51 protein-coding genes and 5 pseudogenes (1 of these 56 running past the window's edge) are annotated in these 57671 nt (G+C 42.4%); 36 read left to right on the plus strand and 20 right to left on the minus strand.

All coding sequences use genetic code 11. The annotated features are described in order from the left end of the window. Positions 1 to 83: pseudogene (locus BM329_RS14455) on the plus strand (IS5/IS1182 family transposase); the annotation flags it as partial. A gap of 29 nt (positions 84 to 112) precedes the next feature. Here BM329_RS14455 and BM329_RS08060 read toward each other — a convergent pair. Beyond that, complete coding sequence (locus tag BM329_RS08060) at positions 113 to 784, minus strand: DedA family protein (protein WP_092551415.1); 672 nt, start codon at positions 782 to 784, stop codon at positions 113 to 115. Positions 785 to 1077: 293 nt separating this feature from the next. After that, positions 1078 to 2271, minus strand: a complete 1194-nt coding sequence (gene metC, locus BM329_RS08065) for a cystathionine beta-lyase (RefSeq protein ID WP_092551418.1) — start codon at positions 2269 to 2271, stop codon at positions 1078 to 1080. Positions 2272 to 2677: 406 nt separating this feature from the next. On the opposite strand from metC, the gene exbB reads away from it, so the two are divergent. From exbB to BM329_RS08085, 4 genes are all read left to right on the plus strand, one after another. Beyond that, complete coding sequence (exbB, locus tag BM329_RS08070) at positions 2678 to 3718, plus strand: tonB-system energizer ExbB (protein WP_092551421.1); 1041 nt, start codon at positions 2678 to 2680, stop codon at positions 3716 to 3718. Positions 3719 to 3724: 6 nt separating this feature from the next. After that, the gene (exbD, locus tag BM329_RS08075; protein WP_092551424.1) at positions 3725 to 4150 is read left to right on the plus strand and encodes a TonB system transport protein ExbD; all 426 of its coding nucleotides are present in this window, start codon (positions 3725 to 3727) and stop codon (positions 4148 to 4150) included. A gap of 568 nt (positions 4151 to 4718) precedes the next feature. Continuing rightward, positions 4719 to 5945 carry an alpha-xenorhabdolysin family binary toxin subunit A gene (locus BM329_RS08080; RefSeq protein WP_177216222.1) on the plus strand — a complete coding sequence of 409 codons (1227 nt, stop codon included), beginning with the start codon at positions 4719 to 4721 and terminating at the stop codon, positions 5943 to 5945. Between the two features lie 41 nt (positions 5946 to 5986). Beyond that, positions 5987 to 7033 (plus strand): alpha-xenorhabdolysin family binary toxin subunit B, encoded by a 1047-nt coding sequence (locus BM329_RS08085; RefSeq protein ID WP_092551430.1) that lies wholly within the window; start codon positions 5987 to 5989, stop codon positions 7031 to 7033. Between the two features lie 98 nt (positions 7034 to 7131). Here the strand turns inward: BM329_RS08085 and BM329_RS08090 are convergent, their stop codons facing one another. Next, positions 7132 to 7770: a TetR/AcrR family transcriptional regulator gene (locus tag BM329_RS08090; protein WP_092551433.1), complete on the minus strand. Its 639-nt coding sequence runs from the start codon at positions 7768 to 7770 to the stop codon at positions 7132 to 7134. A gap of 540 nt (positions 7771 to 8310) precedes the next feature. Here BM329_RS08090 and BM329_RS08095 point away from each other — a divergent pair. After that, positions 8311 to 9459 carry a porin gene (locus BM329_RS08095; protein ID WP_092551436.1) on the plus strand — a complete coding sequence of 383 codons (1149 nt, stop codon included), beginning with the start codon at positions 8311 to 8313 and terminating at the stop codon, positions 9457 to 9459. 103 nt (positions 9460 to 9562) lie between these two features. Here BM329_RS08095 and rdgC read toward each other — a convergent pair whose 3' ends face one another. Further along, positions 9563 to 10474: a recombination-associated protein RdgC gene (gene rdgC / locus BM329_RS08100; protein ID WP_092551439.1), complete on the minus strand. Its 912-nt coding sequence runs from the start codon at positions 10472 to 10474 to the stop codon at positions 9563 to 9565. 366 nt (positions 10475 to 10840) lie between these two features. Then, a complete protein-coding gene (locus tag BM329_RS08105; protein ID WP_092551442.1) occupies positions 10841 to 11701 on the minus strand; it encodes a lipase family protein in 861 nt (286 codons plus the stop codon). Between the two features lie 379 nt (positions 11702 to 12080). On the opposite strand from BM329_RS08105, the pseudogene BM329_RS08110 reads away from it, so the two are divergent. The 3 genes and pseudogenes from BM329_RS08110 to BM329_RS08120 all read left to right on the plus strand — a co-directional run. Then, positions 12081 to 12347 (plus strand): annotated as a pseudogene (locus tag BM329_RS08110) (pyridoxal-phosphate dependent enzyme); the annotation flags it as partial. 2 nt (positions 12348 to 12349) lie between these two features. Next, positions 12350 to 12697: pseudogene (locus BM329_RS08115) on the plus strand (PLP-dependent transferase); the annotation flags it as partial. A gap of 828 nt (positions 12698 to 13525) precedes the next feature. Continuing rightward, a complete protein-coding gene (locus tag BM329_RS08120) occupies positions 13526 to 13933 on the plus strand; it encodes a hypothetical protein (RefSeq protein WP_092551445.1) in 408 nt (135 codons plus the stop codon). A gap of 20 nt (positions 13934 to 13953) precedes the next feature. On the opposite strand, the gene mutH is transcribed toward BM329_RS08120, so the two are convergent. The 3 genes from mutH to leuA form a co-directional block, all read right to left on the minus strand. Continuing rightward, entirely contained in the window at positions 13954 to 14634 is a 681-nt protein-coding gene (gene mutH, locus BM329_RS08125; RefSeq protein WP_092551566.1) for a DNA mismatch repair endonuclease MutH, read from the minus strand. Between the two features lie 731 nt (positions 14635 to 15365). Next, positions 15366 to 16472 (minus strand): 3-isopropylmalate dehydrogenase, encoded by a 1107-nt coding sequence (gene leuB, locus BM329_RS08130; RefSeq protein ID WP_218153261.1) that lies wholly within the window; start codon positions 16470 to 16472, stop codon positions 15366 to 15368. A gap of 35 nt (positions 16473 to 16507) precedes the next feature. Further along, positions 16508 to 18109, minus strand: a complete 1602-nt coding sequence (gene leuA, locus BM329_RS08135; RefSeq protein ID WP_092551451.1) for a 2-isopropylmalate synthase — start codon at positions 18107 to 18109, stop codon at positions 16508 to 16510. Between the two features lie 1236 nt (positions 18110 to 19345). Here leuA and leuO point away from each other — a divergent pair. The 22 genes and pseudogenes from leuO (at position 19346) to lpxC (ending at position 42908) form a co-directional block, all read left to right on the plus strand. After that, positions 19346 to 20293 carry a transcriptional regulator LeuO gene (gene leuO / locus BM329_RS08140; RefSeq protein ID WP_092551454.1) on the plus strand — a complete coding sequence of 316 codons (948 nt, stop codon included), beginning with the start codon at positions 19346 to 19348 and terminating at the stop codon, positions 20291 to 20293. 166 nt (positions 20294 to 20459) lie between these two features. Further along, complete coding sequence (locus tag BM329_RS15300) at positions 20460 to 20663, plus strand: hypothetical protein (protein ID WP_177216223.1); 204 nt, start codon at positions 20460 to 20462, stop codon at positions 20661 to 20663. Positions 20664 to 20683: 20 nt separating this feature from the next. Next, a pseudogene (locus BM329_RS15305) lies at positions 20684 to 20854 on the plus strand (long-chain fatty acid--CoA ligase); the annotation flags it as partial. A 218-nt stretch (positions 20855 to 21072) separates the two neighbouring features. Further along, complete coding sequence (gene ilvI, locus BM329_RS08150; RefSeq protein WP_092551457.1) at positions 21073 to 22800, plus strand: acetolactate synthase 3 large subunit; 1728 nt, start codon at positions 21073 to 21075, stop codon at positions 22798 to 22800. 2 nt (positions 22801 to 22802) lie between these two features. Next, positions 22803 to 23294: an acetolactate synthase small subunit gene (ilvN, locus tag BM329_RS08155; RefSeq protein WP_177216224.1), complete on the plus strand. Its 492-nt coding sequence runs from the start codon at positions 22803 to 22805 to the stop codon at positions 23292 to 23294. An 88-nt stretch (positions 23295 to 23382) separates the two neighbouring features. Further along, a complete protein-coding gene (gene cra, locus BM329_RS08160) occupies positions 23383 to 24390 on the plus strand; it encodes a catabolite repressor/activator (protein WP_092551461.1) in 1008 nt (335 codons plus the stop codon). A gap of 648 nt (positions 24391 to 25038) precedes the next feature. Next, positions 25039 to 25497, plus strand: coding sequence for a division/cell wall cluster transcriptional repressor MraZ (gene mraZ / locus BM329_RS08165; protein ID WP_092551464.1), 459 nt, complete (start codon positions 25039 to 25041; stop codon positions 25495 to 25497). 2 nt (positions 25498 to 25499) lie between these two features. Continuing rightward, complete coding sequence (gene rsmH, locus BM329_RS08170) at positions 25500 to 26444, plus strand: 16S rRNA (cytosine(1402)-N(4))-methyltransferase RsmH (protein WP_092551467.1); 945 nt, start codon at positions 25500 to 25502, stop codon at positions 26442 to 26444. Beyond that, positions 26441 to 26761: a cell division protein FtsL gene (gene ftsL, locus BM329_RS08175; RefSeq protein WP_177216226.1), complete on the plus strand. Its 321-nt coding sequence runs from the start codon at positions 26441 to 26443 to the stop codon at positions 26759 to 26761. Before rsmH ends, ftsL begins: the two co-directional genes overlap by 4 nt. Positions 26762 to 26788: 27 nt before the next feature. Further along, positions 26789 to 28571: pseudogene (locus BM329_RS08180) on the plus strand (peptidoglycan glycosyltransferase FtsI). Then, complete coding sequence (murE, locus tag BM329_RS08185) at positions 28558 to 30045, plus strand: UDP-N-acetylmuramoyl-L-alanyl-D-glutamate--2,6-diaminopimelate ligase (RefSeq protein ID WP_092551476.1); 1488 nt, start codon at positions 28558 to 28560, stop codon at positions 30043 to 30045. Before BM329_RS08180 ends, murE begins: the two are co-directional and overlap by 14 nt. Then, positions 30042 to 31424 carry a UDP-N-acetylmuramoyl-tripeptide--D-alanyl-D-alanine ligase gene (gene murF, locus BM329_RS08190; RefSeq protein ID WP_092551479.1) on the plus strand — a complete coding sequence of 461 codons (1383 nt, stop codon included), beginning with the start codon at positions 30042 to 30044 and terminating at the stop codon, positions 31422 to 31424. The genes murE and murF overlap by 4 nt, the downstream gene beginning before the upstream one ends. Then, positions 31418 to 32500, plus strand: a complete 1083-nt coding sequence (mraY, locus tag BM329_RS08195; RefSeq protein ID WP_092551482.1) for a phospho-N-acetylmuramoyl-pentapeptide-transferase — start codon at positions 31418 to 31420, stop codon at positions 32498 to 32500. Before murF ends, mraY begins: the two co-directional genes overlap by 7 nt. Before the next feature lie 17 nt (positions 32501 to 32517). Beyond that, positions 32518 to 33828 (plus strand): UDP-N-acetylmuramoyl-L-alanine--D-glutamate ligase, encoded by a 1311-nt coding sequence (gene murD, locus BM329_RS08200; RefSeq protein ID WP_422643808.1) that lies wholly within the window; start codon positions 32518 to 32520, stop codon positions 33826 to 33828. Continuing rightward, a complete protein-coding gene (ftsW, locus tag BM329_RS08205) occupies positions 33828 to 35021 on the plus strand; it encodes a cell division protein FtsW (RefSeq protein ID WP_092551488.1) in 1194 nt (397 codons plus the stop codon). The genes murD and ftsW overlap by 1 nt, the downstream gene beginning before the upstream one ends. Beyond that, positions 35018 to 36109, plus strand: coding sequence for an undecaprenyldiphospho-muramoylpentapeptide beta-N-acetylglucosaminyltransferase (murG, locus tag BM329_RS08210; RefSeq protein ID WP_092551491.1), 1092 nt, complete (start codon positions 35018 to 35020; stop codon positions 36107 to 36109). The genes ftsW and murG overlap by 4 nt, the downstream gene beginning before the upstream one ends. Before the next feature lie 58 nt (positions 36110 to 36167). Further along, on the plus strand, positions 36168 to 37643 hold the full coding sequence (gene murC, locus BM329_RS08215; RefSeq protein WP_092551494.1) for a UDP-N-acetylmuramate--L-alanine ligase: 1476 nt from the start codon (positions 36168 to 36170) through the stop codon (positions 37641 to 37643). After that, positions 37636 to 38556: a D-alanine--D-alanine ligase gene (locus BM329_RS08220; RefSeq protein WP_092551497.1), complete on the plus strand. Its 921-nt coding sequence runs from the start codon at positions 37636 to 37638 to the stop codon at positions 38554 to 38556. The genes murC and BM329_RS08220 overlap by 8 nt, the downstream gene beginning before the upstream one ends. Position 38557: 1 nt before the next feature. After that, a complete protein-coding gene (gene ftsQ, locus BM329_RS08225) occupies positions 38558 to 39373 on the plus strand; it encodes a cell division protein FtsQ (protein ID WP_092551500.1) in 816 nt (271 codons plus the stop codon). Between the two features lie 32 nt (positions 39374 to 39405). Further along, positions 39406 to 40662, plus strand: a complete 1257-nt coding sequence (gene ftsA / locus BM329_RS08230; RefSeq protein WP_092551503.1) for a cell division protein FtsA — start codon at positions 39406 to 39408, stop codon at positions 40660 to 40662. A gap of 66 nt (positions 40663 to 40728) precedes the next feature. Continuing rightward, positions 40729 to 41892, plus strand: a complete 1164-nt coding sequence (ftsZ, locus tag BM329_RS08235; protein WP_092551506.1) for a cell division protein FtsZ — start codon at positions 40729 to 40731, stop codon at positions 41890 to 41892. A gap of 98 nt (positions 41893 to 41990) precedes the next feature. Next, on the plus strand, positions 41991 to 42908 hold the full coding sequence (gene lpxC, locus BM329_RS08240) for a UDP-3-O-acyl-N-acetylglucosamine deacetylase (protein ID WP_092551509.1): 918 nt from the start codon (positions 41991 to 41993) through the stop codon (positions 42906 to 42908). Between the two features lie 121 nt (positions 42909 to 43029). Here the strand turns inward: lpxC and BM329_RS08245 are convergent, their stop codons facing one another. Then, the gene (locus BM329_RS08245) at positions 43030 to 43566 is read right to left on the minus strand and encodes a DUF721 domain-containing protein (RefSeq protein ID WP_092551512.1); all 537 of its coding nucleotides are present in this window, start codon (positions 43564 to 43566) and stop codon (positions 43030 to 43032) included. 37 nt (positions 43567 to 43603) lie between these two features. Here BM329_RS08245 and secM point away from each other — a divergent pair, with 37 nt between their 5' ends. From secM to mutT, 3 genes are all read left to right on the plus strand, one after another. Then, positions 43604 to 44164: a secA translation cis-regulator SecM gene (secM, locus tag BM329_RS08250; protein ID WP_092551515.1), complete on the plus strand. Its 561-nt coding sequence runs from the start codon at positions 43604 to 43606 to the stop codon at positions 44162 to 44164. A 94-nt stretch (positions 44165 to 44258) separates the two neighbouring features. Next, complete coding sequence (gene secA, locus BM329_RS08255; protein ID WP_092551518.1) at positions 44259 to 46967, plus strand: preprotein translocase subunit SecA; 2709 nt, start codon at positions 44259 to 44261, stop codon at positions 46965 to 46967. Between the two features lie 183 nt (positions 46968 to 47150). Beyond that, positions 47151 to 47555, plus strand: coding sequence for an 8-oxo-dGTP diphosphatase MutT (gene mutT, locus BM329_RS08260; protein WP_092551521.1), 405 nt, complete (start codon positions 47151 to 47153; stop codon positions 47553 to 47555). Between the two features lie 98 nt (positions 47556 to 47653). Here the strand turns inward: mutT and yacG are convergent, their stop codons facing one another. The 6 genes from yacG to ppdD form a co-directional block, all read right to left on the minus strand. Further along, positions 47654 to 47851, minus strand: coding sequence for a DNA gyrase inhibitor YacG (gene yacG, locus BM329_RS08265; RefSeq protein WP_092551524.1), 198 nt, complete (start codon positions 47849 to 47851; stop codon positions 47654 to 47656). A gap of 37 nt (positions 47852 to 47888) precedes the next feature. Beyond that, positions 47889 to 48644 (minus strand): cell division protein ZapD, encoded by a 756-nt coding sequence (gene zapD / locus BM329_RS08270; protein WP_092551527.1) that lies wholly within the window; start codon positions 48642 to 48644, stop codon positions 47889 to 47891. After that, positions 48637 to 49260: a dephospho-CoA kinase gene (gene coaE, locus BM329_RS08275; RefSeq protein WP_092551530.1), complete on the minus strand. Its 624-nt coding sequence runs from the start codon at positions 49258 to 49260 to the stop codon at positions 48637 to 48639. Before coaE ends, zapD begins: the two co-directional genes overlap by 8 nt. 132 nt (positions 49261 to 49392) lie before the next feature. Continuing rightward, a complete protein-coding gene (hofC, locus tag BM329_RS08280) occupies positions 49393 to 50592 on the minus strand; it encodes a protein transport protein HofC (RefSeq protein WP_092551533.1) in 1200 nt (399 codons plus the stop codon). Next, the gene (gene gspE / locus BM329_RS08285) at positions 50589 to 52103 is read right to left on the minus strand and encodes a type II secretion system protein GspE (RefSeq protein WP_092551536.1); all 1515 of its coding nucleotides are present in this window, start codon (positions 52101 to 52103) and stop codon (positions 50589 to 50591) included. The genes hofC and gspE overlap by 4 nt, the downstream gene beginning before the upstream one ends. Before the next feature lie 115 nt (positions 52104 to 52218). Further along, entirely contained in the window at positions 52219 to 52641 is a 423-nt protein-coding gene (gene ppdD, locus BM329_RS08290) for a prepilin peptidase-dependent pilin (RefSeq protein WP_092551572.1), read from the minus strand. A gap of 667 nt (positions 52642 to 53308) precedes the next feature. Between ppdD and BM329_RS08295 the strand changes: the two genes are divergently transcribed. After that, a complete protein-coding gene (locus BM329_RS08295; protein ID WP_092551539.1) occupies positions 53309 to 53629 on the plus strand; it encodes a type II toxin-antitoxin system RelE/ParE family toxin in 321 nt (106 codons plus the stop codon). After that, the gene (locus BM329_RS08300; RefSeq protein WP_092551542.1) at positions 53626 to 53907 is read left to right on the plus strand and encodes a helix-turn-helix domain-containing protein; all 282 of its coding nucleotides are present in this window, start codon (positions 53626 to 53628) and stop codon (positions 53905 to 53907) included. Before BM329_RS08295 ends, BM329_RS08300 begins: the two co-directional genes overlap by 4 nt. A 483-nt stretch (positions 53908 to 54390) precedes the next feature. Here the strand turns inward: BM329_RS08300 and nqrM are convergent, their stop codons facing one another. From nqrM to BM329_RS08325, 5 genes are all read right to left on the minus strand, one after another. Continuing rightward, positions 54391 to 54615 (minus strand): (Na+)-NQR maturation NqrM, encoded by a 225-nt coding sequence (gene nqrM, locus BM329_RS08305; RefSeq protein ID WP_092551545.1) that lies wholly within the window; start codon positions 54613 to 54615, stop codon positions 54391 to 54393. A 14-nt stretch (positions 54616 to 54629) separates the two neighbouring features. After that, positions 54630 to 55658: an FAD:protein FMN transferase gene (locus BM329_RS08310; RefSeq protein WP_092551548.1), complete on the minus strand. Its 1029-nt coding sequence runs from the start codon at positions 55656 to 55658 to the stop codon at positions 54630 to 54632. Between the two features lie 92 nt (positions 55659 to 55750). Beyond that, a complete protein-coding gene (gene nqrF, locus BM329_RS08315; RefSeq protein ID WP_092551551.1) occupies positions 55751 to 56977 on the minus strand; it encodes an NADH:ubiquinone reductase (Na(+)-transporting) subunit F in 1227 nt (408 codons plus the stop codon). A gap of 15 nt (positions 56978 to 56992) precedes the next feature. Next, positions 56993 to 57589: an NADH:ubiquinone reductase (Na(+)-transporting) subunit E gene (nqrE, locus tag BM329_RS08320; protein WP_010846626.1), complete on the minus strand. Its 597-nt coding sequence runs from the start codon at positions 57587 to 57589 to the stop codon at positions 56993 to 56995. Between the two features lie 8 nt (positions 57590 to 57597). Further along, positions 57598 to 57671, minus strand: partial view of an NADH:ubiquinone reductase (Na(+)-transporting) subunit D gene (locus tag BM329_RS08325; RefSeq protein WP_092551554.1) — the final stretch only. It continues 556 nt past the right edge of the window; 74 of the gene's 630 nt are visible here — the last part of the coding sequence; its start codon lies off the right edge, out of view; the stop codon is at positions 57598 to 57600.

Genomic DNA, 57671 nt, shown 5'->3' on the forward strand with positions numbered 1-57671 from the left:
CGACCCGTTACGCCAAAAACAGTGCATCGTTTCTTGCCGCAGTCCAAATCCGCTGCCTTGCTCTTTGGTTGAGTATTTCATGACGACGCCATCTAGCGAACATACTATTGTTTTATTTATGATGCTTAGATGATGTTTTCTTGTGACGCCAGTACATCAATAGAGAAGCGGACAGCCCACTGAGCAACAGAATAACAGGTAAAATCATCAAAATATTCATGACCAGATCTTGATGTGCTTTGACGAAAGAAATCTGATTCAGGATATAGCCAAAGCCGACAACAATAATGACCCATAAAAAACCACTTAACCAGTTAAAAAATTGAAAGCGTTTATTATTTAGATCAGAAATACCGGCAAAGGTTGGCAGGAGAGTGCGAATAAAAGCTAAAAAACGTCCTATAAGCAGAGCGGACAGGCCGTATTTGACGAAAAGTTGATTGGCTCGTTGGCGATATGGTAGCGGAAGTTGGGCCAGCCAGTTCTTGACAAGATGAGTATGCCCGAGCCAGCGCCCCTGCAAATATCCCAACCAAGAACCCAGACTGGCAGCGATGGTGAGCAGGACAAGTGTGGGAATAAAGCTCATGACGCCTTTAGCTATCAAGGCCCCAGAAAGAACCAGCAGGGTATCACCAGGTAAAAAGGCGGCGGGTAACAACCCGTTTTCCAGTACCAGTGTGACAAAGAGAACACCATAAATCACCCAGATAATATCGGGGTTGGCAAGTTGGTTAAAATCATGATGCCAGAGTGCATGCACGATCTCGCTTAACATTTCCATCATTTATCCTGTAAATTTGCGAGTAAACTATACCCAATGGATTTCAAGTTGCATCGCGACGGCAAGAGAGCAAATCCCTGGGAGCATAGATAACTATGTGACCGGGGTGAGCGAGCGCAGCCAATAAAGAGGCTGTTTGAAAGACGAAGTGTATGGTTAACAAAATGGATTCCGCTCAGTGTACCGCAAAATGAGGAGATGGGGGGTGATTTGATTCAGCATATGGAAAACCGCAGTTGTCTGTAATAGAAAGAAAGACAACCACGGTTTTAGTGAATCACTTTGTCTGGAATTTAACGGCCTTTCAGGCGAACAAAACCTGCCTTCAGATCATCAATTAAGTCTTGCAGATTTTCCAATCCTATATGAAGGCGGATCAACGTGCCGGTTTTTTTCGATAAATCATACTGGTGCAGTGTTCTGAGCGCTTTGGGGTGGACTTCTAAAATCAATGACTCAAACCCTCCCCATGAATACGCCATTTTGAAATGCTTCATGTTATCCAGATAATCAGAAACTTGTTCAGGGGTAAGCTGGATATTCAGGAAAAAAGAAAATAGTCCACAAGTGCCGGTGAAATCGCGCTTAAAGTAAAGATGTCCCGGGCAAGAAGGCAGGGCGGGGTGATTTACCTCAGCAACTTCCGGCTGTTGTGCGAGCCACTTGGCAACTTTAATGCTGTTTTCTTCATGTTGCTTGAGGCGAGCAGCCAGCGTATGTAATCCACGGGTTGCCATATAAACGGTATCAGGATCAGCAATTTGCCCCATCAGATAAGATCCATCTCTGAGTTGTTCCCAACATCGCGTATTGGCAACTGCTGTTCCCAGCATTCCGTCGGAGTGACCGATAATATATTTTGTGGCGGATTGAATGGAAATATCGACATCAAACTCCAGAGCTTTAAACAGAATGCCGACCGCCCATGTATTATCAATCATAATAACAATTTCAGGATTGACCTGACGGGCGGCTCGTACAATGGCGGGAACATCTTGTACTTCCATTGTCAGTGAACCGGGTGACTCAAGAAAGAGCACGGTAGTATTTGGCTTAATAAGCGAAGCGATACCTTCACCGATCATCGGATCAAAATAATCAGTGGAGACTCCCATTTTTTGCAGGACTTTATTGCAAAAAAGCTGTGTTGGCTCATATGCATTGCCTGTTACCAGAACATGATCGCCTGTCTTAACGAAAGACAGGATAGAATTAGTGATGGCGGCCGTACCGGAAGGGTAGAGCGCGCAACCCGCACCGCCTTCAAGTTCGGTCATCGCATTCCGAAAGGCAAAATGCGTCATTGTTCCACGTCGACCATAGACTAATGTATTTTTATGGTGGTTATTCAAAGCATGTTGCATATCTCTAACGGTATCGAAAATGACAGATGATGTACGTTGAATAATGGTATTAACGGCCCCTTGCGTATATTTCTTGTCTCTTCCTGCATTGACCAATAAGGTTTCCAGTTTTTTTTCAGTCATGGTATCTCACCCCTGGTTGATTTTTTGTTTATTGCCCGGAGACTAAATAAAACTTGTTCAAATAAATGATTAGCAAGTTAAAAGATTTGAGACAGATTTGCCAAAGAGATTAGAGTAACTTGAGGAAAATTCAAGATGTTCTGCTGAAGGGGAACCAGAAGAGACTAGCGAAAGTGTAACGTTAGCCGGAACTTTTTTATTAAATAGTAATGATAATTACTATCAAATCACTCAATGTCTGATATCATTTGCGGCGGACTTTTCCCCTAAAACGGTTAAGAAGCACAGTGGGTAACAAGCACTGTGGTAAGAGGCATGGCTCAGGTCATATTAGGATTAGCAAGATAAGTAAACGCTATTCATTGCTAAGTAACAGAATCTATAAGAAAGAGAGTAAGGCTAACTGATGCGTAATTTGACAGCTTCTATTCTATTGGCACTCGGATTAACAAATTCAGCATGGGCTGATACGGCACCGTCAACAGCGGCTGCTGTGCCAGAAAACCAGGTTGCTGCTTCTCAGGTAGCTGCTCCGGCAACCGCGCAATCATCCGCTAACTATCAGAAAACGGATGTACCACCAAACACAGGCACACAAACTGTAGAGGGTAATGCGGCAGAAAGTAACGGAGCAAAAAGTAACGGGGAAAAAAGTAACGGGGCAGAAGGTAACTCGGCAGAAAATGTGACTGCCGAAACCACGGCAACCGAAACTGTTATTCCACCAATTGAAAACACGTCCAGTGGTTTTGCAACAGATTTGTCTGTTTGGGGTATGTACCAGAATGCGGACGCAGTAGTAAAAAGTGTCATGGTAGGCTTGGTGATTGCTTCTATCATTACATGGGCGCTGTTTTTCTCCAAAGGGATTGAATTGTCAATGGCTCGCCGCCGTTTGCGCAAAGAACAATTGGCCCTGGTTGGTGTTGCTAATTTAGATGCAGCAGCAAAAATTGCCACAGATTTTGGCAAGCAGAGCATCAGCCGCCTGCTGTTGAATGAAGCACAGTCAGAACGTATCCTGTCTGCTGAAAGTACTGATAAGGAAGGCATCAAAGAACGTACTTCATTTCGTATGGAGCGCGCAGTTGCTACCATTAGCCGCCATATGGGGCGTGGTAATGGCTATCTGGCAACCATCGGTGCAATTTCCCCATTTGTGGGTCTGTTCGGGACAGTTTGGGGGATCATGAACAGCTTTATTGGTATCGCGCATTCACAAACTACAAATCTGGCTGTAGTTGCACCGGGTATCGCAGAAGCATTGCTGGCAACAGCTCTGGGCTTGGTGGCTGCAATCCCTGCGGTAGTGATTTATAACATCTTTGCCCGAGTCATTTCATCATACCGTGGGCAAGTGGGAGACATGGCTGCTCAGGCAATTTTGTTGCTGGGGCGTGATCTTGATCTGGCTGACAGTAAAGCTGAAAAAACAGAAGCAAGGTAAGAGATTATGGCAATGCGTCTTAATGAAGATTTGGACGATAGCGGTGAACTGCATGAAATTAACGTCACGCCATTTATTGACGTGATGTTGGTGCTGCTGATTATTTTCATGGTAGCGGCACCACTGGCAACGGTAGATATTAAAGTCGATTTGCCTGCATCATCAGCTAAACCACAACCAAGACCAGAAAAACCCGTATTCCTGACCGTGAAAGCGGATCATCAGCTTTATGTCGGTGATAAGCAGATTGATCACGATAGCTTATCTTCAGTATTGGATCAGACTACACAATCCAACAAAGACACCACAATCTTCTTCCAGGCAGATAAAACCGTGGATTATGAAACTTTGATGAGTGTGATGGACTCCCTGCGTAAAGCGGGTTACCTCAAAATTGGATTGGTAGGAATGGAAGCTGTTACCGCTCAATAACTACATTAATTATCTTCTCATGGGTTATTGAGTTGATTATCTGATAAATCAAATTGCCCGAATAGCTAAATCGGGTAGTTTGATATCCTGAATTTCCTGACCTTCAGGAGTCATAGACTCATTCGCAAAACTTTGTCCTTCTCAATATTCATTGGATATAATTAATATAAACCGTCTTATAAATAATGTGGCGAATAAATTTAAAAATCATATAGCAATTAAAGAAACAACAAATTTAGAGATAAAAATGCATATAATAATATGTTATTATCACTTATGTTGAACAAATATGTTATTTTCACAATAAATATTAATGGTGAGATTAAAAGTGATACTTACTATAAAATTAACAAGTAAAAAGTAAATTTAATTTCACTTGTGTCGATATTCGTTAATAATAAAAACAAAACAAATAATATAATGAAATTAAAGTTCATTTATAGACAAAGTATTATCATTTATGTCAACAGCAATGTAATTATTCATATTTTAAGTATATTAAAATAAAAGTATTCTCAGATGGAAAGAGCCGAAGTTATATTAAATTAAAATCAGACCATCAACACTAATGGAGAATTATATGTCATTAAATCAAGCTGTAGCAGAAAAAAAGATTCCTGTATCAGAAGTACCCGCAGTCATTTTAAAAATGTTGACCAGCCAAGCAGAAGGAGTCGCCCGCCCGGGAGGGATCTTTACTAAAGAAGATCTCATTAAGATTAAATTATATGTTAAATCTAGTTTAGAACTTCCTTTTACTTTGGAAGGGATAAAAGAATATATCGGTTATAACGATATTGCTATTGATGGTTTAAAACCTGCAAAGATGACATCTTTGTTTAAAGAAATTCACGACCATGCTCTTAGCTGGAGTGGTGTAGAAAGTAAGGTTCAGCAACAGAGTATCGATCTGGAAAATGCAGGAAAACAAATTACCCTAACGGGAGATGAAATAATCAGTATTATTGACCAGATGCCAATTATTGAACGTGTAAAGACGAAATTAGGTGATTTAACTGATAAGCAATTGGCTGAAATAAAATATACCAATGATGATAAAGCGATAGCAGTTGAATTGGGAAATATTCTCGAAAGTATGAAGAAAGATATTAAAAAACAGCAGGAAAATACCCAGAAGGTAAAAACTGTGGTATCTGACTTTAAACTTAAACTGATTGGTGGTGAATTATCGGACGGTACAATTGTTCAGGGGTTGCAGCCACAGATCAATAGTAAGAAAAAACTTATGGACGAAAACAATCTCTCTACCACTATCAAAGATCTGCAATATAAGATCGATGAGAAAAACAAAGAGATTGATCAACTTCAAAAGGACTACGATAAATATGTAGGCTTGGCATTCTCCGGAATGGCGGGTGGTCTGGTTGGCTGGGCGATTACCGGCGGAATCTTTGGTGACAAGGCAGAAAAAGCGCGGAAACAGAAAAATAAACTGATTGACGAAGTCAAAGAGTTACAAGATCAAGTTAAAGGTAAAAGTGCATTACAAACTTCAATTCAAAACCTGTCCCTAAATTTTTCTGGTATTAACACAAGTATGCTGGATGCAGAAGAGGCCTTAAATCACTTGGATTTCATGTGGAACATAATGCTAACGCAAATTACGACTTCCAAAGAGAAATTCGACGATATTAATGATGCACTGAGTCTGACTTCTTTTGTCTTAACATTTAAGCAAATTATTAATCCCTGGAGAGACGTTCAAGGCTCAGCCGCCCGATTAATTGAAACTTTCGATGAAGCGTTGGCAGAATACAGAAAACTCTATAGCTAACTTATTCTTTAAATAACTTATAAATAAGAAAGGAACAGGAAATGTCTGAAAATATTACCTTACCAAAGGAAAATAAGTATCCGGATATTAAAGCCATGAATCATGCGGTAAATACGATTTGGCTTTTGGCACAACGACAAACTTCAGGTATTGAAATTATTGGTGATAAAGTCAAACGAATCAGCCTTTATAGCCGTGAATTTGATGAAATGGTACGCGATTCTCTGGCACAATTTATTCCGGTACTTAAGCAACTGACTTCTGATACTGCATTCCAAACTATTACTGAAATTGATGCTGCACTGGCTGATCCCTCTCTGAGTGAAGATGATCGACAGGCTTTAATACTAGAACGCAATAATCTAATCCAGAGTTTATCAAAAGATATCAATAATGTTATTGTCAATTTCACTGACAGAGCCAATAAATTGACAAACAAAATCAGCGATATTAGCGATATGGTGATTACAGAGCGTCTGCAAGATCTTCTTACGCAAATGGAATCACAAAAGACAGAGTTGCAAACTGATATCGATGAAAAAATAGAAAAGAAAAATAAACTGGATGTGGATCGGGCTAAAATTATCGAAAGTCAGGATGTTATTCGAGAGAATAATATTGCGGACATGTTTAAAGATTTTATCCCCAGCGCTAAGGATATTGATGGTCGGGATTTCACCCAGCCTGAAAAAGAAGCTATCAAACAGGCAATTAAACAAGGTGCTGAGATGGCCAGAAAAATTTTGGGTAAAGTCTCTGAGGGATTGAAATATATCGATTTGGCTAATGCCAGAATGAAATTGAGTGACCAAATTGATCAATTGGTAAAAGAGACTGACGTGGTGAAAACTAAAATGCGGGAAATTGATCTACGTCTTTCTGGCATAAGAGATGTGATGCAAATTGATGTAGAACGCACTATTTTGCTTTCCGAAGCAGTGAAAATAGAACAGGCATGGACTGAATTCGCTAATCAACTGCATAAACTGCTTGGCAATGAAATCAATCAACATGATCTGATCAGCTTGGTAAACAGTCAATTGGATTTCTTGGATAACTTGGCATCTCAGTACAATATGTTGAAGTAATAGATTTATTTTGTATCTAATGAAAAAGCCGTAGAGAAGGCGCTGATATTGTTATATTTCAGCGCCGAGATTAAATTAAATTTGCTGTAAAATAATGACTATTTCTCTATAATCCCGTGTTCCAGTAATGTAAGAGCTGCACTAATACGTGGCGTGATATCCGTTTCTGGCAGGGGAGGAAGGATGCCCAATGCTATTTGCCTGAGTGGTTCTGAAATAACCATCGAAATCACCAATTCACTGAGGATATAAAAATCCATTTTTTTCAGAAATCCTTGTTGATATTGGAGTTCAAGCCAATTAGCCAGAATATTATGACTCCTTTTTATACCACTTTGCTGATATTTATCTAAAAATGTTTCACGGTGAGGAAAGTCGGATTGTAATAATTTAAATAAACCTACCGCATTGAGAGATAATGATTTATCAGCTATTTCGGCTAAATATAATTTCAATAGATTGAGAACTTGCCGCGAATTATTTGCTTTTCTCTTAAAGACAGGAATGAAATTATCCGTCCAGCGCATGACAATTTTCTCAATCAGATCTTCTCGGTTTTTGACAAAACGGTAGAGTGTTTTTTTGGCAATGCTGGATTTCGTAGCAACTACATCCATAGTTGTTTTATTATAGCCTTGATTAATAAGGAGTAAAAGTGTAACCTCATGAATTTTATGCCATATTTCCTGTTCTGGAATTGTAGGACGGCCTCGTGAACGTGAAGGATTTTCTGCCATTTTAGCACCTTATAAGTTGTTAATATTTGTACGGCACTGGCGTGATTCCATTAAGAAACATAACTTATTTATTTAAATTAAATGGAAGAACTAAATCACGCTTCATCAAATACAGAACTTAAAGGTGTTTGTCAACAATATCAATTAATTATTATTACTCAGTCCATTATAAATAGAGTAAAAATTATAAATTAACTTAGAAAAATTCTATTTATTATATGAATAAGAATTTTTATTATTTTATTTAAATATTCTAACTTACTGTTTTAAATAACTAATTAAGATGGTTAATGATATATAGTTATTTAGCATCTCTTTATGATGTGACATTCTTCACAGGACGGCATTTTTTGCCAAGTTTTGTTAGCAAAAGGTTTAATTAAATCTTATTATCCTCAATGTTTGTTACAAATTTAACATTTAAGTAACTAAACGTGTAAAACATTCCGCTCCCCCTGATTCTTTATCCCAGAAAATTCTTTCTTGAGATGTGCGTTTTTTAGCGGTGGCGAAAATAACAATACCAATGAGGACACGATAATGATAAGACACAACGCAATAGCAATGGCACTTCCGGTACTTCTCCTTACTGGGGCAGCAAATGCCGCTGAAATTTATAATAAGGATGGCAATAAGATTGATTTATATGGAAAGGCAGATGTCCAGAGAACCTTCTCCAAGGCAAAATCACAGGATGGTGATGGTTCTGTCGGCCGTATAGGTGTCAGAGGTACAAGCCAAATTACCGATAAATTATCGGGTTACGGACGCTGGGAATTCAATATGGGAGCGAATGGCGTGGAAACGGAAAGTGGTAAAAATACCAGAACCCGTTATGCTTTCGCTGGCCTGACATATGGCAAATTCGGTTCACTGGATTATGGACGTAATATGGGGGTGGTTTATGATGCCAACTCATGGACGGATGCGTTACCTGTGTTTGGTGGGGATTCTATGGCTGCGACGGATAACTTCATGGTGGGGCGTTCGACAGGGTTGTTGACATACCGTAATTCAGACTTTTTCGGCTTGGTAGATGGTTTTAAATTTGCTTTGCAGTATCAAGCAAGGAATGATAACGGTACCAGAAATAGCCGTAGTGATGTTTCAAGACAGAATGGGGATGGTTTTGGTCTTTCCAGCTCTTATGAGCTTGGTAACGGTATCAGTATTGGCGCTTCCTATGGCAATTCTAACCGTACTTCAGCACAAAAACTGGGTGCTGATAACGCTAAGCCACTGGCCAAAGGGAACAAAGCGGAAGCATGGATCGTCTCTACCAAATATGACCGAAACAATGTTTATCTGGCCGCTATGTACGGTGAAACCCGTAACTTAACCAGATTTGGTAGTTCTGTAGACAATCACACCATGTTTGCCAATAAAACCCAAAACATCGAGCTGACTGCGCAATACCAGTTTAATTTTGGTTTGCGCCCATCCGTTGCTTTTGTCTATTCCAAGGGTAAAGATCTGGGCAAGGACTTGGCCGACAAAATAATACTGACAGACAAGGGTTCGGAAGATTTGGTGAAGTATGTTTCAGTCGGTGCCTCCTATGATTTTAATAAAAATATGGGCGCTTATGCTGAATACCAATTCAACTTGTTGAAAGACAATGATTTCACCAAAAAGGCTAATATCAGTACTGATGATGTTTTCGGTGTTGGTTTGGTTTACCGCTTCTAATTGAGATGGCAGGGCTGTTGAAAACAGGCAACTGAAAAACAGCGAAAGTTATTTCGTCGAACTGCCTCAATGGATATGACCATTGTAGGCAGTTCGTCAGTTATCATCTTTCCGCTTCACCACCCAGCGCATCAATGGTGTTTTTAATAAGTGCAGTTAATTCACCTGTCATCAAGGTAAAATCGGCATCGAACCGTTGGGCGACATCTTCACGATCGATATCATCGTTTTGGTCACGTAAGGTTTCGCTGAACTTGATCCGTTTGAGAGAACCATCATCTGACAGCATAAACTGAATGCGTTCTTCCCAATCCAGTGCCAGTTTGGTGACGTATTTGCCGGATTCAATGTGTGTCGCAATTTCATCTGATACTAATTCTTGTTTCTTGCAGCGGATGACTCCACCTTCTTCCTGAATAGCTTTTAGCTCAGCTTCATCCATCAGGGCATAACCCGCAGGCAAATTACCGGAACGCACCCATTTAGTTAAAGTCAGTTCAATAGGATCGGTAAATGTCAGGGGAACGACCGGCAATGATCCCAGCGTTTTTCTCAGCAATGCCAGATTATCTTCAGCACGCTTTGCACTTGCGGCATCTACGATAATCAGATTATTAACGATATCAATCCAGATATAGGTCTGGCTGAAACGGCTGAATGCTCTTGGCAGCAAGGTATGGATCACTTCATCTTTCAGAGAATCTTTTTCTGTTTTTTTCAGCTTACGGTGCTGTTCACCTTCCAGACGGGTTATTTTAGACTGTAGTTCCTGCTTAATTACAGGGGAAGGCAGCATTTTTTCTTCTTTTCGAGCGCAGATTAAGATCTGATTGCCGGAAGCATGAGTCAACGCTTCACCGTGGAAACCCATTGGGGAAACCCAACCCGTTTTCATCATATCTTGACTACCGCACGGGGTGAATGCCAATGGGCTTAATTGTTTTTCCAGTTCATCCGCAGAAAGAGAAATCTCTCGGTTTAAACGGTAAATCATTAAATTTTTGAACCATAACATGCAGTTACCCTATATTATTGCGCATCGTGACAAAGGTCATTTTAAAACATAAGGGTGCATAATAACGAATCATGTGACGAAGCCCTAGAACTTCATCAGTTTCATATAATAACTTCCTTATTTTTATATAATAAAAAAGCATCATCACACTAAGAGCCGACCTCCCTAATGATTATCAGCAAACATTGGCCGAGATTATTGGGTTGATCACTGGTGCAGAACAGGCAACAGGACAGCAAGGAGCCGTCGGAATTGGATTCCATAAGGAGAATCTCACTGAGGTTCTCCCATAATCATTCTATAAAAGGGCATAGCATGATGAAAAATGTGTTGAAAGTATCAACACTGACTTAGCCAGAACAGTAGTTATAGGTTGATACAAGAATCAATATCACCGTTTTTTATGACTCTTTTGAATACATCAAAATTCAGTCTGGCAATGTAATTAATTAAATAGTGGCTGCATAATGGACCATCGGAAATATCTATATTGGTTTGGGTGTTAAACTCCCGAATGTGCGTCAGTGATGAATATCCCAATATTTCAGGGGGTAAATGAGGAATAACATCGTCTACATAATTGAACACATCAAAATTGCCGAAATTCTGGGTAATATGCTGGGAAAACTCATTATTTCCGGGCCTTGGACAGGCGAATAAACAGGCTGAATGATTGGGAATGCTGGAGCCTATCTCATACATGAGATAGGATGCTATAGCGGAGCCAAGACTGTGAGCTGTTATTGTAAATCGGCCATTGATTCCTATCAATTGAGTCATTGCCTTTGCCAGATTGAGATTGCTGTAATCACCGTGAAACTCAGGATCAACAGTTATCAATTTCATTGAGTCGTAAATGCTGAAAAATCCTCTGCTTACTTCTATTGTCGGAAACTTGGCCCACGGAGAAGTGTGGTCAATCAGTCCGTCATGAATATCTTCCAGCAAAATGGTGGGATCTGTCCCGCGTATGGCAACAACATATTCATTCAGGAATTTATTTTTTTTTGCAACGTAACCGTAGCAGACATGCTCCGGTAACATCCCGTGGCGGGGCTTTACTGAGAATGAAGTATCATCGGCCGAAATATACGCTATCACTTTCCATCCGTCTTCTTTAATGCGCGGGTCGGCTGGTGGTACGGGATTATTGTAATATTGATTATTCATTTCAGCAGCATATAACACTAATGCTGCAAGATTGGCGGCTTCCCGATATGTATACATAATCGCCTCTTTTGTTTATTTTTATTGTTAATAAATTGTTTGCATTATTTGATCTCATTGTATGTCATTTTTCTGGGTTTGCTGACATACAGGGGACACATAGGCTGAAGAGGAAGTTATTGAGATTATGTTTTTAAATAATTTATTGAAATGATAGTGATGTGGATTTCGTCAGCCGTATTTTTCAGAAAATGAATATTATCAGATGATCAGAAAAATAATCTGTAGTTCATGTTTGATCTATCAATATTGAATTAACTAATTACTTTTTCTTATATGTGGTTTTTATTTGTTCTTTTAAATCAATTGCTATGCAGCGTTATTCTCTCCCAATCTGAACGTTTTATTTGTAAATTCTACCGATTCTCAAGGGGCTAATATGGCAGCATCACGTTCGGTTCTTGAACTTATAGGGAATACTCCATTACTGGAACTCACTCATCTGGATACGGGACCATGCCAGTTATTTATTAAGTTAGAGAATCAAAATCCGGGAGGGACTATCATTGAAGCTACGGCGAATAATACAGGCATTGGGGTGGCGCTGGTTACTGCGATGAAAGGCTATAAACTGATTCTGGTCGTGCTCGATAAAATGAGCAGGGAGAAAATTTATCATCTGCGAGCACTGGGAACCGATGTGATGTGCTGGAAAGTGCGATTGCTGAATTAGAGAGTGGAACTCGTGGTTATGTGTTTGGCTCTGGTCTTGCCGCCAGTTCAACCATTCTGGAGTTACTTGATAAAGATAGCCATATGATTGCCGTGGATGATCTCTATGGTGGAACGTTCAGTAGCTTTCTTGTCTTGCGTGGCATTCGGACATTGGCATTGCGTATGGAACGCCATATTTCCAGCGCAGAGAAAATAGCACATTGGCTGGAACAGCAGCCACAAATCGAGAAAGTGTACTATCCCGGCCTGGCTTCTCATCCTCAGCATGAGCTGGCAAAACGCCAGATGCGAGGCTTTGGAGGCATGATCTCTGTTGTTCTACCAAATAAATAAACTGCGAGTGTAATCAAAAACAGTGTGCCAGCCGATTTTTATCAGTTAGCATTTTTTATTATTTTATTATTTTATTATGGATAGATTCCCTTAAAAATAAGTGACCTCTAATTATGCAGAATAAGTTAGGATTTCTTGTATCTTAAAGTAAGGTGATGAGTTAAATTGATTATTATACGCTTCGTCTTTCAAACTGCCTCTTTGTTGGCTGCGCTCGCTCACCCCGGTCACATACTTATCTATGCTCCCGGGGATTTGCTCTCTTGCCGTCGCGATGCAACTTGAAATCCATTGTGTATATAAAGAATAAAGATATTTAGGGTTATATACCTGTCGTCTTTCAAGATGCAGCTTTGTTGGCTGCGCTCACTCACCCCGGTCACATAGTTATCTATGCTCCAGGGGATTTGTTCCTTGCCGTCGCGCTGCATCTTGAAATCCAATGGGTATAGATAAAATATTGCATTTGTCTATTTTGTTTTTTAGGGAAAACTATTTCAATAATTGATAATATCTTATTGAGGATCAGATATATTTGAATCAACCAGATGTATATGTCTATAAACTTAGTTTTTCAAGTTGCAGAAAGAATTAGCGGATAATAGTATTGAGAAGATGTGATGGTTTCATAACGAAATTGTCACATTATTAGAAATTGTAATTTTATATATTGCTGTTATTTAAATTATTAATGATAAATATGAATAATAAAGTTTAAAATTCCATTTTGAATACAAAAGTGAGTTTTAAAGTTAAAAGGTATATCTGATGGAATTTGAATAATTTGACAGTCATCATGTAATCAGGGGAATTATTGTGATCTTAAAAAGTGATATTACATATTACCAGCTACCTAATTTTTCCATAGATTTGAACCTGATCGATACGACTGATGCCGAAACAGGTACTTATTTGATGATATTGGATGCGGAGGGGATCAGAGACGCTGAAATTTCCTCAGTTAAAATTGGCAGCAAAATGGAATATGTCAATATTCCATCAACTGCCAGCAGCAATGAAATTGCCTGTGCCTTTTATATCAAAAACAGGGACAATCGCAGTTATCCACTGGTTGGCACTATTTATCTTAGCTACCATCCGCCATCTGGGTTTGTTGATATTACTTCAATGAAAGTCTCTCCTGAATCTCAGTTAGACCTTGCTATAGATAGAGTTAATAGTACTAAATTTGATTTTAAGCTGAAAACAAAACAGAGCAATTAGGGCTGTAATTTTATACTGTGCTACAAGAAAAAATGGCGAGCCAATAATGGGGCTGTAAAATTTTTCTTCAGATAAAAGCCTCTGGGCAGTGTCATTATTGGTTGACCATATTCTCCAATTGCTTCGGTCAGAACCCGGCTATTAGCCGCTTTGGGGCGTAATTGCAATACTTCACCATGACGTGCTGTAATGCTCTCGACTTTGCCCAATACAATAAGATCCATCAGTTCTTCCCAATCGTTTCGTAGCAACTCTTCTTCTATGGCACTTGGGTTCCAAAGCAGGGGGGAACCTACACGGCGTTCAGAAGGCGGAATACTTCTTTCTCCCTCAACAGGTATCCATAAGACGCGGGATAGTTTGCGTCTGACGTGACAATTTTCCCATGTAATACCACTGTTACCTGTTAAAGGGGCGATACAGACAAAGGTTGTTTCCAATGGAGTTCCTTTGCTGTCCACAGGGATCGTTTTCAATTCAATACCAATATGTTGAAAATCCTGTTCGGGCCTGCTGCCTGCATTTGCGCCTAAATAATATTCAAGCAACATACCTACCCAACCTTTATCACGCTTTAAATTAGGAGGTATAGGCAGTTTAGCTAATTCAGCCAGTTCACCCATGGATAAACCCGCTAAAGCGTGAGCTCGTTCGAGTAATTGCTGTTCGTTTTCAGGTGGTATCGGGGGTGTAAAGTACATGTTATTGAGTATATTTTTTCTGGTTAAAAAATGCCCATTAGGATTAGTGTAAATCATTATTAATTTATCATTACACTAATGTTTTTGATAATGGCATGATATAAAAGATCTTTTCATTTGTGCTCTCAGTATTAAGAATAAGCTTGTTATGATTATTCACCGATTCCCAGTGATAATAAACAGGATCTTACACCATGTTATCCACAGATTTATGGGATAAGTGATAAAAAGTGAGATCACTGGTTTGATTCACAGCCCTAATGAATGGTTTTTTCTACAAAAATAGTCCATCTTTGTTTAACTAAAAGGCATATCCTGTGGATAAAATCATCATTGGTTGAAATTTACCCAGATTGAGAAAGTTTGAAATTTCTTATGGGAGATATGCATTGCAAAAAGGGACGTAAAAATTATTAACATAATGAAAAATAATAGTTATTTATTTACTCTTAAGAGGAGTGATAAAATACCTAATAAAAGTATACCCGTTTTACCCCTCACTTTTTCACATACATATCCACAGAAAAAGTGAATAAAATGGTTTTTGCCTGACAAATAATGTTTATAACTTTAGTTTTTTCTGTGAATTATCCTTGCGAAAGCGTAAATCAGGCAGATTTGAAATTAAACCACCCATTTGCCAGCCAGTAAGTCGTCTTACTGGCCATTTTTTAATGGGTGTATTATACAGAGGAGGAAGGCTACGTTAGCGAAGAAAAAGTGGCGTTTTTTTACATTTTCTCTGCAATCAAATTTGCAATGATATCGCCCATTTCATCGGTGCCAATGGTTTTGTCATTACCCGCTAAATCTGCGGTGCGATAATTCTGTTCCAAAGCATGGTTGATAGCTTGTTCAATGACATCTGCGGCATCATTGCGCCCAAAACTATAACGCAGCAAAAGTGCCAGAGATAAAATTTGGGCTATCGGATTAGCAATATTTTTACCTGCAATATCAGGCGCTGATCCACCTGCCGGCTCATATAAGCCGAAGCCTTTTTCATTCAGGCTGGCAGAGGGCAGCATCCCCATTGAACCCGTGATCATGGCACATTCATCAGATAAAATATCGCCAAATATATTGGAGCATAGCAAGACATCAAACTGCGCCGGATCTTTGATCAATTGCATGGTAGCGTTATCAATATACATATGATTGATCTCAACATCGGGATAATTTTTAGCAATTTCACTGACGACTTCACGCCATAACACAGAACTTTGCAAAACATTCGCTTTATCAATTGACGTGATTTTATGGCGGCGTTTGCGAGCAGATTCAAACGCAATGCGTGCGATCCGTTCTATTTCAAAACGATGGTAGATCTCAGTATCAAAAGCGCGCTCATATTTTCCTTCGCCTTCACGTCCTTTGGGTTGACCGAAGTAAATGCCGCCAGTCAATTCTCGGACGCATAAAATATCAAAGCCTTTTGCGGCGATATCCTGACGAAGCGGACAAAATGATTCTAATCCAGTGTATAAACGCGCCGGGCGTAGGTTACTGAACAATTTAAAATGCTTGCGTAGTGGCAATAATGCACCACGTTCAGGTTGTTGTGAGGGTGGTAAATGCTCCCATTTCGGGCCTCCCACAGAACCAAACAGGATGGAATCAGATTTTTCACAACCATTGATAGTTTCTTGAGGTAAGGGAGTGCCATGACGATCAATAGCGATTCCTCCTACATCATATTCACTGGTTGTAACGCGAATATTGAAGCGATGGCGGATTGCATCCAACACCTTATAGGCTTGTTTCATGACTTCGGGGCCAATGCCATCACCGGGCAAAACAGCAATATGATAGTGATTTGTATCTTGCTTGTCTGACATAACATTATTTGAAATAGATTGGCTTGAAGACATGATTATGCAGTTTCCTTAGAGTTGTCTTGAGTATCGTTAGAGTTGTTATTGTGAGTATTACACTGAGATATACGCTGCTTCTCTTTTTCTACTTGTTCCGCCTGCCAGATGCTGTTCAAGACGTGGATCATGGCTCTGGCTGAAGATTCAATGATATCTGTTTCCAGCCCCATTCCGTGGAAGCGACACCCAAAACATTCCACGATAATATCAACTTGACCAAGGGCATCTTTCCCATGCCCCTTACCGGATAATTGGTAGGAGATTAATTTAAGCGGATAATCCGTAATGCGGGCGATGGCCTGATAAATAGCATCAACAGTACCGTTACCCGTAGAGGCTTCAGATTTGACTTTATCACCGCAGGCCAGGCGTACGGTTGCCGTAGGTACGACATTGGTCCCGGACTGGATGCTGAAATAATCCAGTCGGTAATGTTCATGTGTTTGCTGTTGTTGATTGATGAACACCAATGCTTCCAAATCGTAATCAAACACTTGTCCTTTTTTGTCTGCCAATTTTAAGAACGCTTTATACAAGGAATCCAGATCATAATCATTTTCCAGATAGCCCATCTCTGACATGCGGTGTTTCACTGCCGCCCGTCCAGAACGTGAGGTCAGATTTAATTGAGTATCTTTCAGTCCGATAGATTCTGGTGTCATGATCTCATAAGTTTCACGATTTTTCAGGACACCATCCTGATGGATGCCAGAAGAGTGAGCAAACGCATTACTACCAACAACGGCTTTATGGGCAGGGATAGGGGTATTGCAAATTTGGCTAACCAATTGGCTGGTACGGTAGATTTCTTGATGGTTGATATTGGTATGAACGCCCAACATTTGCTGGCGTGTTTTGATAGTCATGATCACCTCTTCCAGCGAACAGTTACCGGCGCGTTCCCCCAACCCATTGATTGTTCCTTCGATCTGTCGGGCACCAGCCTGAACTGCGGTAATTGAGTTAGCCACGGACATGCCCAAATCATCATGGCAATGAACAGAAATAATTGCTTTATCAATATTGGGTACACGCTCAAATAAGGTACGGATAATCCCGCCGAATTGATAAGGTGTGGTGTAACCCACAGTGTCGGGAATATTAACTGTGGTTGCACCTGCCTTGATTGCTTGTTCGACAATTCTGCATAAGTTGTCGATATTTGTGCGACCCGCATCTTCACAGGAAAATTCAACGTCATCGGTGTAATTACGTGCTCGTTTGATGGAGTGGACTGCCATTTCAACAACATCATCAAAAGTTCTTTTTAATTTATGTTCAACATGCAGGCTGGAGGTAGCCAATACCATGTGCAGGCGAAAGGCTTCGGCGACTTTCAAAGCTTCGGCAGCAACATCAATATCATTGTCAACACAGCGGGATAAAGCACAGATACGGCTATTTTTAATTTCACGTGCGATTGTTTGAACGGATTGAAAATCTCCCGGAGAAGAAACAGGAAAACCCGCTTCAATAATATCGACTCCCAACCTTTCCAACGCATAAGCGATTTGAAGTTTCTCTTTTACACTCAGGCTGGCTTGTAATGCCTGTTCGCCATCACGCAATGTGGTATCGAAGATGATAACTTGCTGGCTCATGTTGTTGTACTCCTGTCAAATAGGTTAAGCGATAATGTTTTGTTTTTTTAGGCGCCGAGCAGATAAAAAAACCCGCGCGGTGCGCGGGTTTTTTGCTTTCTGATGGAGGTTAACTTAACTTTGTTTTTCACCTACCAGCACACCGCGCACATTAAAGGCGATTAGTAGTAGGCTTAGCAGGCGAATTAAGTGAATCATGTAAGATAACCTTTATGAATTTGTTAATTTACTTTTAATTATCAGTGTATTTTTTATAAATATGTCATTTTAAAAATAATGTCAAGCTATATGAGTAGAGATTTAGCGTGAATCCTGTTCGTTGTTGATTCCTAATTGGGCATATTTTGGGCTTGGTGACTATTTTTTACATTTTTAGCGATGTTTTTATCTATTTTTCATATCTATATATGGAGTAAAATTCGGCTCTGATGGATACTAAATGTAGTATCTGTTGTTTTGTACAGTCGTTTTTATATGATTTTTATGCGATTGCTGTTTTTAATCTGATCGCTTTTAAACCCAGCGTTTAAATCAATTGATTAAATATGATTGGCTAAATGCAGATACGAGGTTCTAAGGAACAAGGATAAGATGAATGTTCACCATAGTGTGTTTAGATTAAAAAATGTGTGTTTAGATTAAGAAATCATAACTATATATACACAATGGATTTCAAGTTGCATCGCGACGGCAAGAGAGCAAATCCCCGGGAGTATAGATAACTATGTGACCGGGATGAGCGAGCGCAGCCAACAAAGAGGCAGTTTGAAAGACGAAGTGTATAGAATATTAATAAGTTGTATATCAATATATTGGAAGAGCGAATTTCTGATTAATACTTCGGAGCATTTTCCCAATAGATAATATTAATAGAAAATTATGATAACTAGTCATAATGCAGGCATTTTATTATGAATTTTTTCTGACCTTCATTTTGTCATTATTGACTGAACGTTTTGAAAGTAAGTTGTTAATGTAAGTTGAGTTATTTCTATTCATATATAACGCATTGATATTCATGATTCTAAAAATATTACGGATATGTAAATAATAAAACATTGGTTATGTATATTTATTTTTTGTACAAGGATGAATCTCAATTTAATTTACAAGAATTGGGGTAATTGATCTTATTAATTGGCAGAACTGTTTTTGATGTCAAAATGTTGCGTTTGAGAATGGTCAATCTGCCATTATTTAATGAGATCACTGCTATAAGTTTAGTGGAGTGAAATAATGGCTGAATACAACTCAGTAACTACAGGAAGAAAAGAATCATGCGATGTTCAACTGCGTAGTGTTGATCTTAATTTGCTTACTGTTTTTGATGCTGTAATGCAGATGCAGAATATCACGCGCGCAGCTCAGGCGTTGGGAATGTCACAGCCAGCTGTCAGTAATGCTGTAGCACGTTTGAAGACGATGTTTGATGATGAATTATTTGTCCGTTATGGTCGGGGAATTCAGCCAACAGCGAGAGCAAAACAGCTCTTTGGGCCACTCAGACAGGCACTTCAAATTGTTCATAATGAATTGCCCGGGGTAGGATTTGATCCCAATAACAGTACAAGGGTGTTTAATCTTTCTATTTGTAGCCCTCTTGATATTCGCTTGGCTGCTCAAATCGTTGGGAAAATTAAAAAACATTCTTCAAATATCGAAGTTGTCATTAGAACACAAATTAGTGATGATATAGAGAAACAATTAAAATATCAGGAAATAGAATTCGTTCTCAGTTATACCCAATTAGAACAGTCTGATTTCAATAATTATCCGTTGTTTAATGATGAATTGGTTCTGGCAGTTTCTAAACATCACCCAAGAATTGGTAAGCGAATTGCTCAGCAACAATTGTTGGAAGAAAGACACGCCATTGTTGCATTGGATAATGTAGATTCATTCAGTAAACCTTACTATGAAGGTAATGAATTATTGCGTTCTGTTTCTTATCAAGGAACGGACTTAAATAGTGTATTGAATATTGTCTCTCAGACTTATTTAGTGGCTATCGTGCCAAAATGGATGGTTGAACATTATTCCGAACAGTTAAATATTTGTTCGGTTCCTTTACCTAATGGGCAGATTTCTCGTCCTTGCTATTTGATTTGGCATAGCTCAACAGATCAGGATAAAGGTCATCAGTGGATGAAATCGCTACTGAGCCATCTTGGTGAACGAGAATAAAATAAAACACGCTAGAGCCTATTCCAATATGTTGTCGGAGTAAGGCTCTTGGCCAACATTTTCTTTGGTGGAATATATCTGTTCTCTTCCAGCTTGCTCCTTTGCCGCAATATTTATCCCTGATTATCCATAGTTGTTCGGTAAATTCTGTAAATATGATATCGCAGTGACACTGATAGAACTGTGTTCCAAACTCACTCATCTTATTGTTATGGATGAATCTGTGGATTTGAAAGCGTATCCGCAGGCACAGTATTTATCTACCTGCATGACCGAAACCTGCGCCACGGTGTCTTGCTGGGAAGAAAAAGCTTATCTTTTAGGCTCAATTGGCGCCCCATTACTCGGTAATGAAGACATCAACAGGTAAATATATCGCCCCACAAATGATTGAAGGAAAAACAGAAAAACATCGCTAAGTTCCATCAAGTTAAACGGTTCATTCTTTTGCCAGAAGCTTTTTCTATGGAGAAAGGGGAGTTAACGCCGACATTGAAATTATGTCGCAAGGTTATCTCACAACGTTATCATCGCGAAATTGAGTCTATGTACCGGAGTTGAAGACAGATAAAAAAATCGGCTTTCCATTAAAAAAATGTTTCCAGTATGTGAATTCATGTTTGCTAAGGTTTATATCTAACGTTATGTTAGTTAACTTAACGTTATAGGATAGCGTTAGGAACTCATATAAATAGAAATGGAATAAGTAAGGCTATTTTAGTAATAACCTTATTAAATTCAGACGATTAACTTGCAAACAGAGCCTGGAGGCAAACTCAATGGAGATGTTGTCAGGAGCCGAAATGGTCGTCAGATCGTTAATCGATCAGGGCGTCGAACACGTGTTCGGTTATCCGGGCGGGGCGGTCTTGGATATCTACGATGCCCTGCATACGGTTGGAGGGATCGAGCATATTCTGGTTCGCCATGAACAGGGGGCTGTCCATATGGCGGATGGGTATACTCGTTCTACGGGAAAAGTCGGGGTTGTTTTGGTAACATCCGGGCCAGGAGCAACAAATGCCATCACGGGAATTGCAACGGCATACATGGATTCAATTCCCATGGTGGTCCTGTCTGGTCAGGTTGCCAGTTCCCTGATAGGCAATGATGCTTTTCAGGAATGTGATATGGTGGGAATTTCCCGCCCGATTGTAAAACACAGTTTTCTGGTGAAAAAAGCAGAAGATATCCCAGACACAATTAAAAAAGCTTTCTATCTGGCTGCGACTGGCCGACCCGGGCCTGTCGTTATCGATTTTCCCAAAGATACCGTCAATCCTGCATTGAAATTCCCGTATGTGTACCCTGAAAAAATCAAAATGCGCTCTTACAACCCCACTGTACAGGGGCATAAAAGACAGATTAAGCGTGTATTGAAAACCTTGTTGGATGCGAAGAAACCCGTGATTTATGTGGGGGGAGGCACCATCAATTCGGAATGTTCAGCGGAATTGATGAAACTGGCTGAGCGTTTTCATATTCCCGTCGTTAGTTCATTAATGGGATTGGGGGCATTTCCCGCAACTCATCGGCAAAATCTGGGAATGTTGGGAATGCACGGTACTTTTGAAGCGAATAAAGCCATGCACAATTCCGATGTGATTTTTGCGGTGGGAGTCCGTTTCGATGATCGTACAACCAATAATCTGGACAAGTATTGCCCAGAGGCCACTGTGTTACACATTGATATCGACCCGACTTCAATTTCGAAAACGGTGAGGGCGGATATCCCTATCGTCGGGGATGCCAAACAGGTACTCGGCCAAATGTTGGAGTTGCTGGATTCCACAGAAGATACCCAAGATTCGGATGCTCTGAAAGACTGGTGGCTTTCCATCGATCAGTGGCGTACCCGCAAGTGTCTTGGTTATGATCGCACTACTGCGAAGATCAAACCACAAGCTGTAATTCAAACGCTTTACCGCTTAACTGACGGGAAAGCATATATCGCGTCAGATGTTGGTCAGCACCAAATGTTTGCAGCCCTGCATTATCCATTTGACAAGCCGAGACAGTGGATCAATTCCGGTGGTTTGGGAACCATGGGATTTGGCCTGCCTGCCGCGCTCGGTGTGAAGTTGGCAAAACCTGATGCCACAGTGGTATGCGTGACTGGTGATGGCAGTATCCAGATGAATATTCAGGAATTGTCCACCGCTTTGCAATATGGTTTGCCTGTTTTGGTGCTGAACCTGAATAACCGTTTCCTGGGAATGGTAAAACAGTGGCAAGATATAATATATGCGGGTCGCCATTCTCAATCTTACATGGAATCTTTGCCGGATTTCGTCAAATTGGCGGAAGCTTACGGTCATATTGGCATTTCTATCCAAACTTACGATGAGTTAGAAACAAGACTGGCCGAAGCACTGACTGAAGTCACAGCAAACCAGCGTCTGGTCTTTGTGGATGTGACCGTTGATGAAACAGAGCACGTTTATCCAATGCAAATCCGTGGAGGAGCGATGGATGAAATGTGGTTAAGCAAAACAGAGAGGACCTGATCATGCGCTGGATTTTGTCTGTATTACTTGAAAACGAATCGGGAGCATTATCCCGCGTGATTGGTTTGTTTTCTCAGCGGGGTTATAACATCGAAAGTCTGACAGTCGCGCCGACTGAAGATCCAACATTGTCACGTATGACTATCCAGACCAAAGGTGATGCCAAGGTACTGGAACAAATTGAGAAGCAACTGCATAAATTGGTGGATGTGCTGCGAGTTAATGAATTAACGGCAGGGCATCATGTTGAGCGTGAAATTATGCTGGTGAAGCTACAAGCCAGCGGATATGGTCGGGAAGAGGTTAAGCGCAGTACGGACATTTTTCGCGGGCAGATTGTTGATGTCACATCAACGCTATATACCGTCCAATTAGTTGGCACGAGTGAGAAATTGGATGCATTCCTTGATTCGGTGAGGGATATGGCTGAAATTGTGGAAGTTGTGCGTTCAGGTATTATTGGTGTCTCCCGTGGAGATAAAATTATGCGATAAAAAATCGTAATCTGCGGGTTAAAATACAGATATTTACTGAGCCCTACTGTAAAGTAGGGCTTTTTCATCATCTTACTGAGGGGTTAATGTGAAACTGGATGAGATCGCCCGCTTAGCAGGTGTTTCACGTACTACGGCCAGTTATGTCATCAATGGCAAAGCCAAGCAGTATCGGGTCAGTGATAAAACAGTAGAAAAAGTGATGGTGGTGGTCAGAGAGCACAATTATCATCCTAATGCTGTAGCCGCTGGTCTTAGGGCGGGGCGCACCCGTTCAATTGGTTTAGTCATACCCGATTTGGAAAATACGAGTTACACTCGGATTGCCAATTATCTTGAACGTCAGGCACGCCAGCGTGGATATCAGCTCTTGATTGCATGTTCTGAAGACCAATCTGATAATGAAATGCGCTGCGTTGAACACCTTCTGCAACGTCAGGTTGATGCTATTATTGTTTCCACGGCCTTGCCTCCTGAACATCCTTTCTACCAGCGCTGGGCAAACTGTTCATTGCCTATCATCGCGCTTGACCGTGCATTGGACAGTGAGCATTTTATCAGTGTTGTTGGGGATGATCTTGAAGATGCAAAAATGTTGGCACAGGAATTGCGAAAATTCCCGGCAGAATCTGTACTTTATTTGGGGGCATTGCCTGAATTATCAGTCAGTTTTTTGCGTGAACAGGGTTTTCGTGAATCATGGCAGCACGATTCACGTGAAGTAAATTATTTGTATGCTAATAGTTATGAGCGTGAAGCGGCGGCTGAAGCTTTTGCTTCATGGCTGGAAACCAACCCAGTTCCTCAGGCGCTGTATACTACTTCATTTGCGTTGCTTCAGGGAGTCATGGATACCATTCTCAAGCGCAGCGGTCGTTTACCAAGCCAGTTGGTTATTGCTACATTTGGTGATCATGAGCTGCTCGATTTTCTTGAGTGTCCGGTCTTGTCTGTGGCACAGCGTCATCGTGACGTGGCTGAGCGTGCCCTTGAATTGGTATTGGCCAGTTTGGATGAAAAACAACGTCCAACGCCCGGGATAACCAGAATACGCCGCCATTTATGCCGTCGTGGTAAGTTGAGCCGTAAAGCCTGATTGAGTACCCTCATTAAAGATGAGGGTGCTATTTGCTCTATCTAAATCACTAAAATACATGTGTTGATGTAATTTTGAGACTATTCTGACTAAAATTTTCCTAAATAGAGTATAGTGACCACTATAACTGATAACACATTATTAAAATTAACAAATAGAAAAATTGCTCACTAAATACCATGTTATTTATATGGTTTACTTTTTATTTTAGAGCTTCTCGTTATTCTTTTGATATTTAATAGCTTTTAATCCTAATGCTCGCAATAGGTTTCATATTATTATTATTTTTTAATGCTATTATTACCTAAATATATCTTTATTATTGATAGATTTTATGCGGTTAACAATTGTCAGCAATGAGATGTGACTTGCATAAATTAATTAAAGTGGTAATTTTTTGTTCTAAGCTCACAGTCTAAGAAGGCTTTCTCCAGGCTTATTAAATTATTCAAAATTATCATGATGTTATACATTTTTAATATAGTTATAATTGAAAAATCCATCTTTTTCTCTCCTGAATCTTTCTGTAAATCTAGCTAAAGCGCATCGGCTCTGGCTTGACAAGGTTTTCATACCATCCGTAAACTCTTAATTGTGGTGATTTGTGGGATAATGTGGAGATTTCGGCCATCAAGGGGTAACCTGAGTATGTTTCGTGGAGCAACGCTGGTTAATCTCGATAGTAAAGGGCGGCTCACTGTACCTGCCCGATATAGAGAAACGCTGAATGAGGAGTCTGTAGGCCAAATGGTTTGTACCATTGATCTCCATCAGCCGTGCCTGTTGCTTTATACATTACCCGAATGGGAAATCATCGAAGAAAAATTATCTCGCTTATCCAGCATGAATCCAACCGAACGTCGTGTTCAACGTTTATTATTGGGACATGCCAGTGAATGTCAAATGGACAATACAGGGCGTCTTTTATTAGCTAATACACTGCGTCAGCATGCAAGGCTAACAAAAGAAGTCATGCTGGTTGGGCAATTTAATAAATTTGAATTGTGGGATGAGCAAGTTTGGTATCAGCAAATACAAAGTGATATTGCGGCTGAGCAGTCCACACAAGAACCTTTATCTGCAAGGCTACAGGATTTATCACTATAAACATGGCAAATAGTCATTTTAAGCATACCAGTGTATTACTGGATGAAGCTGTCAATGGACTGAATATTCAAGAAGATGGAATTTATATAGATGGAACATTCGGGCGGGGGGGACATTCTCGTCTGATTTTATCTAAATTGGGACCAAATGGGCGTTTAATGGCGATTGATCGTGACCCACAAGCCATTGAAGCTTCGAAGACCATTACAGACGAACGCTTTTCTATCACACACGGGCCATTTTCTGAATTGGCAACTTATGTGGAAAACGCAGGTTTGGTTGGAAAAATTAATGGAGTATTGTTGGATTTAGGGGTTTCTTCCCCACAACTGGATGATCCTGAGCGCGGCTTTTCATTTATGCGTGATGGGCCATTGGATATGCGGATGGACCCTACACGCGGGCTGTCTGCTTCAGAGTGGCTGATGAAAGCGGAAGCAGAAGACATCGCTTGGGTACTGAAAACATTTGGTGAAGAACGTTTTGCCAAGCGTATCGCAAGGGCCATTGTGGCACGCAATCAGGAACAACCGATTACGCGAACACGGGAACTGGCAGAGCTTATCGCTCAGGCAAGCCCTGTTAAGGAAAAGCATAAACATCCGGCAACACGCAGCTTTCAGGCTATCAGGATTTACATAAACAGTGAACTGGAAGAGATTGAACGTGCATTGGATGGTGCATTGCGCGTTCTGACACCACAGGGGCGATTATCTGTCATCAGTTTCCACTCGTTGGAAGATCGCATAGTGAAACGTTTTATCCGGCAAAACAGTCAAGGACCACAGGTTCCAGTCGGTTTGCCTCTCACTGATGCACAATTAAAAGCGCTGGGAGGACGAAGTTTGAAATCGATTGGCAAAATGAAGCCCTCAGAGGATGAAGTGGCTGCAAATCCAAGAGCGCGAAGTTCGATTTTGCGGTTTGCTGAAAAGGCGGATGAATAATGGCTGGTGAACGTCATGGGCTAGTCGGGGTTATTGGCAAAGATTTACTTCGTAATGCCAAGCTCCCACTAGTTTTACTGGTGTCTGTTGTAGTTTCAGCCATTGGTGTTGTGACGGTCGCACATGAAACCCGTTTATTGACTGCGGAAAAGGAGCGTCAGGTAATTCAGCTTGATGCTCAGGATATTGAATGGCGTAACTTGCTCCTTGAAGAGAATGCTCTGGGTGATCACAGTCGGGTTGAAAGAATTGCAACTCAAAATTTGCAGATGCAACACGTTGATCCAGCAAAAGAAAATATTGTGATAACTCATTGAGTCCAGTTGACAACCAAAAGGTAGGCGATGAAAGCTGCACGCTCTTTAAAGTCAAAAAAGCAAGAAGATAAAGCAAGTTTTGTAAGCTGGCGTTTTGCCTTGCTGTGTGGGGGCATTGGGTTTGCTTTAATCGGGCTTTTGATTCGTGTTGCTTATTTGCAGATCATCAATCCAGATCGTCTGGTAAAAGAAGGTGACTCGCGTTCTTTACGAGTCCAATCTATTCCGACCACCCGGGGCATGATAAATGATCGTAATGGGCGTCCACTGGCTGTCAGTGTACCTGTTGATGCTATCTGGGCAGATCCCAAAGAGGTGTTTGAGAAAGGCGGAATTACAGATGATTCCCGCTGGAAGGCACTGGCTGATGCACTTTCTATTCCTTTGGAACAATTAACCCGAAAAATCAGCGACTATCCCAATGGGCGTTTTGTTTATCTTGCCCGACAAGTTAATCCCTCCATCGGTGATTATATTCAGAAATTGAAATTACCCGGTATCTATTTGCGTCAGGAATCTCGCCGTTATTATCCGGCAGGTCAGGTCACGGCGCATATTATTGGAGTAACTAACATTGACGGGAAGGGAATTGAGGGGATTGAGAAAAGCTTTGATAGCTGGCTGACAGGTATGCCGGGAAGCCGGACTGTTCGTAAAGATCGTACAGGGCGGGTGATTGAAGATATTGCATCTACAGATAGCAGGGCGGCCCATGATCTGATGCTTAGCATTGACGAACGCCTTCAGACTTTGGTCTATCGTGAGCTGACTAAGGCTGTTGCATTGAACAAAGCTGAATCTGGTACGGCCGTGCTGGTTGATGTTAATACGGGTGAAGTATTGGCGATGGCAAACAACCCCTCTTATAACCCGAATAATTTAGCCGGAACACCGAAAGATGCGATGCGTAATCGCGCTATCACCGATACTTTTGAGCCGGGCTCCACGATCAAACCTCTGGTGGTGATGAGTGCGCTGAATAGTGGAATTGTCAAAGAAAATACGGTGTTGGATACCAGACCTTATCGATTAACGTATGGTTCCAGAGGACACGAGATTAAAGACGTTGCCCCACGTCCTGAATTAACCATCACCGGAATTTTACAGAAATCGAGTAACGTTGGTGTTTCTAAACTGGCGTTAGCGATGCCCGCTTCAGAGCTGGTAGATGTCTATTCACGCTTTGGAATGGGAAAGCCGACCAATTTGGGGCTGATCGGAGAAAGTAGTGGCTTATTTCCAATAAATAAACAACGGTGGTCTGATCTTGATAGGGCCACCTTTTCTTTCGGCTATGGGCTAATGGTAACTCCGTTACAGTTAGCGCGTGTCTATGCAACAATCGGTAGCTTGGGCGTTTATCGTCCATTGTCAATTACCAAAGTTGATCCTCCTGTACCGGGAATCCGGGTATTTCCTGAGCACATTATGCGAACAGTAGTGCACATGATGGAAAGCGTCGCATTACCAGGCGGCGGTGGTGTACGGGCGGCAATAAAAGGCTATCGCATTGCAATTAAAACCGGTACAGCAAGAAAAGTCGGGCCGGATGGCAAATACCTAAATAATAAACATATTGCTTATACTACGGGGGTTGCACCTGCGAGTAATCCACGGTTTTCACTGGTTGTGATTATTAATGAACCACAAGCAGGTAAGTATTATGGCGGCGCGGTTGCAGCGCCTGTTTTCGGCTCCATCATGAGTGGTGTACTGCGTACGATGAATGTTGAACCAGATGCATTGCCTGTAGGTGATAAAAACGAATTTGTGATTAATAAATAAAGAGGATAAAAGTGGCAGATCGTAATTTACGCGATTTACTGGCTCCATGGGGTGTTAATACACCGGGGCTTCCGCTGCGCGAAATGACATTGGACAGCCGTAAGGCGGCTGCCGGAGATCTGTTTATTGCCGTTCAGGGGCACCAGACAGATGGTCGAAAATATATTCCTCAAGCCATCGCTCAAGGTGTTGCTGCGGTGATTGCAGAAGCGAAGGGAAAAACGGATAACGGCACAATACAGAAAATGCACGGGGTGCCTGTTATCTATTTGAATGATTTAAATAATAAATTGTCAAAATTAGCTGGTGAATTTTATCAACATCCTGGTAATAAACTAAAATTGGTGGGTGTTACCGGAACCAACGGGAAAACGACAACAACACAATTGCTGGCGCAATGGAGCCAGGGGCTTGGAGAAACCAGCGCTGTGATGGGGACGGTGGGAAATGGCCTGCTGGGCATGGTTGTGCCAAGCGAAAATACCACCGGTTCTGCTGTTGATATTCAGCTTGATTTACAGCAACTCGTTAATCAAAACGCAACTTTTGCCGCGATGGAAGTTTCTTCACATGGACTGATTCAGGGAAGGGTGGCCGCATTGCCATTTCAAGCTGCCATTTTCACTAATTTAAGCCGAGATCACCTTGATTATCATGGTGACATGGAAAATTACGAAAATGCTAAATGGATGTTGTTTAGCCGTCATGATGCGAAACAGAAAATCATCAATGCTGATGATGGGGTAGGGCAGAAGTGGTTGTCTCGCTTACCTGAGGCTGTTGCTGTTACGATGGAAAACCGTTTGCCGGAAAATTGGCTTGGGCGTTGGTTATCAGCCGAAGAGGTGAATTATCACGACAAAGGCGCATCCATTGCGTTTACCTCAAGTTGGGGAAATGGAACGCTGAGTAGTCCTTTAATGGGAGCATTCAATGTCAGTAATTTGTTATTGGCACTGGCTACTTTGCTGTCATTGGAATATCCCTTGGACAAATTGCTGGCAACCGTATCTTGTCTGGAACCCGTTTGTGGTCGCATGGAAGTTTTTACTGCTGCGGGTCGCCCTACTGTTGTTGTCGATTACGCCCATACACCGGATGCTTTGGAAAAAGCATTGTCTGCGGCTCGGCTGCACTGTAAAGGGCAACTCTGGTGCGTATTTGGTTGTGGCGGTGATCGTGACAAAGGCAAGCGTCCGCTGATGGGAGGGGTTGCAGAACAGGGGGCGGATCGGGTGGTTGTCACTGATGACAATCCTCGCAGTGAGGAACCACAAGCAATTGTAGCGGATATTCTGGCTGGATTTATCGATCCGGGACGGGCGATGGCGATTTATGGACGTGTTGAGGCTGTTACCAGTGCCATTATGCAGGCAACCGAAGACGATGTTGTTCTGGTTGCAGGTAAAGGCCATGAAGATTACCAACTGATCGGCAATCGCCGTTTGGATTACTCAGATCGCCTGACCGTATCTCGTTTGCTGGGGGTAATCGCATGATCCCACTGACACTCCAGCAACTGGCACAATTAACTAATGGTGCTTTACACCACGTAACTGAACAGCAATCTGCTGTTCTCCGAATTAATACAGTAGAAACTGATAGCCGCAAAATCGTAAATGGTGGTTTGTTTATTGCCTTAAAAGGCGAAAAATTTGATGCCCATGATTTCGCGGCCAATGTAGTTAAGCAGGGCGCAGGAGCCTTATTAGTCAGCCGTCGTCTTGATATTGGCTGCCCGCAGGTGGTGGTGAAAGACACTCGTCTGGCGATGGGAAAACTGGCGGGTTGGGTTCGTCAGCAAAGTAAGGCACGAGTCGTGGCTTTAACTGGGTCATCAGGAAAAACATCCGTGAAAGAGATGACGGCGGCTATTTTGCGTCAATGCGGTAATACGCTTTATACCTCTGGTAACTTCAATAATGATATTGGCGTGCCATTGACGCTGTTCAGACTCACTAACGACCACCAATTTGCCGTCATTGAGCTAGGTGCCAACCATATTGGTGAGATTGCTTATACCACTGAAATGACTCGTCCTGAAAGTGCGTTGGTCAATAATCTGTTTTCTGCTCATCTTGAGGGATTCGGTTCTCTTTCTGGCGTTGCAAAAGCAAAAGGCGAGATTTTTAAAGACCTTGCTCCAGGCGGGACAGCCATAATCAATCTGGAGAGTAATGATTGGGATAATTGGCAGCACAGCATCAATAAACAGCAGAGAGTGTGGTGTTTCTCCGTTGCCCCTACAGCTGACGCTGATTTTTACGCGACAGAAATTTCGGAACAACCACTGGCAACGCATTTTTGTCTCCATACCCCGGTCGGAAATATCAACCTGATACTGCCATTGCCGGGAAGGCACAATATTGCCAATGCGCTGGCTGCCAGTGCTCTGGCAATTTCTGTTGGTGCATCGCTGGAGGATATTCGTGCTGGGTTATCGGAGCTTAAGGCTGTTTCGGGGCGTTTATTCCCCATCCATCTTGCAGCGGGAAAAGTGGTGCTGGACGACACCTATAACGCCAATACAGGCTCCATGATTGCCGCTGCGAATGTGTTATCACAAATGCCCGGTTACCGTGTCATGGTTGTTGGCGATATGGGAGAGCTTGGGAAGCAGACAATTGAATGTCACCGTGAGGTGGGAGAAGCGGTGGCATCGACAGATATCGATAAGGTATTTAGCGTCGGTACTCTCAGCTCCCATATTAGTGTCGCAAGTGGTCGGGGACAGCATTTCGCAAGCAAGGCTGAATTAATTGCAACGTTGCTCTCTTTACTGGAACAGCATGAAATGATTTCAATACTAATCAAAGGTTCACGCAGTACCGCAATGGAAGAGGTAGTGAACACATTGAAGGAGAACTTCCAATGTTAGTTTGGCTAGCCGAGTATCTGGTTCAGTATCATACCGGTTTTAACGTCTTTTCCTATCTGTCGTTCAGAGCTATCGTCGGCTTGCTTACAGCACTGTTTATCGCATTGTGGATGGGGCCAACCTTGATTTCTTATCTGCAAAAATTGCAGATAGGTCAGGTTGTGCGTGACAACGGCCCAGAATCCCACTTCAGCAAGCGTGGAACGCCAACGATGGGCGGATTGCTGATCCTGTTTTCCATCACCATTTCTATTTTGTTGTGGGCACGTCTGAATAACCCATATGTTTGGTGCGTACTGGTGGTGTTGATAGGTTACGGCATTGTGGGGTTTGTGGACGACTATCGGAAGGTTGTTCGCAAAGATACCAAGGGGTTGATTGCACGCTGGAAGTATTTCTGGCAATCCATATTGGCATTGGGTATGGCGTTTGTAATGTACAGCATTGGCAAAGGTACTCCAGCAACGCAATTGGTCGTGCCGTTCTTCAAAGAAGTCATGCCGCAACTCGGGTTGCTTTACATTTTGTTGGCCTATTTCGTGATCGTGGGAACCAGTAATGCAGTGAATTTGACCGATGGTCTGGATGGTCTGGCTATCATGCCTACTGTATTGGTCGCAGCGGGTTTTGCATTAGTGGCATGGGCAACAGGCAACGTGAATTTTGCCAACTATTTGCATATCCCTTACCTGAATCATGCGGGTGAGTTGGTCATTGTCTGTACTGCCATTGTAGGCGCCGGGTTGGGCTTCTTGTGGTTCAACACCTATCCGGCACAGGTATTCATGGGTGATGTGGGTTCACTGGCTCTGGGTGGTGCATTAGGAACTATCGCTGTTTTACTGCGTCAGGAATTCCTGCTGGTCATTATGGGCGGGGTATTTGTGGTAGAAACACTGTCTGTCATTTTGCAGGTGGGTTCGTTCAAACTGCGTGGACAACGGATTTTCCGCATGGCACCTATTCACCATCACTATGAATTGAAAGGCTGGCCGGAACCACGCGTTATTGTGCGTTTCTGGATTATTTCTTTGATGCTGGTACTGATTGGTCTGGCAACGCTGAAGGTACGTTAATCATGGCTGAGTTATTCATGACTAAATACGGGGATAAAAAAATCGTTATCGTCGGGTTGGGCCTTACGGGCCTTTCCTGCGTTGATTTTTTCATCACACGTGGTGTGATTCCGCGCGTGATGGATACCCGTATAGTACCACCGGGCAGCGATAGGCTGCCTGATGACGTTGAGTGTCACACTGGAAGTTTAAATGCCCAATGGCTGATGAATGCTGATTTAATTGTTATCAGCCCGGGGATTGCGTTGGCAACCCCTGAATTACAAGCAGCGGCGGATGCTGGTGTTGAAATTATCGTTGATATTGAGCTGTTTTGTCGTGTGGCAACGGCCCCGATTGTTGCCATAACGGGTTCAAACGGTAAAAGCACCGTGACTGTGCTAGTGGGTGCAATGGCAAAAGAAGCTGGATGGCAGGTTGGTGTGGGCGGAAATATCGGGGTTCCTGCACTGGAATTACTGAAAAAACCTTGCCAATTGTATGTATTGGAGCTTTCCAGTTTTCAGCTCGAAACCACTTACAGCCTAAAAGCCGCAGCCGCAACCGTGCTGAATGTGACTGAAGACCATATGGTTCGTTACCCGAAAGGGTTATCACAATACCGTGCGGCAAAACTGCGTATCTATGATCAAGCAAAAGTATGCGTAGTGAATGCGCTGGATGAACTGACCTGGCCGATAGAAAGCAAGAGTAGTGGCTATATCCGCTTTGGTGTGGATAGCGGTGATTATCAGCTTGATAGTGAACATCAACAATTGGTGGTCAATCAATGTCCTGTATTAGCAACCCGCGACATGCAATTGGCCGGGCAACATAACTATGCTAACGGTCTGGCGGCATTGGCACTGGCAGATGCTGTAGGTATTCCTCGTGAAGCCAGTATTCAGGCATTGCGTACATATTCGGGGCTGGATCACCGTTTTCAGGTCGTCCATATGAGAAATGGTGTTCGCTGGGTCAATGACTCCAAGGCAACCAATGTCGGTAGCACACAGGCCGCTCTCAGTGGATTGAAAGTAGAAGGTACGCTCTATCTTTTAGTCGGTGGAGATGGAAAAGCGGCTGATTTTGCTCCTCTTAAGCCCTACCTATCGGCGAGTAATATTCGTCTTTACTGTTTCGGCCGCGATGGGAGGCAGCTGGCGCAACTGCGTCCTGAAATCGCAACACTGACAGAAACGATGGAGCAGGCAATGAGAGAAATCGCATCCAGGCTGGTCGCTGGCGATATGGTACTGCTGTCTCCCGCCTGTGCGAGCTTTGATCAATTCAGTGGGTTCGAACATCGTGGCCATGAATTTGCCCGTTTGGCAGAGGAGCTAGGCTGATGACTATTCCAGGTTTCGGTAAATTTAAAAATTGGCTGGCGGGAAATGTGGAAGCCGATACCACAGATATCGTCATGTATGATCGTACCCTGGTCTGGATGATATTGGGGTTGGCTGCGCTCGGTTTTATCATGGTGACATCAGCCTCAATGCCTGTTGGTCAACGTCTTGCTAAAGATCCGTTTATCTTTGCGCAACGTGATGCGATTTACTTGGGGCTATGCTTTTTCTTGTCTTTGATCACACTGCGCATTCCAATGGCGTTCTGGCAACGTTACAGCTATGTCATGTTGTTCGGCACAATCATGATGTTAGTTGTGGTGCTCTTTGTCGGTAGCTCAGTTAATGGCGCATCACGTTGGGTAGCGATGGGCCCATTGCGTATTCAGCCCGCTGAATTATCAAAATTATCGCTTTTTTGTTACCTTTCCAGCTATCTGGTCAGAAAAGTAGAGGAAGTGAGAAACAATTTCTGGGGATTCTGCAAGCCGATGGGGGTCATGATTGCATTGGCTATTTTACTGCTGGCTCAGCCTGATTTGGGAACCGTGATTGTATTGTTTGTCACAACACTGACATTGCTGTTTCTGGCGGGTGCGAAGTTGTGGCAATTCCTTGCCATCATTGGTTGCGGAATATTTGCCGTTTGCGTACTGATTATCGCTGAGCCTTACCGTATACGCAGGGTGACCTCTTTTCTGAATCCGTGGGAGGATCCGTTCGGTAGCGGTTATCAGTTAACCCAGTCATTAATGGCATTCGGTCGCGGAGATTTCTTCGGGCAAGGCTTGGGAAATTCAGTTCAGAAATTGGAGTATCTGCCTGAAGCGCATACTGATTTTATTTTCTCAATTATTGCTGAGGAATTAGGTTATTTCGGTGTGGTTTTAGTGTTGGCAATGGTATTCTTCGTCGCTTTCCGCGCAATGATGATTGGTCACCGGGCATTACAGCTTGATCAACGGTTTTCTGGTTTTCTGGCTTGTGCAATCGGTATCTGGTTCAGCTTTCAGACATTCATCAATGTAGGGGCAGCGGCGGGTATATTGCCAACAAAAGGTCTGACGTTGCCTCTGGTGAGTTACGGTGGTTCGAGTCTGATTGTGATGTCAACGGCTATCGTGTTGTTATTGCGAATTGATTATGAAGTACGTCTGGCGAAAGCACAGGCGTTCATAAGGAGCCCTAAATGAGTGGCAAAAACCGGCGATTAATGGTGATGGCAGGTGGTACGGGCGGTCATGTGTTTCCGGGACTGGCGGTTGCCCATCATTTAAAAGAGCAGGGGTGGGAAATCCGCTGGTTGGGAACCTCTGATCGCATGGAAGCCGATTTAGTGCCGAAACATGGTATTGATATCGAATTTATTCAAATTTCAGGATTGAGGGGCAAAGGAATCAAAGCATTGCTGGCCGCTCCTATAAGAATTTTTAAGGCAATCCGGCAGGCAAAAGCCATTATGCAACGTTATCAGCCGGATGTCGTACTGGGCATGGGCGGATATGTTTCTGGGCCGGGTGGAATAGCTGCATGGTTATGTGGCATTCCGGTTGTATTACATGAACAAAATGGTATTGCCGGGCTGACCAATCGCTGGTTGGCTAAAATTGCAAAAACGGTTTTACAGGCCTTTCCGGGCGCATTTCCTAATGCATTAGTTGTTGGTAACCCTGTACGGGAAGATGTACTGGCTCTACCCGTACCTGAGCAGCGTTTGAGTGGGCGTGAAGGCCCTGTGCGGATTCTGATTGTGGGTGGCAGTCAGGGGGCGAGGATTTTAAACCAAACTATGCCAGATGTGGCGGCTCGTTTGGGGGATAAAATCACGTTATGGCATCAGGCCGGAAAAGGTGCTCAGGAAGAAACGCAGAAAAGATATGAAAATTCAGCCGCATATGAATTCAAAGTAACTGAATTTATTGATGATATGGCGCAGGCTTATGCGTGGGCAGATATTGTAGTGTGTCGCTCTGGCGCACTGACGGTCAGCGAAATTTCTGCTGCGGGTTTACCCGCGATCTTTGTTCCATTTCAACATAAAGATCGCCAGCAGTATTGGAATGCTTTGCCATTGGAAAAAGTGGGAGCCGCGAAGATACTCGAGCAGCCCATATTTACGGTAGATGCCGTAGCAGAACTGTTAATGCAGTGGCAACGCCCGCAATTACTGGAGATGGCAGAAAAGTCACGCTCAGTCGCCATTATCAATGCAACTGAGCGTGTGGCAGCAGCGCTGATTGATGCTGCTGAAAATCATTCAGGCCGTTCTGGTTCTAAATAGCATTCTAGTAAGTAGAAAGAAGAACGGCGACGTAAACATAACGAGTGAAGATTAAAACGTGAATACACAACAGTTGGCGAAATTAAGAGCTTTAGTGCCTGAGATGAGAAAAGTCAGGCATATCCACTTTGTCGGCATTGGTGGTGCTGGCATGGGTGGCATCGCCGAGGTGTTGGCTAATGAAGGTTATCAGATAAGCGGTTCTGATCTGGCACCCAACCCAGTCACACAACAGCTGATTGCACTGGGTGCAAACATTTATTTTAATCACCGACCGGAAAATGTACGGGGTGCCAGTGTTGTGGTTGCATCCACTGCCATTCCTGCGGATAACCCTGAGATTATGGCGGCTCGTGAAGCCCGCATTCCGGTGATCCGCCGCGCAGAAATGCTGGCAGAGCTGATGCGTTACCGCCACGGTATTGCTATCGCGGGAACACATGGAAAAACCACGACAACCGCAATGGTTGCTGGCATCTATGCACAGGCGGGCCTTGATCCGACATTCGTCAATGGCGGTTTGGTAAAAGCGGCGGGTACACATGCACGTTTAGGTAGCAGCCGTTACCTGATAGCAGAAGCAGATGAAAGCGACGCTTCATTCCTGCATTTGCAGCCCATGATGGCGATTGTCACCAATATTGAAGCTGATCACATGGATACCTATCAGGGAAATTTCGAAAATCTGAAACAGACGTTCGTTAATTTTCTACATAATTTGCCGTTTTATGGTCGTGCAGTGATGTGCATTGATGATCCTGTCGTGAAGGAATTGATTCCCCGCATTGGGCGTTATGTTACGACTTACGGCTTCAGTGAAGAAGCAGATGTCTGTATTACCCATTATGAGCAGAAAGGAGCTCAGGGATTTTTCACTATCAGCCGGAATAACCTGCCAGACCTGCATGTAGTGTTAAATGCCCCGGGACGCCACAACGCATTGAATGCGACGGCAGCGGTAGCAGTAGCAACAGAAGAAGGCATTAATGATGCTGCAATTCTGACAGCGCTGGCAGAGTTTCAGGGAACGGGACGCCGATTTGATTTTCTGGGGGAATTTGCCCTCAAACATATCAATAACAAAGAAGGTGGCGTGATGTTGGTTGATGATTATGGCCATCACCCAACCGAAGTTGATGCCACGATCAAAGCTGCGCGGGCTGGCTGGACGGATAAACGTATTGTGATGGTATTTCAGCCCCATCGTTATACGAGAACCCGTGATTTATATGATGATTTCGCTGATGTTTTAAGTCAGGTAGATGTTCTATTGATGCTGGATGTATATGCCGCAGGTGAAACCCCGATCCCAGGGGCAGATAGTCGTTCTTTATGCCGGACTATCCGTAGCCGTGGGAAACTGGAACCAATTTTTGTGTCAGATTCAGAGCAAATTTCATCCATACTGTCACGGGTTATGGAAAACAATGACTTAGTTTTGGTTCAGGGTGCCGGTAATATCGGTAAAATAGCGCGCAATCTGGCTGAAACAAAAATGCAGCCATCTTTTAATGAGGGAGAGCATCATGGTTGATAAAGTTGCAGTTTTGTTGGGCGGAACGTCTGCTGAACGTGAAGTTTCACTGCAATCAGGGCAGTCAGTTTTGGCTGGGCTGAAAAAAGCGGGCATTAATGCTTATTCAGTTGATACAAAAGACTTTGATGTGACTAAACTCAAAGAAGAGGGGTTCAGTAAAGTTTTTATCGCTTTGCATGGCCGTGGTGGTGAAGATGGTACTTTGCAAGGTTTACTAGAGTTTTTACAGCTTCCTTACACAGGCAGTGGTGTGATGGCATCAGCTCTGTCAATGGACAAATTACGTACAAAACAGCTATGGCAGGGAGCAAAACTGCCTATTTCTTCTTATGTTGCGATTAATTTTCAAAAATTTAAACAAATTAGTGAATTTCAACTCAAAGATTATGTCCGAGAATTAGGTCTACCGTTAATGGTCAAACCAAATCTGGAAGGTTCCAGTGTGGGCATGACCAAAGTGAATGACTATTCTGAACTGCGTGGTGCATTAGAACTGGCATTCAAATATGACAGCAATATATTGATTGAGGAATGGTTGTTTGGCCCTGAATATACCGTGGGTTTTTTGGGTGATGAAGCTCTTCCTTCTATCCGGATTCAGGCTCCTGATGTGTTTTATGACTACGATGCGAAATATATTTCCAACGAAACACAATACTTTTGTCCAAGTGGATTGAGTGTCGAAAAAGAGCAGGAATTGATAGATATCGCATCAAGGGCATATAAGGCACTGGGATGCAGTGGCTGGGGACGCATTGATATCATGGATGATGGCAAAGGTAATTTCTATCTGTTAGAGGCAAATACCTCTCCGGGCATGACCAGTCATAGTCTGGTACCAATTGCCGCGCGTCAGGCCGGACTCAGTTTTTCCCAACTTGTAGCGAGAATTTTGGAATTGGCTGATTGATATGTCACAGGCAGCCCGGAATATCCGGGAGCGGGAGATCGAAGCTCAGGGGATACGCCCCAGTAATGGTTATCATCTGATAGGGATTATCTTCTTCCTGATGGTAATCGGCACTATCATATGGGGGGGCTGGATGACGCTGGACTGGATGAAAGACTCTAGTAGATTACCGCTTTCAAAACTGGTGTTAACCGGTGAACGCCATTACACCACGAATGATGATGTCAGGCAGGCTATTTTGTCTCTGGGAACTCCAGGAACATTTATGACACAGGATGTCAATGTCATTCAGGAAAATATTGAACAACTGTCATGGATTCGGCAAGTTACTGTGCGTAAACAATGGCCTGATGAACTGAAAATTCATCTGGTAGAATACGTGCCTTATGCGCGCTGGAACGATACGCAAATGCTAGATACCGAAGCTCGGGTGTTTAGTTTGCCCGTGGAACGCAGTATTAATGGGCAATACCCGATGCTGTATGGTCCTGAAAGCAAAGAAAAAGATGTATTGGAAGGATATAGCACAATGACAACTTTTCTTTCAGCACATCAAATAAAATTAAAAGCGGTGATCATGACAGCGCGTAATTCCTGGCAATTGATACTGGATAACGATATCCGGTTAGAGTTAGGAAATCGAGATAAAATGGAACGAATAAAACGTTTTGTTGAACTTTATCCTGTTTTGTTGAAAAACATGGAAAAGCGCGTGGCTTATATCGATTTACGTTATGACAGCGGTGCTGCGGTTGGTTGGGCTCCTTTATTAACTGATGCGCCAGTTTCAATGAACGGGCAAGAAAACAAACAGTGACTGGTAATAATACAGAGACAGGCAGAATAACGATGATCAAATCAACGGACAGAAAATTGGTAGTTGGCCTTGAAATCGGGACAGCAAAAGTATCTGCCCTGGTTGGTGAAATTCTGCCCGATGGTATGGTTAATATTATCGGAGTAGGAAGTTGCCCATCCCGTGGCATGGATAAAGGCGGTGTCAACGATCTTGAATCGGTTGTTAAGTGCGTCCAGCGTGCAATAGATCAGGCTGAGCTTATGGCCGATTGCCAGATCTCGTCGGTCTATTTGGCGCTTTCCGGCAAGCATATCAGTTGTCAGAACGAAATTGGTATGGTGCCGATTTCGGAAGAAGAAGTGACGCAAGATGATGTGGACAGCGTTGTCCATACAGCCAAATCGGTTCGTGTTCGTGATGAACACCGTATTTTGCATGTAATTCCACAGGAATACGCGATTGATTATCAGGAAGGGATTAAAAATCCAGTTGGGCTTTCTGGTGTGCGTATGCAGGCAAAAGTTCACTTGATTACCTGTCATAACGACATGGCAAAAAATATTGTAAAAGCTGTTGAACGTTGTGGGTTGAAAGTTGACCAACTTATTTTTGCCGGACTGGCAGCAAGTTATGCTGTATTAACAGAAGACGAAAAAGAATTGGGGGTATGTGTTGTTGATATCGGCGGTGGAACGATGGACATCGCTGTATATACCGGCGGTGCATTGCGTCATACCAAGGTTATTCCTTATGCAGGAAATGTTGTTACCAGTGATATCGCCTATGCATTTGGTACCCCCCCAAGTGATGCTGAAACCATCAAGGTTCGTCATGGATGCGCATTGGGTTCAATAGTGAGCAAAGATGAGAGCGTGGAAGTCCCAAGTGTGGGAGGACGGCCTCCCCGTAGCTTGCAGCGTCAGACGCTGGCGGAAGTAATAGAACCCCGTTATACCGAACTGCTGAATTTGGTGAATGATGAAATTTTGCGATTGCAGGAACAGTTGCGTCAGCTGGGAGTAAAGCACCACCTGGCAGCAGGGATTGTCCTGACAGGGGGAGGAGCCCAGATTGATGGATTGGCCGATTGTGCCCGGCGGGTATTCCATACCCAGGTTCGTATTGGTCGTCCTCTGAACATCACCGGCCTGACAGATTATGTGCAGGAGTCTTGCTACTCAACAGCAGTTGGGCTTCTGCATTATGGCAAAGAATCCCACCTTGGTGGAGATTCTGATGCCGATAAAAGAACGTCAGTGAGCGGCTGGTTTAATAAAATTAGCAACTGGCTGAAAAAAGAATTTTGATTTTTTATACAGAGGCTAAGACAATGTCGCCTGCCTCGATATAAAGGCACAAAACGGAGAGAAATTATGTTTGAACCACTGGAATTAACCAATGACGCGGTGATTAAAGTCATCGGCGTCGGCGGCGGCGGCGGTAATGCTGTTGAGCACATGGTGCGTGAACGCATAGAAGGAGTAGACTTCTTTGCGATTAACACGGATGCTCAGGCACTACGTAAGACAGCTGTTGGTCAGACTATCCAGATTGGCAACGGCATTACGAAAGGATTGGGCGCTGGTGCAAACCCTGAAGTTGGCCGTACTGCCGCGGAAGAAGATCGCGAATCATTGCGTACCGCATTGGAAGGGGCTGACATGGTATTCATTGCTGCGGGTATGGGCGGTGGTACAGGAACAGGTGCAGCACCCGTTGTAGCTGAAATTGCCAAAGAACTTGGCATTCTGACCGTGGCTGTTGTGACTAAGCCATTTAACTTCGAAGGCAAAAAGCGTATGGCCTTCGCGGAACAAGGGATCACTGAATTGTCCAAACATGTGGACTCATTGATTACTATTCCAAATGACAAATTGTTGAAAGTTTTGGGACGCGGAATTTCCCTGCTGGATGCGTTTGGTGCGGCAAATGATGTTCTGAAAGGCGCGGTTCAGGGTATTGCTGAGCTGATCACTCGCCCGGGGCTGATGAACGTTGACTTCGCTGACGTTCGTACCGTGATGTCTGAAATGGGTTATGCCATGATGGGTTCAGGTATCGCACAAGGTGAAGATCGTGCGGAAGAAGCAGCAGAAATGGCTATCTCCAGCCCGCTGTTGGAAGATATTGACCTATCTGGTGCGCGTGGTGTTCTGGTTAACATTACTGCGGGCTTTGACCTGCGTCTGGACGAATTCGAAACGGTTGGTAACACAATCCGTGCATTTGCTTCTGATAATGCAACCGTGGTTATCGGTACATCATTGGATCCGGACATGAACGATGAACTGCGTGTCACTGTTGTTGCAACGGGTATAGGGATGGACAAGCGTCCGGAAATTACTCTGGTGACCAATAACAAAGCTCCTCAGACAAATACAGTGGATCGCCGTTACCAGCAGATGCCCGGCGGAATCTCTTCATTGTCTGATGAGAGTAAACCAGCAGCAAAAGTAGTTAATGACCAAAATACACATACAAGCAAAGAGCCTGATTATCTTGATATTCCAGCATTTTTACGTAAGCAGGCTGACTAATTACTAAAAATTGGTTTCTCCGCTTTTTGTGCTAAAATATCCTGCCAATCATACTTTATAATGATTTGCAGGATAAGTAACACTGCGAGATATAAACGATGATCAAACAAAGGACATTAAAACGTATTGTTCAAGCGACTGGCGTTGGTTTACACACCGGTAAGAAAGTCACGCTGACAATGCGTCCAGCACCGGCTAATACCGGGGTCATCTATCGTCGTACTGACTTGAATCCTCCGGTTGATTTTCCGGCTGATGCCAAATCTGTGCGTGATACTATGCTCTGTACTTGCTTGGTGAATGAGCATAATGTGCGGATTTCAACTGTTGAGCATTTGAATGCAGCATTGGCAGGTTTGGGAATCGATAACATTGTTATTGATGTCGATGCACCAGAAATCCCGATTATGGATGGTAGTGCCAGCCCGTTCGTTTTCCTGTTATTGGATGCGGGTATTGAAGAACTGAATGTCGCGAAGAAATTCGTACGTGTGAAAGAAACTGTTCGCGTGGAAGATGGTGATAAATGGGCTGAATTGGCACCATATCACGGTTTCAGTCTGGATTTTACCATCGACTTTAACCATCCAGCGATTGATTCCGGTTCACAGCATTATAGTATGGACTTTTCAGCAGATTCATTCGTTCGTCAGATTAGCCGTGCCCGTACTTTTGGATTTATGCGTGATATTGAGTACTTACAATCTCAAGGTCTGTGTCTTGGTGGCAGCTTCGATTGTGCGATTGTGGTAGATGATTACCGTGTACTCAATGAAGATGGTTTGCGTTTTCATGATGAATTTGTTCGTCATAAAATGCTGGATGCTATCGGCGATCTGTTTATGTGTGGTTACAACATTATTGGTGCCTTTACCGCGTTCAAATCGGGTCATGCACTGAACAACAAGCTACTGCAAACCATTTTAGCGCAAGAAAGTGCTTGGGAATTTGTCACATTTGAAGATGAGGCTGAAATGCCGCTGGCTTTCCGTGCCCCTTCATTAGTGTTGGCATAATGGCTAATATGTGTGTTTCTAACATGTATATTAACTAAAAGAGTGTTGAGAACATTCCTATGATGCACCAGTGGGTTATGTTATCTATCACACTCCTTTCGCTGATGTTTTTCATTCAGCGTTAGCGCTTATTCTTGGCTGTGCTGGTACCCTCTCCGGCCAGTGCAGCCAATCGTTCTAATTTCCTTTTCAATTTCTTCGGGCTGCGTTCAGCCAACATCATTATTGTTTCTGCACTTTCATGAGTCAGTTGGCGCTTTGGTAAATCCTGATTATCATTATTGGATACTTCAACTGAGGATTTTGCGATGTTCTGTGCATTATTATCATACTTGACCATTAATGATGGATTAATCTTGATGTCGATTGAGGATAAAGATGGTAGAATTTCGCTCCTCAGAGTAGAACGCAACGTAGGAATTTCATAACGAAGCCGGGTCATCCAACTGGCATTTCCTGCTTCCAGTACCAGAATTTGTTTGCGATAATTGGCAACCCTGCACCATGGATGCAACTGTGCAGGAAGTAAGCTGAGAACGGCACGGTTGAGCTTCAATAATGCGATGGCATGTTTCTGAATTACTTGAAGTGGGCTTTTCCCTACAGTCGCCTCGTCTTCAAATAGAGTATCCAGTGATTGTGGACGATTATCTCGCATAATAAGGGCAGTTCCAGTATTTATTAATGAAGGATTAATGAGTATTTTAAATCTTTGGCGACAATTTAGTAGGCGTTATTTTTGGTCTCACCTTTTACTGGGCATAGTTGCCACGGGAATTGGTGTTCCTACTGTTTTTGCTAAAATGGCAGAAAACTTTCCCCATACTAATACCTCTTCTACTCAAGAAAATCAAAATCAATCATTTTCTTCTTCTTCGTTTGAGCATTTATTTCAATTACACCTGTTTGAACTAAAAAGTGTTCAGCGTCAACCCTCCAATTATTTAAACTACTGGCAGCAACACGCTGTTCGTAACATGATCCGTCAACTTTCTTTTGCTTTTTCGGTCACAGAGCCGATTAGATGCGAAGAAGCAAAAGAAAGTACTCGGAGTTCTTCTCCATCAATGCAACAGCTTATGCTGGACACTTTGCATGATATGTTGACACAAGTATCAAAGCCATTTGATGACACCATATCTGATGTTGCGATGCTAGTGACTGTTTTTCCTGATACGTACACACCAGCGCTCTGGGTAGCCCAAATTCAAGGGATCAGAGCAGGGCCATTATCCAATCATTTATTTTTGCTTTAATACTTTTGTATTATTTTATTCTTATTCAATAAGACTTTTTTCAAGAAATGATTGATTGGCTGCAACAGTAGCCTTATCTGAGATGTACTAAATTATGCTGATTAAATTACTGACTAAAATTTTTGGTAGCCGTAATGACCGTACCTTGCGTCGTTTGCGTAAAGTAGTTGATGTGATCAACCACATGGAGCCGGATTTTGAAAAACTTTCTGATGAAGAACTGAAAGCAAAAACAGATCAGTTCCGAACTCGTCTGAAGGAAGGGGAGTCACTGGAAAAAGTTCTCCCGGAAGCTTTTGCTACTGTACGTGAAGCCAGTAAAAGAGTCTTTGGTATGCGTCACTTTGATGTGCAGCTGTTGGGCGGGATGGTACTGAATGAACGTTGTATAGCAGAAATGCGTACCGGTGAAGGTAAAACACTGACAGCAACGTTGCCTGCATATCTTAATGCCCTGAGTGGTCGGGGTGTCCATGTTGTTACCGTGAACGACTATCTGGCACAGCGTGATGCCGAAAACAACCGTCCACTATTTGAGTTTCTCGGCATGACAGTCGGCATTAACCTGCCGAACATGCCAGCGCCAGCAAAACGTGAGGCCTATAGTGCAGATATTACTTACGGAACTAACAATGAATATGGTTTCGATTATCTGCGTGACAACATGGCATTTAGCCCGGAAGAACGAGTTCAGCGTAAATTGCATTATGCCTTGGTGGATGAGGTGGACTCCATTCTTATCGATGAGGCCCGTACACCTCTGATCATCTCAGGGCCTGCGGAAGATAGCTCTGAACTTTATCTCAAAGTGGACAAACTGATACCAAAACTGATCCGTCAGGAAAAAGAGGATTCAGATACTTTTCAGGGCGAAGGTCATTTCTCAGTTGATGAAAAAACACGTCAGGTCAATCTGACAGAGCGCGGTTTAGTGTTGATTGAAGAATTACTCGTGGATGCCAAATTGATGAATGAAGGTGAATCTCTGTACTCGCCGACCAATATCATGCTGATGCACCATGTAACAGCAGCTTTACGTGCCCATGCCTTGTTTACCCGCGATGTAGATTATATTGTCAAAGATGATGAAGTTATCATTGTTGACGAACATACTGGGCGTACCATGCAGGGACGTCGCTGGTCTGATGGATTGCATCAGGCAGTAGAAGCTAAAGAAGGTGTCGAAATCCAAAATGAAAACCAGACACTGGCTTCAATCACCTTCCAGAACTATTTCCGTATATATGAAAAATTAGCGGGGATGACGGGAACAGCCGATACTGAAGCTTTTGAATTCAGCTCTATTTATAAGCTGGATACTATTGTTGTTCCGACAAACCGCCCAATGGTCCGTCAAGATTTACCGGATTTGGTTTACATGACAGAAGCGGAAAAAATTGAAGCGATCATTGAGGATATCAGGGAGTGTACAAGCAAAGGCCAACCTGTGTTGGTGGGAACTATTTCGATTGAGAAATCGGAAGTTATTTCTAATGCATTGACTGAAGCTGGCATTGTACACAATGTCCTGAACGCAAAATTCCATGCTATGGAAGCCGATATTATTTCTCAGGCAGGCCAAGCCAGTGCGGTAACTATTGCAACCAACATGGCGGGACGTGGGACAGATATCATGTTGGGAGGAAGCTGGCAGGCAGAAGTTGCCAAGCTGGAAGAACCGACTGAAGAACAAATCGAGAAAATCAAAGCAGCATGGCAAGTGCGTCATGATGCGGTATTGGCAGCGGGTGGTTTGCATATTGTTGGTACAGAACGCCATGAATCACGCCGTATTGATAACCAGTTACGTGGACGTGCAGGGCGTCAGGGGGATGCAGGTTCTTCACGCTTCTATCTTTCAATGGAAGACTCCCTGATGCGCATTTTTGCTTCTGAGCGTGTTACAGGCATGATGCGCAAGTTGGGTATGAAACCGGGTGAAGCAATTGAGCATCCGTGGGTGACTAAAGCGATTGCTAATGCTCAACGTAAAGTTGAAAGCCGCAACTTTGATATCCGTAAGCAGCTGCTGGAATATGATGATGTTGCCAATGATCAGCGTCGTGCAATCTATGCTCAGCGTAACGAATTACTTGATGTGAGTGATGTCAGTGAAACCATTTCCAGCATTCGTGAAGATGTCTTCAAAATAACGATTGATACGTATATTCCACCACAATCTCTGGAAGAAATGTGGGATGTTGAAGGTTTGCAAGAACGTTTAGTCAACGATTTCGATCTGGATCTGCCAATAAAAGAGTGGTTGGATAAAGAACCTGAGCTGCATGAAGAAACATTGCGCGATCGTATTCTTGATAAGGCGTTTGAAGTCTATAAACAGAAAGAAGAGATCGTCAATGCAGAAATGATGCGTAACTTTGAAAAAGGTATCATGCTGCAAACTTTGGATACACTGTGGAAAGAACATTTAGCTGCGATGGATTACCTGCGTCAGGGTATTCATCTGCGTGGCTATGCTCAGAAAGATCCAAAACAGGAATACAAACGTGAATCCTTCGCCATGTTTGCCAATATGCTGGAATCATTGAAATATGAAGTGATCAGTACTTTGAGCAAAGTTCAGGTCAGAATGCCGGAAGAAGTTGAAGCACTTGAACAGCAACGCCGCGAGGAAGCTGAACGTTTGGCAAGAAAGCAGCACTTGAGCCATGAAGTTGAACAAGGCGCATTAATGTCAGAAGAGGAAGCACAGATGGCAAGTGGGGAACGTAAAGTTGGACGTAACGACACCTGCCCATGTGGTTCCGGCAAAAAATATAAGCATTGTCACGGTCGCTTATAATTAAAACCAAGTGAATGGAGCGAGTGGCAGGTTGCCACTCGCTCCATATTTCAGGCTTATATAATCACAGTAACGGAAAACTATCACGACTGAGATTGTCAGATTCAGCCCATCTCTAATTTTATTGTAGTCTGCAAGATATAATCACCTAGGTTAAATAATCAATAGTAAGAAAAAACAATTATGGAAAAAAAATATCTGCATATTGCCGCAGGCATCATTAAAAATAGCAATGATGAAATATTTATCACGCAGCGTAGGGCTGATTCACATATGGGCGGTTTTTGGGAGTTTCCCGGAGGGAAACTTGAACAAGGAGAAAAACCTGAACAAGCATTGATTAGAGAATTAAAGGAAGAAGTCGGGATCACTGTGACTCATTGTAAATTGACAGATACTATTACACATGATTTTCCTGACCGAAATATCACACTCTACTTTTTTCTGGTTGATGAATGGGAAAATGAACCATTTGGTAGAGAAGGACAGCCTTCCCGCTGGGTATTACAATCAGAATTGATTGCTGATGAATTTCCACCCGCAAACCGTGGTATTGTCGGTTTCTTGACAAAAAATGACTCCCATTAAAAAACGGGGATTACTTTTTTAAAATTATTTACTTTAGAGAATGACATCGCAATAGTACCAAATAAGATCAGTGCTCTCGTGATGTCATCTAAGCGATATCACCGTTCTGGCTCTTCGCTCCAGCTATCATTTTCTGCACTATCGCTTTGACTCGGTATTTTCTTTTCTTCGCTGGCCCACTCTCCCAAGTCGATTAATTGGCAACGTTTACTGCAAAATGGGCGATGTGGGCTGATTTTACCCCATATTACTGTGTTACCACATGTTGGACATTCTACTGTCAATACTTCAGACATCTTACTTTCCTTTCCCCTGCTTGATTTCGGAGCCATGTTAACAGCAGGCTAATTCAAATGACAAATGGGCAGGAACAATACGTTCACTATCCATGGGCAAGAAACGGATGGCGAAACGTGTCTTATAGCCGGAGACTTGTGGGTAAATTAATGCATTCGGTACGACGTCCAATTTCAGCCTCAGGAGGTCTGCTTCGTCAGCATTGTCTTGATAAAAACCATTGTGACTGATTTTAGGCGTAAATACTGTCGATTGGCGTATGAGATCCAGAATACTTTCCAGTGCTTGCTTTAATGGGAGGAGGCTGCCTAGCCAGGCTTTGACTGATTCATCTCTGACTGATTGTGGCAAATACAGCCACAAGTGCAATGTTGGCAAATCAAAACTACAACACCCCCCCGGGATGCTCAATCTTTGGCGAACCATACTGATGATGCGATCTTCTTTGATATGCTGGCTGATTCGGGGGCCTTGATTCAAGGCAATACTGCATTCTTTCAGCTGTTTCGCTAAATTCTGGATCATGTCAGTATCTGCATTTGGAGCGCCGAGCCACAATTTTAACTTAACTTGCTGGCGATCTAACTCTTTTAATAATTCAGAACGGACTTCACCACGATCTAGGATCTCAATTAGTTCTGCGATTGTACGAAAAAACGACAGGCTGCTTGCCTGAGAATCTAAGTGGCGTTGTTTTTCCAACTGTTGCAGTGAAGATTCAATCCTCAACCATGAACGCATTTTTTCATTAAGTGGATGTTCAAAAATAATAGTAGAGGTTGCATCACTCATTACGGTTTTCCTGTCTGACTGATTTTGCTTGTTTTAAATACTGTTGATGTAATTCAACCACACGGGAGACAATGTCTTGTTCGCCAGAGTGATTAAAGATGACATCGTCTGCTTTATCCAGTCTGTCATGACGGCTGGCTTGTGCAGCCAGAATATTTTCGACTTGCTTACGGTTTACGCCATCACGTGCCATTGTTCGAGCAATTTGTGTTTCTGGTGGGATGTCAACAACTAAAATACGATCTGCCAGATGCATTAAATTATTTTCAATTAACAGAGGAACCACCCAAATGACGTAGGTGGCAGTCACTTGGTTTAATTGTCGTTGAGTTTCTGTGTGTATCAGTGGATGCAACAGCGCATTCAGCCACTTTTTTTCTTCTGGGGCCGCAAAAATTTTTTGGCGTAGCAATACGCGGTTTAGGTTGCCATCGGATAATAATATGTCAGATCCAAAGTGCTGTGAAATTGCCAGCAATGCGGGAGTACCAGGAGCAACCACTTCTCTGGCAATAATATCGGCATCAACAAGAGGAACACCAAGGGATGAAAATACATTAGAGATAGTCGTTTTACCGCTACCAATTCCACCTGTGAGTGCAACAATATAAGTCATCCTATCCCTTAAAATATTTCTGATAGTATAATTAAATTGTAACCCAAGGAAAGCTAATGAGCTATAAACAAACAAATATATTCCCAGCTTTTGTGTCCTTGAGGAAGCATAATAAAATATGTAAATATTTTGTTAAGACAATATTGTCCCTAATTGAAAAATAGGCAGATACATGGCCAACAATAATAAACCAATAATCAATGCCATTATCAACATCAATAGAGGTTCAAGTAATTGAACTAAACTATCAGCAAGATTGATGGATTTTTCTCTATACCATTTTGCAATATTAAACAAGAATAATTCTAACTCGCCTGATTCTTCACCTATCATGACAAATTGCTGGCATAATGAAGGGAAATATGCTGCTTTTTTTAATGCATCACTCATAGGAATTCCCTGTTGGATCTGTTTATGTAAGCTTTTTACTCCAGCAATAAAAATTGGATGACGAGTGGCATTAATAGCACATTCCAGCCCTGTTGTTAGCGTTAACCCTGCTTTTTGTGTCATAAATAAGATATGAAATATCTGGTTTATTTGTTGATAAATTATCAATTGTTTAAAAAGAGGGAGCCTCAGCATGAGCATTTTTTCTTTTGTTTGCAATATTGAAAAACGCCTACGTAACCATAGGTAACCAGTTAGCAATATAAATATTATTATTAGTAGTAATAGGCCATACTGGATCAAAAAATCAGATCCCGACAAAACCCACTGTGTTAACAGAGGCAAGGTAGCATTAAACGAAGAGTAAACTTGTCGAAATTCCGGCAGAACAAAGATCAACATCAAAATAATGACTAACAGTGTTACAAAAGCGACTATCAAAGGGTAACGATAAGCTTTTTGCATTTTTTTCAGTAACGCATCCTGTTGCTCTAACTGATTGATGATTAACTGGCAGCAATTTTCAAGCTGGCCTGTTTGTTCTCCGACTGCAATAATTTGGCAGAATAAAGCGGAGAATAGCTTCGGATAATGAGCCAATGTTGTTGAGAATGATTCTCCTTGACTAATTTTCTGGATCATATCTGTTAATACACATCGCCAGAGAGCAAATTTGCAATCTTGCAATAAGATAACTAACCCCCGTAAAAGGGGGATGCCTGATGTTAGTAGCGTACTTAATTGATGAATGAAATGTAGGCGGTAAGCAACTTCTTTTTCACCGTAGTGAATCACTCTTTTACATTTAATGGAATAAGGTTGCAGATCGAGATGGCCTAAGTGCCGGAAGACACTTTTTTTACTGTAACCGATGCTTTCTCCCGCTATAATCTTTCCTTTATTGTTAATGGCTTGCCATTGGTAGATATACTCTATTTTCATACAGTTTCATGGCCTATAATCTGGTAAATCTCTTCAAGAGTAGTTATCCCTTTTTCTACTAATGTGATTCCTGACGAAAACAGTGTTGAACCCTGCTGCTGGATGAGTAAATGTGAGAGATTGCCAGTTAAATGTTCAGATAGTGTTTGCAGGAATTCTGGTTTAATTTCGAGAAATTCATAAATGGCTGTCCTGCCATAATAACCTGAAAAACAGTTGTCACAGCCAACCGCATGCCATTTTTTTAGTGTTAAAACTGATGGACTTTCTTCTTTATTAGTTATGTTAGGAATAATAGTCGGAGTGCTATCTTGTTGGCGACAGTGGGGGCAAAGTTTGCGAACTAACCGTTGGGCAATAATCAACTTCACGCATGAAGCTGTGGTATAGCCAGAAATTCCCAGATTTTGCAGGCGGGATAAGGTATCGATAGTCGAGTTAGTGTGTAGTGTCGATAAAACCAAATGGCCTGTTTGTGCAGCTTTCATTGATATTTCGGCTGTTTCATTATCACGGATTTCACCAACCATGATGATATCGGGGTCTTGCCGCAATAACGCCCTGAGAACTTTGGCAAAATCTAGCCCAATCTTGTTATTTACAGGTGTTTGATTAATGCCATTCAAAGGGATTTCTACGGGATCTTCAACACTACAGATATTCTTTTTAGCTTGATTTAAATATTGCAGACAACTATAGAGAGTGACAGTTTTTCCGCTGCCGGTTGGGCCTGTTACTAAAATCATGCCTTGTGGTAAATGGATCTTTTGTCTTAAAAGTTGTAACTGTGACTCAGGCAGGCCAAGTTGTTCCAATGACAATTGGTGTATGGTATTTAGAATTCGCAGGACTATTTTTTCTCCATGTAGTGTCGGCAGTGTAGATATACGTATCGCATAGTTATTCTTACTGTCGTTCCAGTCAAATTGCCCATCTTGTGGATGACGTTTTTCAGCGATGTTGAGTTTTGCGATAATTTTCAAACGGGCAGGAATACTCGCATTCATTTGAGGTGGCGGAGTTTTCATTGTATGTAATATTCCATCCACTCGAATACGTATTTGATAATTATTTTTAAAAGGCTCAAAGTGAATATCTGAGGCTCTTTTTTGTATTGCGGTTAATAACGTCTGATTAATTAACTGAATAACTGGGGCATCTATATCTTCATCTCGGATATTATTAGTTTGTATTGTATGATGATTGGAATAGTTGATGTTCAGTTTTTCTATACGATAAGACTCTATATCATCACTTTCTGCACAATAAATTTCTTCTGATATCAAAGGGTTTTCCTGTGTCAGCATAGATTCTATTTTTGCTTGAGGCCAAATATTTACATTTACAATTAGGCCAGAAACAAAACGTAATGCAGCGATGAAATCTTCGTTAGGTGATTTACTACAAGCTATGGTAATAGTATGGTGATCTTTTTGTATAACAATAGCCTGATACTGTTGACACAGATCTTTTATTTCTCTTTCCATTAATACATTTTCCTTATTTTTCATTAATAATATCCTTCATTTTTAAAGTTGTTTCCTATTTATCGAAAATTTCAACTAATTAGTTGTTTTTTTAACGTGATTAATGAGTTTGTTTATTTGATATAAAATTCTTTGGTATTTAAAATTTCAATGTTTCCTGACATTTCATTTTCAATGATTCATTCTTAGATTCACAAATAGTTTTCCACTGAGTGAATCCTGTTTTAATATCCTGAGTTGGTTTTAAAATAACATTCAAACCACCGAGGTTTTGTTGACCTGTAACGATTATTTCTCCTTCTTTTACTGAGATGGTGCTGATATATCGGCTATTATGGCCGGATGGAATGGAAACTTGTCCTGAATTGCATTCTTTATAATTCTCAGTTTCAAAACGACAAAGCTCTATTCCTGATCTATAAGGTACAATAGCTTGTAGCATATCGGTTAATGCTGCTTTTTGGATATATCCTTGATAACTGGGAATGGCAATTGCGCCGAGAATTGACACGATAGCCATAACAACCATCACTTCAATCAATGTAAATCCTTGCTGGTTCATTTTTTTTCCTTTTTTATAGTTTGGTGCCATATCCGATTGCAGATATGGCTATAATCTTCCAAATAATTACGTCGCTACAATATTGTGCCGCAATGCCGCAATGCCGCAATTTGAAATCTATTGGGGATAAATGCGGATGAGAATAAGTATGAATTAAAAGGAGAAAAATAAAATAGCCTTCATGATATTTATCGAATTGGTTCGAAGAAATAATCATGTGTTACATTTTTTGCAAAAAAAATTTCGAGCCTGTTTGAAAATAAAAGATCCAAAGAAATATAGGACGCTTGAAAGTGCTATACCCAATGGATTTCAAGATGCAGCGCGACGGCAAGGGAATGAATCCCCAGTCACATAGTTAACTATGTGACTGGGGTGAGTGAGCGCAGCCAACAAAGCCGCAACTTGAAAGACGACGGGTATAATATGCTAACCTGTTACATTTTAATAGACCGTGTCATCTGGATGGAGGTTCAGTAACCTGTCAAGTTCACGACTCAACCTAATGGGGGCACTCAATTAAAACAACTGGATACAGCGAAAACTGCCGCTCACAGCGCCTCAATTCGCAAAAGTTAGCAAAATATAGAATGCCTGTAAAATCTTACGGGTCCCACTCAGTTGACTCAATTCAACCTATCATATATGATAACTACAAAAGGCAGACATGAGCTGGAATATTGATTTTTACCACGGAGTAATGGATAACATTCTGGATATGCCCCCTAAGATTCAAGCAAGAATGCTAAAACTGCTCGAATTAATGGAACAGCATGGCGCTAACCTTGGGTCTCCACATACTGAACCTATGGGTAATGGTTTGTTTGAGCTACGAGCAAAAGCGAAGGAAGGAATTGGTCGAGGCTTATTCTGCTACCTTGATGGCTCGAATATCTACATTCTCCATGCTTTTGTTAAGAAGAGTCAAAAAACATCTAAGAAAGATTTAGACTTAGCCAAAAACCGCATGAAAGAGGTGAAAAAATGAGTCAACTACAAGCTCTTAAAGCTAAAGCATTACAAAACTCAGACGTGAAACAGGCTTATGATGAATTGAATGATGAATTCGAACTCATCAACACATTGCTGAGTATGCGCACTGAGGCGAAGTTAACTCAACAGCAAGTTGCAGATCGAATGGGAACTAAAGAAAGTAACATTTCCCGACTGGAAAAAGGAAAAAGTAACCCAACTTTAAGCACACTGGTAAATTATGCAAAAGCCTGTGGTTTCCAGCTCGATTTCAGCTATCGGCGCAATAGTTAATTATGTGATAAAAATCTATGGTCCCCACCTTTTTTGCAACACTGATTTTTGATTGATGTTGGCTTGCTGAAATCTATCCGGCGTCACTATGGGCAGGGATGCCCGCGCCTTGATGAGTTCCGCACCTGATAAGCCTAAAAAACTGCACGGCTTCAGAGAGCCATTTTTTATGTCAGAATTCTATCAGGTCGATAAGCCGTTCATGTCATCAATAATCAGTCTTCGCAAAACCAGATTGGGAACCTGTCTCTTATACACATCTCAAATTCCGGCCAAATGACCATAATTTGAGAACTATACAAGCTGATTTTAAAGGAAATATTCTCGAGCACCGTATTGAAGAGCTTTAAATAATTCTCATAAAAACAGCAAGATATAGAGTTGTCTATAAGAGATAGTTATTGCAGGGGCTTTTTCTAACAACGGGTTATACTCACATACTATTTCTCAGCTGGTGACTAATTTTTAATAAGAGATTTGTTATTACAGAATACGATTTTTCACCAGCTGAGCATTACGCGCAGTTTCCCTTGCCTCACGCTTTTTACGGGCATCACAGGGTTCAGGGCAATCACACACTTTTTCTACACCAATGCTTCCCAGACCACCACAGCTGCCTTGAATGCTCTTGCGCTTAAAGATATAACCCAGCGACATTCCTGCAAAAGCCAGCAAGAAAAAGATAAAAGTGGCGATAAAGACTTCCATAACTTCCCCCTATCTCATTTTTTCTGTAAGTATGACTTAAAAGCAGTACTGTAACGCTCTTCAAAACCCTCTTTGGTTTTCACAATCATAAAGACGGGAATATTCAGCTTCTCAGCTAATTCCATTCCTTTTTCTGGCCCTAATACATCCAAGCCTGTCGAGAAGCCATCTGCACTCATACATGTCGGTGCAATCACAGTAATCGAAACCAGATTATGTGTGATAGGTCTGCCCGTTTTAGGATTAATGGTGTGAGAGTAACGCACTCCATTCTGTTCAAAATAGTTCCGGTAATCACCTGATGTTGCAACAGACATATTGCCCGGCTCAATAATTTCCTGAGCGCTCTGTGCTATGCCGGTATCCGATGGTTTTTCAATCGCTATCCGCCACGGATTTCCCTTGCCATTATTACCTGATGTGCGAACTTCACCACCAATATCAACCATGTAATTTTTGATGCTCTGTGATTCCAGATACTCGGCTACAGCATCAACGCCATAACCTTTGGCAATAGAAGAAAGATCGACATAAAGTTCAGGAATAGCTTTAATCAGATTATTGCCTTCAATAGACAAATGTTCGATACCCGTCCACACTCGGCGGGTCGCTAACTCCTCATCTGTTGGTGCTTTGGTTATTCGCCCTTCCGGCCCGAATCCCCACAGATTGACCAATGGGCCAACAGTGACATCCAACGCACCTTCTGTCAGTTTATTGATGCGAATAGCTTCTTTAACGACTTTCGCCGTAGCGGCAGACACAGGAAAAGGTTTATTCACTTCGCGGCTTTGATTAAAACGACTCAATTCAGAATTTGGCCGGTATGTAGACATCTGGTCGTTTACTTCTTCCAGTAGCCGATCAATCTCTTTTTGCAGGTTTTCCGGAGCAGGGACAGATGAATCAGCGACATATTTAACGGAATAATAAGTCCCCATCGTCTGCCCATTAAGATTTTGTTGTTCAGGGCCACCACATGCTGCCAGCAGCATAACCGCAAACAACAATGCTCCCCAGTTGATCATTTTTTTACTCAACATAACTTACTCTTTCTGACTTATTTGGACTCTTTCTGAATCGTCAGCGCCCACATTTTGTGGGCGCTTGTCGTTAAATAAATGAATTACAACCATCAGCCGCCGAAATCATCCAGCATGATGTTTTCATCTTCTACACCGAGGTCTTTCAACATCTTAATTACCGCAGCATTCATGACCGGAGGCCCACACATGTAGAATTCACAATCTTCTGGTGCCGGATGATCTTTCAGGTAGTTCTCATACAGGACGTTATGAATGAAACCTGTGTAACCATCCCAGTTATCTTCCGGCAAAGCATCAGACAATGCCACATTCCATGTGAAGTTCTCGTTTGCTGCTGCCAGTTGGTCGAAATCTTCGGTATAGAACATCTCACGCTTAGAACGTGCACCATACCAGAAAGAGATCTTACGCTTGGAGCTTAAACGATTGAGCTGGTCAAAAATGTGGGAACGCATTGGTGCCATACCTGCACCACCACCGATAAAGATCATTTCTGCATCAGTGTCTTTCGCAAAGAATTCACCGAATGGGCCGGAAATCGTTACCTTATCACCCGCTTTCAGTGACCAAATATAAGAGGACATAATGCCCGGTGTAACATCTGGGTTTCTTGGTGGTGGAGTTGCAATACGCACGTTCAGCATGATAATACCGTGCTCTTCCGGATAGTTCGCCATTGAATATGCGCGAACTGTTGGCTCCTTGACTTCAGAGACATAACGGAACAAATTGAATTTATCCCAATCTTCACGGTATTCCTCTGGTACGTCATAGTCAGCATAACGGGCAACGTGTGGCGGACATTCAATCTGAATGTAACCACCTGCGCGGAATGGAACCACTTCCCCATCAGGCACTTTCAGCTTCAGTTCTTTAATGAAAGTCGCTTTGTTATCGTTGGAGATAACTTCACATTCCCATTTTTTGATGCCGAAAATATCTTCTGGCAATTCGATTTTCAGATCTTGCTTAACGTTGACCTGACATGCCAAACGGCAGCCTTCTTTTGCTTCACGCTTATTGATGTGGGAAAGTTCAGTTGGCAGGATATCACCACCACCTTCCTTGATTTTCACACGGCACTGACCACAAGAGCCACCACCGCCGCACGCAGAGGAAACGAAAATTCCCTGACTGGAAAGCATGTTCAATAATTTGTCACCAGCGGGGGCTGAGAAACTCTTGTCCTCATCGCCGTTGACTTCAACTTTAATATCCCCGGTGTTCACTAACTTAGATTTTGCGAACAAAATCAATGCGGTCAGTCCCAACACTATCAGGGTAAACATTACTACGCCTAGAATAATTATATCCATGAATTCTTCTCGCCTTTAGAGCTGCACACCGGAGAAGGACATAAAGCCCAATGCCATCAAGCCGGTGGTGACAAAGGTAATTCCCAACCCTTTCAGACCTGCCGGAACATCTGCATATTTCAGTTTTTCACGGATAGCAGCCATCAGAACAATCGCCAGCATCCAGCCCATGCCTGAACCGAAACCGTATACGATGGATTCACTGAAGTTATAGTCACGCTGCGCCATGAAAGAAACGCCACCGAAGATTGCACAGTTCACCGTAATCAACGGCAGGAAAATTCCCAATGCGTTGTAAAGTGCCGGAACATAACGGTCTAAGATCATTTCCAGGATCTGTACCAGTGCAGCAATGACACCAATAAAGGTAATGAAGTTCAGGAAGCTCAAGTCCACCCCGTCCATCAAAGCCCCGTCACGGAGTACCAGATTGTAGACAAGGTTATTGGCAGGAACGGAAATTCCCAATACAACGGTTACAGCAACACCCAGGCCAAACGCGGTTTTAACGTTCTTTGATACCGCCAGAAACGTACACATACCAAGAAAGAAAGATAACGCCATATTCTCGATAAAGACGGCGCGGACAAACAAACTAATATAATGTTCCATTTTGTTTGTTACTCCTTCTCAATCTGCGCAGGTTTCAGCGTCCGCAGACCCCAAATCAGCATACCAATAATGAAGAATGCGC

It is taken from the genome of Xenorhabdus koppenhoeferi (assembly GCF_900116635.1).
In the GTDB taxonomy this organism is placed as follows: Bacteria; Pseudomonadota; Gammaproteobacteria; order Enterobacterales; family Enterobacteriaceae; genus Xenorhabdus; species Xenorhabdus koppenhoeferi.

Bases quoted from the DNA above. Each gene is read 5' to 3' on its own strand.
- BM329_RS08090 (WP_092551433.1), bottom strand. From the start codon at position 7,770: ATGGCAGAAAATCCTTCACGTTCACGAGGCCGTCCTACAATTCCAGAA.
- ftsQ (WP_092551500.1), top strand. From the start codon at position 38,558: ATGTCACAGGCAGCCCGGAATATCCGGGAGCGGGAGATCGAAGCTCAG.
- BM329_RS08245 (WP_092551512.1), bottom strand. From the start codon at position 43,566: ATGCGAGATAATCGTCCACAATCACTGGATACTCTATTTGAAGACGAG.
- BM329_RS08220 (WP_092551497.1), top strand. From the start codon at position 37,636: ATGGTTGATAAAGTTGCAGTTTTGTTGGGCGGAACGTCTGCTGAACGT.
- murF (WP_092551479.1), top strand. From the start codon at position 30,042: ATGATCCCACTGACACTCCAGCAACTGGCACAATTAACTAATGGTGCT.
- nqrE (WP_010846626.1), bottom strand. From the start codon at position 57,589: ATGGAACATTATATTAGTTTGTTTGTCCGCGCCGTCTTTATCGAGAAT.
- BM329_RS08300 (WP_092551542.1), top strand. From the start codon at position 53,626: ATGAGTCAACTACAAGCTCTTAAAGCTAAAGCATTACAAAACTCAGAC.
- murD (WP_422643808.1), top strand. From the start codon at position 32,518: ATGACTAAATACGGGGATAAAAAAATCGTTATCGTCGGGTTGGGCCTT.
- ppdD (WP_092551572.1), bottom strand. From the start codon at position 52,641: ATGAACCAGCAAGGATTTACATTGATTGAAGTGATGGTTGTTATGGCT.
- BM329_RS08295 (WP_092551539.1), top strand. From the start codon at position 53,309: ATGAGCTGGAATATTGATTTTTACCACGGAGTAATGGATAACATTCTG.
- BM329_RS08080 (WP_177216222.1), top strand. From the start codon at position 4,719: ATGGAGAATTATATGTCATTAAATCAAGCTGTAGCAGAAAAAAAGATT.
- rsmH (WP_092551467.1), top strand. From the start codon at position 25,500: ATGGCAAATAGTCATTTTAAGCATACCAGTGTATTACTGGATGAAGCT.
- ftsW (WP_092551488.1), top strand. From the start codon at position 33,828: ATGACTATTCCAGGTTTCGGTAAATTTAAAAATTGGCTGGCGGGAAAT.
- secM (WP_092551515.1), top strand. From the start codon at position 43,604: ATGAGTATTTTAAATCTTTGGCGACAATTTAGTAGGCGTTATTTTTGG.
- murG (WP_092551491.1), top strand. From the start codon at position 35,018: ATGAGTGGCAAAAACCGGCGATTAATGGTGATGGCAGGTGGTACGGGC.
- metC (WP_092551418.1), bottom strand. From the start codon at position 2,271: ATGACTGAAAAAAAACTGGAAACCTTATTGGTCAATGCAGGAAGAGAC.
- leuA (WP_092551451.1), bottom strand. From the start codon at position 18,109: ATGAGCCAGCAAGTTATCATCTTCGATACCACATTGCGTGATGGCGAA.
- hofC (WP_092551533.1), bottom strand. From the start codon at position 50,592: ATGAAAATAGAGTATATCTACCAATGGCAAGCCATTAACAATAAAGGA.
- yacG (WP_092551524.1), bottom strand. From the start codon at position 47,851: ATGTCTGAAGTATTGACAGTAGAATGTCCAACATGTGGTAACACAGTA.
- leuB (WP_218153261.1), bottom strand. From the start codon at position 16,472: ATGTCAGACAAGCAAGATACAAATCACTATCATATTGCTGTTTTGCCC.
- rdgC (WP_092551439.1), bottom strand. From the start codon at position 10,474: ATGTTATGGTTCAAAAATTTAATGATTTACCGTTTAAACCGAGAGATT.
- BM329_RS08060 (WP_092551415.1), bottom strand. From the start codon at position 784: ATGGAAATGTTAAGCGAGATCGTGCATGCACTCTGGCATCATGATTTT.
- secA (WP_092551518.1), top strand. From the start codon at position 44,259: ATGCTGATTAAATTACTGACTAAAATTTTTGGTAGCCGTAATGACCGT.
- coaE (WP_092551530.1), bottom strand. From the start codon at position 49,260: ATGACTTATATTGTTGCACTCACAGGTGGAATTGGTAGCGGTAAAACG.
- ilvI (WP_092551457.1), top strand. From the start codon at position 21,073: ATGGAGATGTTGTCAGGAGCCGAAATGGTCGTCAGATCGTTAATCGAT.
- zapD (WP_092551527.1), bottom strand. From the start codon at position 48,644: ATGAGTGATGCAACCTCTACTATTATTTTTGAACATCCACTTAATGAA.
- ilvN (WP_177216224.1), top strand. From the start codon at position 22,803: ATGCGCTGGATTTTGTCTGTATTACTTGAAAACGAATCGGGAGCATTA.
- mraZ (WP_092551464.1), top strand. From the start codon at position 25,039: ATGTTTCGTGGAGCAACGCTGGTTAATCTCGATAGTAAAGGGCGGCTC.
- gspE (WP_092551536.1), bottom strand. From the start codon at position 52,103: ATGAAAAATAAGGAAAATGTATTAATGGAAAGAGAAATAAAAGATCTG.
- exbB (WP_092551421.1), top strand. From the start codon at position 2,678: ATGCGTAATTTGACAGCTTCTATTCTATTGGCACTCGGATTAACAAAT.
- BM329_RS08095 (WP_092551436.1), top strand. From the start codon at position 8,311: ATGATAAGACACAACGCAATAGCAATGGCACTTCCGGTACTTCTCCTT.
- lpxC (WP_092551509.1), top strand. From the start codon at position 41,991: ATGATCAAACAAAGGACATTAAAACGTATTGTTCAAGCGACTGGCGTT.
- BM329_RS08085 (WP_092551430.1), top strand. From the start codon at position 5,987: ATGTCTGAAAATATTACCTTACCAAAGGAAAATAAGTATCCGGATATT.
- mraY (WP_092551482.1), top strand. From the start codon at position 31,418: ATGTTAGTTTGGCTAGCCGAGTATCTGGTTCAGTATCATACCGGTTTT.
- nqrF (WP_092551551.1), bottom strand. From the start codon at position 56,977: ATGGATATAATTATTCTAGGCGTAGTAATGTTTACCCTGATAGTGTTG.
- ftsA (WP_092551503.1), top strand. From the start codon at position 39,406: ATGATCAAATCAACGGACAGAAAATTGGTAGTTGGCCTTGAAATCGGG.
- BM329_RS08310 (WP_092551548.1), bottom strand. From the start codon at position 55,658: ATGTTGAGTAAAAAAATGATCAACTGGGGAGCATTGTTGTTTGCGGTT.
- BM329_RS08105 (WP_092551442.1), bottom strand. From the start codon at position 11,701: ATGTATACATATCGGGAAGCCGCCAATCTTGCAGCATTAGTGTTATAT.
- mutT (WP_092551521.1), top strand. From the start codon at position 47,151: ATGGAAAAAAAATATCTGCATATTGCCGCAGGCATCATTAAAAATAGC.
- ftsZ (WP_092551506.1), top strand. From the start codon at position 40,729: ATGTTTGAACCACTGGAATTAACCAATGACGCGGTGATTAAAGTCATC.
- leuO (WP_092551454.1), top strand. From the start codon at position 19,346: ATGGCTGAATACAACTCAGTAACTACAGGAAGAAAAGAATCATGCGAT.
- mutH (WP_092551566.1), bottom strand. From the start codon at position 14,634: ATGTACTTTACACCCCCGATACCACCTGAAAACGAACAGCAATTACTC.
- exbD (WP_092551424.1), top strand. From the start codon at position 3,725: ATGGCAATGCGTCTTAATGAAGATTTGGACGATAGCGGTGAACTGCAT.
- nqrM (WP_092551545.1), bottom strand. From the start codon at position 54,615: ATGGAAGTCTTTATCGCCACTTTTATCTTTTTCTTGCTGGCTTTTGCA.